Below are 57,671 nucleotides of genomic sequence, written 5' to 3'. Positions count from 1 at the left end.
TATAGCGCCAAGATCACCGAATTTGTTTACAGTGAGCATGGTCAACTATTACAAACAATCTCGGTAACCGGCAGTTCGAGAACTAACAGAACGACGCTTGAAAGTTATCAATATGATGGAATGGGACGAGTTCATACTGCCGTTAGCCACAATGCAACAACAACGACTAGTTACGGTACCAGTGACGGAGTAAGCGATAATGGATCTGAAATTACAGTAACCAATTTGGCAACAGGTCTAACCACGGTTAGTTTAACTGATTTTCAGGGGCGCTTAACCAGTGTAACTCAGAGTGCTAGTGGCGAATCCAATCGGGTTACTTCCTACGGCTACGATAACGCGGGCCGATTAACTACAACAACCAATGCTGAAGGAAAAATTAGTTATACCTATTACAATAATGCTGGGCAAGTCGAGTATCAGGTTGACGCAGAAGGAGGCGTAGTAGGCTATACATATAACAATAAAGGTTTGGTCGACATCGAAACGCGTTACCACAATGCATTTAACTTCACTACAGAAACGGTCTTATCGAATGTAAGCAAAGACCTCAAAACACGTTTTGAATACAATGCGAATGGTCAAGTTTCTAAAAAGTTTCAGGTATTTACTCACACCACACGAGAACTTGTCGAAAGCACTTCTTTTTCTGATGGTTTAGGCGTTTGGACTTCTACTGGTTCATTTATGACGCGTTCTGGTTCTACCCCATCTGGTAATACTGGTCCGTCTTCGGCATCAGAGGGAACTCACTACCTCTTTATGGAAACATCTGGAGGACACTCTTATTATTATGGCGATACATCTACGCTAGAAAGTGTCAGTTTTAACATAAACACTGCAAATTTACTGGAATTTGATTACCACATGTATGGTCAGGACATGGGGACTCTATATGTTGAAGTATATAGTGGTGGTAGTTGGAATGAGGTGTGGAGAAAAACAGGTGAACAGCAGAATGATGACTCTTCGGCTTGGTCTCATGAAATTATAGATTTAAGCGGATTTTCGGGAAGTGTTCAGGTTCGTTTTCGTGGTGTTGCGGCAGGTGGCTATCGTGGTGATATAGCGCTAGACAATATAAATCTTTATAAAGTATCTACGGCTAGTACATTAGCCAACGGAACTAGTTTTTCCAACGGTTTAGGCATGTGGACTACTTCAGGCTCATTTAGAGTTCACTCCGGCGGAACGTCTTCTGGAAACACTGGCCCGAACAACGCAGCGGGCGGAACCCATTATATATACATGGAAACATCTAGTGGTGAAGCCTATTATAACGGTGATACTTCAACCATAGAAAGCTCTTCATTTACAATTGACAGCATGGATTTGCTTGAATTTGACTACCACATGTATGGACAAAACGTTGGAACTCTATTCGTGGAGGTATACAGTGATGGCCGCTGGCAAGAGGTATGGACTAGAGGCGGACAACAGCACAATGGACACACCTCCGCATGGACACATGAATCTGTAGACTTAAGACGCTTTTCCGGTACAGTAAAAGTGCGCTTTAGAGGTGTCGCGGCCGGTGGTTATATGGGCGACATTGCTTTAGATAATATCAACCTGCATAAAATTAATACCCAAGAAGTACTTACACATGAAAACCAATATGACGCCTCAGGCCGATTAATCAAGGCAATTCACGGTGGTGACCGTACTAGTCGAGTTTTCTACAATAAAGATGGCTTAAAAGTTGGAGACTTAAATGCCGAAGGTTACCTTACCGAATATGTATATGACGCTGTCGGGCGTGTCACTCAAACTGTGCGATATTCAGCTCAGGTACCAGGCTCAACGGCTACCTCTGGCTCTTTTACCTCCGTTAAATCTGTCGCTGATAATAGCGCTGAATTATATAGCTATAACTTTTATGATTCTCAAGGTCGCTTGATTGGGCATGTAAATGAGCAAGGCTTTTTAACCGAAACAATCTATCAACCCGCTCAAAAACAAAAAATCACTTTTGAATATATGACTGCGGTAAATGCTGCGGGTAAAACTTTAAACCAGCTCGTAGGTCAAGCAGACGTGGATGGTCAACGCACAACCACAGTCAAATTTGATGACTTCGGTCGTGTTTATCAAACGATTAATGCAGATGGCAGCAAAGTTACGAATTATTATGATAGTGCCAGTCGATTAATTCGAACTTTAGAAACTTTTGACACTATTGGTTTAGATTATGAATCGGAAGAGTTTGCGTCGTTTGAAACTGCTTTAGGAACTGAACTGTTTACCAGTACAGGGGATTTTGATTGGGTCAGGAATTCAGGTGGAACATCTTCTGGAAATACTGGCCCTTCTTCTGCTAAATACGGTAGCAATTATGTATACATGGAAACGTCGAGTGGGGCTGCCCACTACGTCGGTAACAAAGCCATTCTGGAAAGTGGTGTTATTCCATCTACAGATCGCAGTGAATTGGAGTTCTACTACCATATGTATGGTGCAGATATGGGCACGTTGTCGGTTGAAGTTTACCATGGAAATGAATGGAAAAAGGTTTGGTCTATTTCTGGGCAGCAACAAACAAGTAGCAGTGAAGCTTGGCGACAAGCCACTATAAACTTGGGGCAATATACCGGTGATATTAAGGTTCGATTTGTAGGCGAAGCTGCTGGTGGCTATATGGGAGATATGGCTCTAGACAGTATTTATATTGCAGATAGAGTCACAACAGAACACGGTGGTTCGATTAACAATTTTAACCAGTATAATGCTTTTGGTGAAATAGTTGGCAATATAAATGGTGACGCTGCTGTTGGGGTATCAACGAGCAACTTACAAACAGCCATTGATGATCGAGGTACGCGTTTTGAATTAGACAATCTCGGCAGAACGATAGCTGAGTTCGGTGCAGAAGGGCAAAAAACATACTATTTTTATGATAATGCAGGGCGAATTACTTATACGGTTAACGCTTTAGGTGAAGTCGCTCAAACTGTCTATAACAAACAAGGCCTAGTTGTAGAAACCCGCATTTATACCACTCGTATGGTTTCAGTAAATATTGCGGGATTAACCGGAGGTCATGAAAGTTTAGTTATCAACAAAGTTAGCCAAACGAACTCAGGAGATTCGCAAGATAACGTCGTATCGATACACTACAATCAGTTAGGACAAATAATTTCCAAATCGGATGCTAAAGGCAACATTACAACTAACTTCTATAATAAATATGGTGAGGTGTGGCGCAGTAAAAATTCCTTGATAAATACTTCAGGAGTAACAGAGCGCCATTACACTTACGATAATCTTGGAAGAGCAATTCAAATATCACTGGGAACAAACCAAACATCTACTCAATATGACGGTTTTGGTCGAGTTAAAAGTGTTACCAACGGTAATAATGAAACAACCTACAATGCATATAATCAGAATGGCAGAGAAATTGTTGTTACAAATGCCACCGGTAGTTCATCTAAAACAACCTATGACGCAATCGGCCGCAAGCTCTCTGTAACCGATGCTTATAACAATACCACAGAGTTTGAATATCAAGAAAACTATGGCGTAACAACGGTTAAAATGACATCACCAGAAGGGGTTATAACTAGGAGTTATCTGGACACTCGTGGTAACACCATGATGGTCAAAGACGCAAACGGCGGTGAAACTATCTATGAATACAATAATGATGGTCAACTAGAGAAAGTAACAGATAGTTTGGGCTTCGTTAGTGAAAATAAATTTGATAATAGTGGGCGATTAATCGAAGCTTACGATGCTAAAGGAAATATAACTCGTTATGAATATGACGCGGCTAATCGTGTTGTTAATAAAATTCAAGACTACGGCGATAACACAAAACTTAATACCAAAACTAATTACCAATTTGACGGTCAAGGACGAAAATTCCGAGTTATAGAAGGAGCTGGTAGTAGCAGTCAAAAAATTACAGACTATAAATTTTATGCAGACGGTCGAATTAAGCAAATTATTGAAGACCCGTACGTTATTCAAGCCAGTACTCGCTTCACCTATGACGAATCTGGCAATACCGTTAGAGTTGAAAAAGGAAATTTATCATCTCCTGCTTTGCAAGTAACGGATTATGAATTTGATAAATCAGGCAGAAAAACTAAAGAAATCTTAGATCCAAACGGCCTGGCATTAACAACTGAGTATCGTTATGACAATGCTGGAAATCTGACCCATAAAATTAATGCAAACGGAAGCCTAACTCAGTATCACTACAATGCAGTTGGTCTTAAAACGCGTGAAATAGTTGATCCATCAGGTTTAGCGATCACCACGCAGTATCATTATGATAACAATGGTAATTTAACCAGAGTTATTAATCCAAATGGTGCAAGTACGTGGTACGTATACAATAATGATGGTCAAAAAATTCAAACGATAACTGAAACTAGAGTCTCAGGTTCAAGTACTTACGCATCTGTAATTACTCATAGTTACGATAAGTTAGGCAATGTATATCAAACTTTACACCATACTGGTGAGTTAAATGTTACTAATTGGTCTAATGTCGACAAAGTATCAAAACAAACTATTGGCGATAGTAGTGCAGACAGGGAAACCATTAGCGTATATGACGCAGCAGGTCGATTGCGTTTTAACATGCGTCCAGTTTATGAAGCTGAGTGGGCGGTTACTGAAAATAGGTATGACGGCAATGGAAATGTTATCGCTATTATTGAATATGCAGGCAGTATTTCGGGAGACGATCTAGATTCAGCAGATGCAAATCGCACAGATGGTGTATCTGGTGACTTTATTACTGAAGCCGAGATGACGCAATTTATTGCGGCCAATAAGTTGGGAAGTTGGGCTGTTTCAAATGCAAGAACGACTCAGTTTGAATACGACGCTTTAGGGCGTCAAGTTAAGACAATTTTACCTGGTTGGTACGACAGTACGGACAAACAAGTATATGCAAACAAGGAAGGCCAATCACAGAGATTTCAACGTTATATTGAGGTCACTTACGACTCGTTAGGTAATGAGGTTAAAAGCAGCACACGAGTCGGACAGGTTGATTTTGTATCGGAATACAAAACTTATGACGCTATAGGACGAGTTGTACATGAGATTGATGCGGTAGGTGGTGTTACTCAATATGATTATAATGAGTTGGGACAGTTAGCAAGTACTGTTAGATATAATGATTTTATAACTGAAACCGAACCTTCAGTTGGCTATTGGACAGTTGACAGCATAACTGTTGTAGCAGATACCTCTAAAGATAGAAAAATAACCTTTGAATACGACGCAGCAGGTCGAAAATCTAAAGTTCTTCAACCGCAATCTTACGCTGCAATGTATGTCAACGTAAGTCAAACCGCTAATGCAAATTCACAGAGTGTTTCAGCTTATTCCGATCAAGCTACTACCGAATACTATTATGATAAAGTGGGTAATATAACGAAAGAACGAGTACAAATTGATAGTGGCAGCTGGGCTGAAAGCTTTCACTATTATGACAAAGCGAACCGAAAAGTCTTAACTGTAGACCCTATGAAATATGGGACTAAATTTGAGTATGATGATGCAGGTAATATTGAAAAAACGACTGAGTATTACACAGCATTAAGCTCCGGCTACACAGTCACAGAAGCAAGCCAGCCGACGTTTAGCAGTCACGATTTAGATAAAGATAGAATAACTCGAAATGTATATGATAAAGCAGGTAGGGTATTAGAAATTTATCAAGACAAAGCTATATACACTAGCAGTCAAACGGCCTCTCGACAAACCAATGCAACCATACAAATTGCAAGTTATCAGTACAATAGTTTTGGCGAAGTATCTTCAAGCACTATAAGCGGTGCTACAACTAATTATGTATATAACAATGGTGGGAAATTATGGGAAGTGGCGGCGCCATCAAGACACGTGACCACAACTTATACCTTGTCTGGTTTGAAAACAGTTAGCCCGTTAACGAGTACTCAATACAATGTATTTGGTGAAGTTGTATCTGAATCACATCAAAGCTCTGGTAGTGGTCAGATTTATACATCTTATCAATACGACAATGCGGGGAATCTAATCTCTGTAGTAGACCCTGAAGGGCATACTCAGACCAAAGAATATGATGTATCGGGACGTGTAATAGCAGAGCAAACAATAGTTAACGCCTCAACCGGTGAAAAAATTAGAACTGAGTATCAGTATGACAATGTAGGCCAACAAATATTAACTTTAAATGTATTTACGCAAGATGATACCAAGTATAAATCAGGACAAAAGAGTGACTACAATGCATTTGGTGAGATTACCGAAAAATATCTAGCTTATGGAACTAGTGGATCTTTAACTCAAAAAATTGCATCTTACGTATATGATCGCTCTGGTTTAATTCAATATCAACGAGACAGCCAAGGTTACACCTATTATTTTTATGATTTGACTGGTCAAGTTACCCGTCAGGAGCAACGTGGGGGTACCACATCAAATAATGCTGATACCAGAGTTTCAGAATGGTTCAGAGACAAATTAGGTAACGTGTTAACTGAACGCACTCCTAAATATCAGGGGCTTATTGATGCCACTAATAGCGATACCCAAGTCACTTTTAATCCAAAAGCCACTTATCTTTATGACCGTTGGGGTAATGCGACCAAAGTGACCAAATATTCTGGTCATAGCTCAGTTGCTGCTAGAGTAACTGATTATGAATACGACCACCAAAACAGGGTAATTAAAGAAACGCTGCCGACAACCAGTAGGACCACAGCTGTTGCCGGGACGAGCAGTTTAACTACAGCCAGCACAACATCTGTTCGATTGCAAAAACACTATCACTATGACATTCAGGGTAACTTAATCAGACAGGCTGAGGGGCTAAGTGGTAACGAAACAGTTAAGCGATTTAGATACTACAATGCGGTTGGTCAGTTAGTTAAAGAAACAGATGCAACAGGTAATAGTACTGAGTATGGCTACGATGAACATGGCAGGCAAGTTGTAAGAAAAAATGCGTTAGGTCGAGAGTACAAAACGACCTACGATAAACGAGGTTTACAAACAGGTACGTACTTTACCTCTGGCAATGAACAAATTACCCGAATTGAATATGATGCAGCCGGAAGAAAAGTTAAAGAGTACGATGCACTCAATAATGCTCAGTCTTATAAATATGACGAACGCGGGAATAGAACTCAAATAATCAGTAAAAATGGCAACGTAACTACTTATGAGTATGATTTAAAAGGGAACAAAGAAACAGAAGAGTATAATATCTCAAGTGCGGCTTCGCAAAAAAGCACTTGGACGTATTATACAGGAAGTTATGCTGCCGGAAGGTTGTATACTGCCAATAAGGCAGGAACATTAGGAACTCAAACAACCAATCATCACACAGAATATCTATATGATGGATTTGGCCAGTTAGAGATTGAAAAATACAACAACCCTACAAACGGTGTTACAAATCAAAAAACGTATGATTATAAACACAATGGTTTATTAGCGAAAATCGAGCATTCAGTTGGTTGGTCTGATTCTCGTGGATATCAATACGACACTTATAGCAATCGTTATGAATACGATGGTTTTGGTAATAAAGTTATTGAGGAAGTTATTGATGAGCAAGACGCTCATTATGTAACGGAAACTAGGTATGAAACTTATTCAACCGATTATGATACTGATTTAGTATGGACCACTCATGATATTACGATTAGCCGAGATGCAAAATCGGTCACGTTAACGCGTAGTAAATATGACGAACACAACCGATTGGCTAAAGTGGAATCCCCCAAGATGCAGAAAATAGTGGCCAGTGGAGCAGCCGAGCACAATTACTTGATCTGTCATATAAATACGATGAGTATGGCAATCGTATTCAAGTTACTAGCTCCTATAAAAAGCCTAATTCTAATAGTTTAAGAACCGAATCGTCTTGGTATCGTTATGATAACGAAGGTAGAACTCTAGTTGAAAACGGTCAATTTAATAAACAAACTGGAAAAATAGAAGCCTTACATGTAAATAAATCTGGTAGTGGAGAAGGTGTCCTATATACCTATAATGCCCTTGGGCAAGTTCAACATAAGTATGAATACAGGGATGTGTACACTGATAGATTGGAGTACACGACTAAATCTGCAAGGGATAATGCGCTAGCAAGTGTAGGCGGTCGATACAGCTTGCAAGCTGAAGAGCACTTTGGTGGTACAATAATTGACGTGTCAACCACAAGTACATGGACTGATACCACTTATAATGACTATTCGACTGATACTACGTATTATATCGATGTTGTAAAAGGGCACTATTTTGATAAACAAACCTATTACTACGATAAATATGGAAATGAAAGCTCTGTATACAATCAAAAAATAAGCCAAAGGGCAGAGAATGGTGCTATAAACCAGTATTACACAGATACTTCTTATAAAGTATCAAGTAGCACGTTCGACAAAATGGGTAACAAAACTCATCATTATAATTACCATTACAAGTCATCACTTTGGAAGGATTATACGTTTTCTGCTTATAACCAGTACGGACAATTACAGTCTACTAAAATTCAAACTCGCCAAACAACTTCGTCAAGCATAAAAACAGCTAGTGAAACCATATATGGTCAATACAATTTGTTAGGGAATGTAACTTCATATAACTATAAACATTATGATAATGGTAATTACAAATATACCTACACATATACAAACAGTTATGGCTTTACAAAAGAGTTAACATATAAACAAATACAGATGAAAGTAACGAGCTCGCAAGGCGGCTCTAAACCAGGTGATAGTTATTTTAAGTATGATGCAAGAGGAAATTTAAATAGGGTAAATATTACGGGTGGGCAATCTGGTTATAAACGATTTACATATGATAATGATGGCAGAATATTATCAGCTTACGAATACGTTGACAGTAAAGCAAAATACACCTCAAACTTCTATCACGCTGGCAATTTAATAGGAACCATAGGTACAGACACTGTTAACCTAATGCCTCAGGTTACAGTAAGTGGAGCATCAACATCGGGCGTGTATACAATATCTGGTGGTGAAACCTTAAATAGTATCGCGCAATCTATTTATGGTGATGGCAACCTCTGGTATTTAATTGCCCAAGCAAACGGCTTAGCAATGGGGCCAGCAGATCAATTTAGCTCTTCAGACATAGGGACAGACTTACAATTACCGCAACAAAATACCAGTATTCAAAACAAGGCTGATAACTTTAAACCTTATAACCCAGCGGAACTTATAGGAGACACAACACCTAGTCCTGTACCACCACCGCCACCTAAATGTAATCCAATCGTAGCAATTGTTATGGTTGTGGTAGCTGTTGTTGTTACTATATTTACAGCTGGTGCAGCCGCAGCTGGTATGGCAGCATTGGGCAGTTCGGCATTTACAGGTACTGCTGCTGCGACGGCTATAGCTAGTGGTAGCTATATGGCTGCTGGCGCAGCTGTACTCTCTGGAGCGGCTGGGTTTGGTGTTGCCGTTGGCGCAGCAGCCTTTGCCGGTGGATTTATGGGTAGTGTCGCGTCACAAGTGGTTGGTAAAGAAATGGGCGTTGTTGAAAGTTTTAGCCTTAAAAATGCGTTATCGTCAGGTTTAACCTCTGTTGCGACTGCGGGTATGGGCGCCGCTATGGGGGTTGGAGCAGATACTGCTGATACTTTTACAAAACTTAACTCTGCGAAAAAAGGTGCTAAGGCGTCATTAGACGCATACGGCGCTGCGACTATGGCCGCCGGTAGTTATGTAGCTAACATTGCTGCGAACAAATTAGTTGGAAATAATGATGTTAGTTTTAGTTGGAAAGGTATGGCGGCTCAAGTTGCAGGCTCGTTAGCTGGACATGGTATTGCTGAAGGATTAAACTCAAAATATGGCTCAGCAGATCCAATAAGTGCAGCTGGAATAGGTCGTGCAAGTTTATCTAGCTTTGGTGCTGGAGCTACAACAGCGAAACTTGACCACCAGTGGAATGGTGGGCAAAATGCTAATTATGCTCAAGTTGCATTAAATGCCTTTGGCAATGCGTTGGGCAATAGCATTGTTGAGGGGATGAAAGGGGATGGCAGTAGCAAGGCTGCAGCAAAAATCCAAGAAATCCAAAATAGTGACGCAGACGACACGACTAAGAAATTAGCCATTCAAAAAGTGTACGAAGATGAGGGGGTGTCGTTTGAGGATATCTCAGATGACATTGGCTCATCAGGCGGAAGCGATAAGCGTGGATTTAGTGGTATTCACGGTGCTTACGACAAAGACGGAAACGTTCATTTTACCCGATACAAAGATGGTAATGCTATGAGTGATATATTCCGAGGTCGAATTGACGGCACGTTTGATACTGCGAAGCAGATCCATAGTTCCTTCTTAAATTGGGCTGGTAACGACTTATCGACAAGTGGTTCGGCATTGGGGATTAGCTCAATGATGTACCACCACAGAATCGACACACAACAAAATGCCTTAGCAATTAGTTCCGCAGAGCGCCAAGCTATTTATGAAAGTAGAATGCGTAGAGTTGATCTTGGTAGGCCGACCGGTGGAATTATTGATATGAATGATTCAGCTACACGAATGGCTTTTGCGCGTAATGAAGGTTTTAAAACCACTCAACAACTTCAATCAACAGCTATTAATATCATGACTGCTGTTGCGACAGTTCCGTTACTTGGCGGCGTTAGCGTATTAGCAGGACGAGGGCTAGTTTCTTTAGGCCGAGCTTCAATGAACCTGGTTGATGATGTTGGTCGTCATGCGTACTCTCAATTTCAAGCCTACGGCTGGCGTGGTGCGGGCGGAACTCAGTTGAATGGTTTGGCTCTTAATGGCACTAGAGGTTTAAACGCAGTTAGGCTTGGCCAAGTTAATTACACAGGATTTGCTGCGACATTAAATAATGGGCTCGGAGCTCTTGCTCGAAATCCGTATATTAAACCTGTTGATTTTGGCGCAGGTATACTTTCGGGCAGTTTAAACGCAGGCTTGGAACGCATGTATAATCCCAATGCAGGTATAGATGATTTGGCTATTTCGTTTGGCTCTGGTTTTGTTGGTGGTTTTGGAGCAAATTCTACTACGCGATTATTAAATTCGAAGGGAGTTGTTGGCTCTGCATTTATAGGTGGTTTTGGTGGCGGGGCTTTAAGTAAATTTTCAGAGCAGTTAATGACAGGAGAGGGATTTAACGCAAACGATATTCTTTATTCTGGTGTTATAAGCTCACTGACCGCCGGTGTATGGGCGCCTAAATACCAATTTACTTTGCAAAATGACAAATTCAATCGTTTTTTCCCGCAGCAAGAGCTACAGCGTGTGTTGGATAATGGCTCAAGTTGGTTTCTGGGTAAAGCTTATAATAATGGTGTTTCTCAATAATGAAGCATCGACCCACCAAGCAATTGCTCGAGAAAACCTACAGGTGCCAGCCTAAGTCGTTCTGGCATTTTGTGAATCGTAATTTGATTGCAATAGCCTCAACCACAGGATTGATGATTTACTCGCTTAGTATTGAAAATGAATGGGAATTTGATGCTTTAAGTGCTTTTTTTGCACTTTTAATGTGGTGGACCGCGTGGAGTAGTTATCGACACGTAAAAAAACAAAAAATTACGCTATCAAAATCGGGTATAGATGTGCTCAAAAATGGGGAGCACTCTTGGGAAGAAGTGAAAATGGTTAAGCAGGAACCATATCAAGAATCTCGAGCCTATCATTCATTTTTCCCTGGTTACATTATTCATTTTACAGATGGAAAAACATATAAGGTTCAACAGACAATAGAAGGTTACACCGAGTTATATAGACAACTTTATTTGCGTAAAATACCGGGGACGGAAAAAGCACTTTATTTGTATGACACAACAGTGGAAGGGGAAAATGGTGCGTGGGATTTTTTATGTGACTCTGTTTACTACCCAGAAAAAGACATAATCAAAAAAGAAAAACTAAAGCCGGTTTGATGTCAATTAAATGCCTTTGGCAATGCGTTGGGGAATAGCATTGTTGAGGGGATGAGTGCTGAAAAAGATTTAACGGCAGCAGAGCAAAAAGCCATTAATGACCGAGCTAATAAATTAATTAATTTAGACAAGCTCGGCAATATTGATGAGCCAATGGCAGATATAGCCAAAAGTACGACTGCTGGCGCTGAAAAAGAATCAACAAACAGCATCAACAAAACAGGCCAAGCGCAACGAGATAAATTTGATGCGGATTTTGAAGTACTGCAAATAGCTCGTAGCCAAAAAGAAAGTATGCGCCGAGAACACACTGTTGCTGAGAGGCAGCGCATCGATGCTGACTTCAAAGCATATGAAGAGCAATACAAAGACTATCGCCAAAATAGCGATTTAGCTAACTCAGAATGGATTCAGAAAAACACTCTAATACCTGATTTAGAGCTGGATATTGCTAAATATACACCTTGGGTTGATTTAGGAATGGATACAACGAGGATGGATCAAGGTATTGATCTAGAAAGCTCTATTTTAAATGATTCATCTATTGATTGGATGTCGGTTGAAAATTCTGGGTTTACGTTTGCTGTTGGTTCTTCTATCAGCGGTGATGCTGGTATAGGGGGAGCTGGTGCCGCAGGTATTTTCTTTAATATGGATTTCTCTAGGCAGGAGGTGTCATTTGGAAGATATTGGAGTGCTCAAGGTGGCGCTACTGTTGGAGTTCCTGGGGTTGATGCTGGCATTGAATTTACCTTATTTAATACATCAGATTGGGCTAGCACTATGGAAGGTATGTACAACGCAAGTGGTGGACAAGTCGCAGCGTTATTTTCTGGGACGGTCGAAGCTATTACGACTATGCCTTCTCTAGGGCAAAAGAGCCATACCGGCATCCAGCTTACTTTGGGATTAGGCACACCTACAATCGAAGGTCATACGCAGTTTGGTTATGGCGCTCCTATATCCCCAACTACGTTGAAATATAGAGAAATACCAGGATATATCTGGGAAAAAATATGGGACTAGAAATGACTAATTTTAGTTTACATAAAGTGCTCTTCATATGCTTATGGGTTGTAGCTTGTGTACCAAATCTAGATCCATATCGCAATGTTTTAAATGGGATTTCTAGTGAGTCTAAATTTTGGTTGTACTCAGATTTGAATGAATTAAAAACTGGTGGGCGGCCATTTAAACAAGGTCTTTTAGGTAACACTTTTTATAGCTGTATGGAAGTGGCAACAATTCGCTACAATGTGGGCCATACGACAGTGAAGTATTATCTAAAGATCGAAGGTGTTGAGGATAATTATTATTTTACTGTTGCAGGCAATGGCGCTCAAATCCACTTTGCTGAGATGTGGGATGGTTATAGTAAGTATGGTTATACAGCAACAAGGCCTTTGTTGGATTTTAATTGCCTGATTAGTGATCTTGGTCAGTGATACTTTATTCATGTAGTCGCCAAGTTAAATTGACCACTACACCAATTGATTAAGATTAAAGTTTCAGGCTTGATGTATTTAGTTATTTTATTGCAAGCAGCCATTGGCTGCTTTACTTGTTTTTAGACCCTAAAAATCTTCGATTTTAGAATAGAATGATTATCACACCCTATGCAGCACCTGCATTAGGTGTTATGCATTTGAAATATATACAAAAAATGGGTTCGTTTCATCTGATATATATATAAATCGTTAGGTGCGCGTTTTTAGATAAGGTATTGAATTTAATGGCTAAATTCGAGTGCGCTTATCTAAATGTTAAGCACTACCGTTTTTTCTTAGCGGCTATCTCTTAGCCGCTTTACCTCAAGAGTTTTGCTGTATCACAGCATCTAGCATTTCACTCACAAACTTCTGTTTAGCTCGGGGCAATTGGCTTACCTGTTCAATTTGTTTTTGCAGCAAAGAAGTTGGTCCACGCTTAGTTGTTTGATTCGGCACAGGCTCTTGCAGTAATTGCTCAATACCAATGGTTAAGGTTTGTGCCAATTTACTTAATAGCTCAACAGAAATACGTAAACGTCCCACCTCGTAGTGCGCCATAGTTTGTTGAGAAATACCCAATAACTCAGCCAACTGAGACTGAGTTAAATCCGCTTCTTTCCTAAAAAAAGCAATACGTTGACCTAATTGTTGATAAAACAGTTTGTCTATGGTTGGCATATGCCGAGTCCAATAATGAATCGATGGCATGATAATAACCCCTGTTTTTAACTTGCAATTTAATGTACTCTAAAATAGAGTACTCTTCAACAGAGTTATTTTTACTCTTTAGGTATTGACAGGTTTTTTAGGAAACACCCAAAATGGCACGACTTTCAGATGAATTAATCAACCAAATCAAACAACAAGTCGATTTATGTCGCTTGGTTGAATCACAAGGCTATAAACTCAAAAGTCATGGCGTAAAAGACAAAGCGCTGTGCTGCCCATTTCATGATGATAAAACGGAAAGTTGTGTTATTACCCCATCTAAAAACTTGTTTAACTGTTTTGGGTGCGGTGAAAGTGGCTCAGTGATTGATTGGGTGATGAAAACACAAGGCGTGAGCTTTCGTCATGCAGTTGAAATACTAACCGCTTCCGATATCCATTCTCACGCGGCACTTGCACATCCATGTGCATCGCAAGATATTTCTTCCTTAGTCGCTAGTGAGGCTGAGCCAACGACAAAGGCGGTAAAATATGGCACCACACAAAAATTGCCAACGCCGTTAAGTGGTGATGCCGACTCACAAGCGACGCTTCAACAAGTGGTGGGTTATTATCACCAAACGCTCAAACAATCACCTGAAGCCTTGGCGTATTTAAAACAGCGCGGCCTTGAACACCCAAAGCTGATTGATACCTTTCAACTGGGTTTTGCAAATCGCACGCTCGGTTATCGCCTACCACAAAAAAATCGCCAAGCAGGGGCTGATATTCGCGGCAAGCTGCAACAACTTGGCATATTAAGACAATCAGGCCATGAGCATTTTAATGGCTCAATTGTGGTGCCCGTGGTCGATGAACAAAACCACATAGTCGAAATATACGGCCGCAAACTATTAGACAACTTACGCAAAGGCACCCCCAAACACACCTACTTACCAGGCCCACATCAAGGGGTATGGAATATTCAAGCACTGAGCGCCACAGATGAAATTATTTTATGTGAAAGCCTAATTGATGCCATGACCTTTTGGGTACATGGTTTTAGAAATGTCACCGCAAGTTATGGCACCAATGGTTTTATAGACGACCACTTACAAGCCTTTAAACAACATCAAATTAAACGTGTGTTAATTGCCTACGACAGAGATGATGCAGGCAATAAAGCCGCAGACAGTTTAGCTGAACAACTGATGAATCAAGGCTTTGAAGTATTTAGAATATTATTTCCAAAAGGCATGGATGCCAACGAATATGCCCGACAAGTTAAACCTGCACAAAAAAGCCTTGGCCTTGCGATAAGAAAAGCACAGTGGTTAGGAAAAGGTGTAGGGCCAGAAAAGATGTACCCAACCGAAGCGGCTGCCATACCTGAGCAAGCAATGCCCACACAAACAACGCCAGAACAAAACATGCCAGAGCAAACCGATTTAGATGAAAACGCCAGTGCATCCAATGAACTTATCATCACCTTAGACAATCGCCGTTACCGCATCCGAGGTTTAGATAAAAACCAAAGTGTCGAGCAGCTAAAAGTAAATTTACTGGTGAGTTTAGAGGATAGCTTCCATGTTGATAATTTAGATATTTACTCAGCGCGTGCCAGACATTTATACATCAAACAAGCCAGCTTAGAACTCTGCGTATCAGAAGATGACATTAAAAAAGACTTAGGCCATATATTACTTAAGCTTGAATCGCTGCAAGATAAAAAACAACAAAACAAACAAGCCCAAACCAGTCAGCATAATCATTTAACCGAAGCAGAGCGCAAAGCTGCCCTTGAACTTTTAAATTCACCTTCTCTTCTTAGCCGCATTTTACAAGACTTCGAGGCCTGCGGCGTTATTGGAGAGGAAACCAACAAGCTTGTCGGTTACTTGGCCGCGGTTAGTCGCAAGCTCGATAAACCGTTAGCGGTTATGATCCAATCTAGCAGCGCCGCAGGCAAAAGCTCATTAATGGATGCAGTGTTAAATATGACACCAACAGAAGAGCGCATCCAATTTAGCTCAATGACAGGCCAAAGCCTGTATTACATGGGCGAAACCAACCTAAAACATAAAATACTGGCCATATCAGAAGAGGAAGGAGCAGACCAAGCCGCCTATGCATTAAAACTACTGCAATCAGAAGGTGAGGTGAGTATCGCTTCAACAGGTAAAAACCCAGTCACAGGCAATTTAGAAACGCAGCAATATAAAGTAGAAGGGCCTGTGATGTTAATGATGACCACCACAGCGATAGATATTGATGAAGAACTGATGAACCGCTGCTTAGTGTTATCCGTCAATGAAACCCGCGAACAAACCGAAGCCATCCACAAAATGCAGCGCCAGCGCCAAACCATAGAAGGCCTGCTTGCTGAAAACAACAAAAAAGACGTGATACACCTACACCAAAATGCCCAACGACTATTACGCCCTTTACTGGTCGCCAACCCCTATGCCGAGCAATTAACCTTTTTATCGGATAAAACCCGTACGCGCCGCGACCATATGAAATACCTAACACTTATCCGAGCCATAGCGTTATTACACCAATACCAACGCGAGATAAAACGCATTGAGCACAAAGGCCAACTACTAGAATACATAGAAGTCACCCACAGCGACATTCAAGTGGCTAATCACCTAGCACATGAAGTACTCGGGCGCACCTTAGACGAGCTGCCACCGCAAACCCGCAAACTGCTGCATTTTATCCATAAAATGGTCTTGGATGCCTGCCAAACCCAAAAAATACAACAAAGTGATTACCGCTTTACCCGCAAAGCTGTTCGAGACTATAGCGGCTGGGGCAATACCCAACTGAAAGTACACATCAAACGATTGGAAGAAATGGAATACCTGCTTGTGCACAGAGGCAGTCGCGGACACTCATTTATTTATGAGCTGCTCTACACAGGCGAACATGAAGGGCGGTTTTTACAGGGTTTATTAGACGTTGAAAACAACAGTCAATACCAGTGTGATGCAAGCAAGTCGGGGTTGCAGGCTTTGCTGTCGGGGGAACCTTCGCACCTGTCGGGGGCTGGTCACCCCCAAGTCGGTACTAAGTCGGCAGGTAGTCACCCCACATCAAGCCAGCAACCGCAGGCAATGGCGCACACTTTACCCAAAATAGAAGAAAATGAACCTATAGGGGTAAACGGACAAATCCTGTCGTACCTACAAAAAGGAGCTGCCCGTGCCTAAACGAGAAAAACGTTTTATTAAACAGGTTGGCGACCCAACCGACCCCAATGGCCTGCTTGCCTTTATGCACCATTATTTAGATGCACTACGCATCAAACACTACACAGAGCAAACCCTGTGGAATAATGAACGCTACATACGAGATTTTATTGAATGGTGTGATGGCCGAGCCCTGCGCCAACCGCCAGAAATCACCAAACCCATATTAGAGCGCTACCAAAGGCATTTATATTTATACCGCAAAGCAGACGGCAAACCACTGTCCATCTACTCACAACGGGCTAAATTAAGCCCACTTAAAAGCTGGTTTAAATGGTTAACCAAAAGCAACTACCTGCTGTATAACCCAGCCAGCGAACTAGAGCCACCCAAAATACGCCAACGTTTACCCAAAGCCATATTAAGTGAAAAAGAAGTTGAAAAAGTGATGCGCCAAGCCAACAGCGCCGAGCCACTGGGTATTCGAGACAGAGCCGTAATGGAAGTGCTGTATTCAACCGGCATACGCCGAATGGAAGTGGTTAACCTAAGCGTATTTGATATCGATTTAGAGCGGTTAACCATACTGGTACGCCAAGGCAAAGGCAAAAAAGACCGCATGTTACCGCTTGGCGAGCGAGCCGCACACTGGATAAGCTGCTACCTAAACGAAGTGCGCCCAGAGCTGGCACTGGCCAGTGACGATGGCACATTATTTTTAACTAGGCTCGGTGAAAAGTTTAATGAAAACTGGCTGTCACGCACCATAGCCCAATATGTTGAAAAATCAGGTATACCCAAACAAGGCAGTTGCCATTTATTTAGGCACACAATGGCCACGCTAATGTTAGAAAATGGCGCAGACATTCGCTTTATCCAAGCCATGCTAGGTCATGCAGAGCTGAGCACCACAGAGATATACACCCAAGTGAGCATCAAAGCTTTAAAAGACGTTCACACACGCTGCCATCCCGCCAAACTGAAAAAAGCCTCAGAAGCCGAAGGAGAGGATATGGCCGAATTACAGCAAATGTTAGAGGATGAAGAAGATGAAATTTAATCGGGCGAAACAATATAGGCTGTCAAAAGTGACAGATAACTTCACTAACACTGTATAATTGCATACACTGAACCAAAGGCTTGAATATCGGAGGCTATAGGTATGCCCATAACCATGATTGATTACACTAAGCAATTACACGCTGAAATCGACCAAACTCCTGAAGAATACCGTCCGTTACTATTGCGGATTGTTCATTCGTTTAATGAAGGGGTTTCATCTGATTTGCCATCAGCAGAAGCCAGCTTCAAAGAAGGCTGGAAAGAGGTCGTGGCTGGTAAAACGCATCCAATAGAAACCCTGTGGGATGGCATTGACGTTGATTAAATTAAAATGAATATAGAATACACAGAAGGGTTTAAACGCCAGCTAAAACGTTTATCACGTAAATACAAACGAATAAAAACAGATGTGAGTCCAATTTTACGAGCGCTTGTCAACGGTGAAACACCAGGTTCACAAATAACAGGTGTTCCTTACACCTTGTATAAAGTTAGAGCGCAAAATAGCGACAGTAAACGAGGTAAAAGTGGTGGTTACCGAATAATTTATTACCTTAAAACAGACATACGTTGCATACTGGTGACCATATACTCAAAAGCGGAACAATCGGATATAACAGCAGAAGCTTTAAAACAAATATTAAAAGAGTTTGAGTAAAATAGAGTCGGCACTCGAACATCATCATTATCGGCAAGCCCCAGAAACAAAAAGGCAGCTTGCTCACCTTAAAGCGCAGTCACAGGCCTTGCAACAAAAGCCCTAGCAAACTTAAGCACTAAAGCAGCAAGGCCAGCGCCCACGCTTAAAGGTTCACTGCGGTTTTTTTATTTACCAAACCCCACATCTCCAGTCGCAAGCTCCTTCCAATGCGCCTTCTGTAGCTTCACAGTCCTGCTACGCAACGCCAGGCACCCTACGCCATCCATGGCTTCGGTGTTCACAGGGCAGAAGTAAACTTCTGCTAATCCTGTTCACCCCTAAGCTTAGGGCTTAACCAGCTTTAGGCAATCAAGCCCTTCGGGTTAACATAATGTAAAAAATTATAGGCTGTACCCAATAAAGTGGCCGAGCCACATTGTTGGGTACAGTCCGCTAGCGCCCTATAATTTACATTATGTATAAATTGCCTAAAGCCTACAAAGCTGGCGCAAGCGCCAACACTTTATAACCCCCAACCCCAACCCCAAGGGGCAATAGACGGTTAAATGGCTATGTTGGCCTAACGGCCAACCCAGCCATTTACCCGCCACTAAGAAAAAAAAGTGCATCTAGGGCAAAAAAGTAAGATACTGCACAAATGAACCAGATATCCGCTCACAACAACCTGAAAATAAAAGGGAAAATGCCTCTATGCGTAGGACTGCATGGCGGGGTGATTGCTTTTGGCAATGCGTTGGGGAATAGCATTGTTGAGGGGATGAGTGCTGAAAAAGATTTAACGGCAGCAGAGCAAAAAGCCATTAATGACCGAGCTAATAAATTAATTAATTTAGACAAGCTCGGCAATATTGATGAGCCAATGGCAGATATAGCCAAAAGTACGACTGCTGGCGCTGAAAAAGAATCAACAAACAGCATCAACAAAACAGGCCAAGCGCAACGAGATAAATTTGATGCTGATTTTGAAGTAGCGCAGGTTGTTAGAAGTCAAAAAGAAAGCCAAAGACGAAGTGATACTGTTTCGTATAAACAAAATTTAGATGCAGATTTGAGCGCGAAAAAAGTTAGCGTCCCTTTGGTTGATGAGTGGGTATATCAGAATACCTTTAAGCCAGAAATTGCGCTACCAGATATGTTGTCAAACGGATTTGATCTAGAAGGCAGCATATTGTTGAACACAGAGTGGGTGCGTGATCCAGTATTAAACGATCCACGCATGCTCAAAACAGAAAACCTTACTTCTGCAGGCGAGTTGTATCAGAAATTGAATAATACAAGGTATGCTGAAACCACCTCTACCAGTGACTTTGAAAATGTTGTTTTATCAATGCTAGGTGGGGCTGCTGATAGTAACGTTCCAGCGACACAATTATTGAATACAGGCTTAGTTTCAAAAGGCGATCTGACGTATTATGCAACACTTGTAGACAAAAGAAGTTTTTCATCTTTGTTTATGGAACCAGCAAGTCAGTTACCGAACAGTTGGGATATTAATTCCGAAACTAACATGGATAGCTCTCGCAGCTTAAAACGCGGCGTAGTTAGCGCTGTTGATGCATTGTCTACTGGGGCTCACAAATATGCGAATGTTAGTCGACAAATAGCTCTGGGTAATGATCGAGTTACCACCATTGACTTCTATCGTGATTCAACTGGAGTAAACCATGCTGATGTTTCAGGTCACTTTAAGTATTCGTTAAATCCTGCACCAGGGTATTATCCAAAAGAGCACGTTAACCAAGCGGTTTATTTATCTCCGTTACAAGCGGCTTATCGAATTGGTATTCCTGAAAGCGGCAATGGAAACCCTTATATACGCCCGAGAGGACTTTTTGAATAGCAATGTATAAATTAATGAAGGTTGTTACTCTTCTACTGTCGTTGCTGTTAGCTTCTGGTTGTTCTGATTATAAAGATAAAAATCTTGAATTTGCTGAACAAGCAGAAACAGCAGTCGCGTTTTATTCTAGAGGTGATGTGTATAGTGCTAAGCGATTGGCTGAAACACTACTTAAAGAATATCCTGAACGGTTTGAACCATATTTTATGGTTGCTATTTTTAATACTGCGCAAATACAGCCAAATAAAAACTTGCAAGAGCTAGATGAAAATACCCAGAAAATTGTAAGAGCATCTGTTTTATTGGGGCGAAAGGGGTTGGACGTATATAAGAGTATCGATAACTCAGGGAAGCAACGCAATTTGCGAACATTTATGGAGTTGAATGGTTTTTCATACTTAATATCGTATGCAATTTTGTTGTATGACTTTGGTTTTTTTGAAGAGTCGATAGCCGTATATGAAAGATATTATGACGTATCTAAATATGTTGAACATCCACAATATCGGTATTACATCATCCAATATGCTGATGCGTTGGCTTATGCAGGTCGGCTAGAAGAAGCCAATGCGATCTACATCGAAGCTTTTGAAAAAAATGGCAACGATTTAGCGATGTTAGAGTCTTATATACAATTTATTGCAGACCATGGAGGTTTAGAGAGAGCAACTAAATTTGCATTAAGTTACATGCAGAATAACGGCAAATCCGGACGTGTTATGTATGCTTTGTGCGGTGTTTACGAGCAGATGAAAGATAGAGAAATGTCGAGAAATTGTTATTCCGAGTTGGTTGAATATTCGAAATCTAATATGGTTTTACCTGAACAATTAGAGCATGCTAAACAAGTGCTAGATCAGAGCTAATAATGCTTTGTAAGTTTGATTGCTTTTGGCAATGCATTGGGGAATAGCATTGTTGAGGGGATGAGTGCTAAACCAACTTCTAAAACTCAAGCTAAAAAGACTGCTGACGAAGCATACACAAATGCGATTCAATCGGGTGCTTCAGAAAAAGAGGCAACCTATGCCGCCGCTAAGGCGGTTGCTAAAGAAAACGGTGGCACAATTTCGAATGGCGGTTCAGGTGGCAACAGTAACTCAGGCGGTTCGGGATCGTCAGGTAGCGGCCCTAAATTAAACGGAAGTATTGTTGGAATTGATGAAACCAAAGGGTTTTATTTATCCAATGGATCAGACAATGCCTTTTTCAACTACGGTGATGGTGTGCTTAACCATGTGACTGATTTCTTGAAAGGCAGTCCTGCAGCAGGACTTGCCTATAAATTTGCGTTTACTAGTGTTCAAGGCAATCAAAGAATTGAAGCGTCCTATCAAGCAGGCATAGCCAGAGGAATTCATAACTACAACGTCGGCAAAGCTAACCGGGTTACTACAGGCAATATCATTGATATGAATGATTCTGCTACACGAATGGCCTTTGCACGAAATGAAGGGACGAAAACAACACGCGAGTTGCAAGCCGTTTCGTTACAGTTAGTTGGTGGAATTGCAACACTACCGAGTTTGGTGACGGGCATTGGTGCTTTAGGAAACTTGGCGCTTCGTGGAATGGTCAATTTGGTACCTCAAGTCGGGCATGGGTTAATGACATTGGGCAGAGCCAGCGTAAATCTTGCCGATGATATGGTTTTACATGCAGGCACTTACGCAAGAAGCGCGATTTGGCAGGCCAATCCATTGAGCTTAGCTCAAACTGAAATAACAAAAGTTGCATTGAGAAAGGTTGCGTTACAAGCAGGTCAAAATGCTAGAGTCGGATTAACAGGTACTGCTGGATCACTCAATACCCAACTCGGGAACTTGGCTGCAAATAAAACATTCCAATCGGTTATTCAACAAGGTGGTGTTAATGGTGCAACAAACCTAGCAGCAGATTTGGCTTTTAACGGAGTTGATGGCTCAAATCCGTTTAAGTCATTTACAACGGGTTTTATCGGAGGTGCTATGTTTGGTGGAGCTAGAAACCCCGTGCTTGCAGGAATGGGAACTAGTTTAACGACTGAATTTTTAGACCAAAGATGGGAGCAATCAATGGGAAGAGAAGAAATTAATTATGATCATTTAATTTTAGCTACGTTTGCTGGCGGGGCTGCAGGTTTTGGATTAAATAAATATTTTTCTTCTTCAAATTGGGTGCCCAAGAATTTTGGAGCTTTTGCTGATGAAAGTTTTGATAGTTTCATTGGAAATTATGGCAACAATGTGTTTTCAAATTGGTCATTTTGATGTTCACAAATAATCGTATCGGCACGTCAGCACTAAGTGAAAATGCTCAATTGAATTTATACAAACATTATAAGTTTAGTTGGTGGCAATGTTTTGTTAGCTCTTGGATGGATTATATCCGCTATCTATTTTTGATAGGGTTAGCGTTGTATTCCGCTTTTCCTGTTTTGGAACTTGAGTTTGTATTAGGCGCGCTTGGTTTACTTGGTGTTTTTGTTGTATTACGAACAAAAGACTGGCTCGAAAGTGGTCAGGTACTGTTGAGTACGTGTGACACCAACATTAGACTTAACAACGGAAAAGTCTACGAGTGGAGTGAGGTGGCTTCTGTCGAAATACCACCTCTACCCGTTAGCCCCTATGGAATGCCTGTTCCTAAATATCGAATCCATTTTAAAGATGGCCGTAGCTTTCCGATAGACCAACGACTTGAAAAATACACAGGTTTATATCATGAGTTATACAAACGTAAGATAAGCGGAGCTGAAAAGCCATTACCCATGTATGAGGTTGAGCTTCAGAACGGTATGGCTCCAGGCGGATTAAAACCTAAACCGGTTGCTATCTATTATCCCGATAAAAACATTGAAGTCCCAACAGAACCCAAAAATAGTGCAAATGTACGCCGCAAGAGAAGGAAACCAGCGTCAAGAAAAAAAGGCAGGTAATCTGTAACAGGCATACTTAAAGAACAATAAAATCAATAGATTATGCATTTGGCAATGCATTGGGCAATAGTATTGTTGAGGGGATGAAATCTAAACCTATCTCTCCAAAACTTGCAAAAGTTGAAGTTCCTGAAGGAGCTACTGCCGCTGAAACTTTGGCTATATATGAAAAAGAAGGCGTCATAGATGACCTTTCGGATGATCAATATCATGAGTTGGCAGTTACAGCGAATAAAGAAGAAGGCATCTCAACAGGTTCAACTGCTAACGGTAATTCTAATCGAGTTGGACGAGTTACTGTGAACGGTGAAAGCTTCGGCAATGGCGGGTTTGATATAAGTAGAAAAGGACTTAAAGAGCTATACCAAGGCGGCATGCTGGACACCGTTGGCAATGTCGCTGGCGGTATGTATGACTCTGAAATTAGGGATATCATGGGAAGGGATGATTTTGGTTCATTTAGCCGAGAGTTAAACTACGAGTTAGATAATGCTTTTGGCTTAAATGAACTTTCACAAGCAATGGGATTAGCTCAAATTAGCGGTATATCTGGGGTGTTTTATCATGGCGTTAAGGCAGGGATTAACGCTGTCTCACCTGAACTTCAAGCTGTATACAACCGTACGAAAGAAACGCTTCAGAGACAAAATGTACGCGCTAGTCTTGCTTTTAAAATTGAGAAAGCACAAAGTTTAGCTGTTGCAAAGCGCCATCCGTGGAGCAACTTTGTAACCAATGGCGTGTCATCAGACCAAGCAATTGATTATCTAAAAACTGCCGACGGTAAAAAATTATTCCAACAATTGGTTCAAGGTGGACACGAGCATCCTTATCAAAAAGCAATGGAAGTTTTAACATCTGGTGGAAAACTTCCTGTAGTTCAACGTATTAATGGGGGAGATAATTTGATTAAGATTACTGCTGATGGTGTCGGTGCATCTTCACCGTACTTCACTACGCCTGGCGAGCTAATAAAAGCAAAAGCATCAGGGCAAACTTTAGCTGATTATTTTGGTTTACCTCTTGCGAATGAATCAACTACTTATAAAGTGTTCCAAGTTACTCCTAAAAATAGTGGAGGTGCAGAAGTGTTTGTAAGTCCAGTGGCACCTGCTACTGATGGTTTAGTCAATCGTATCGGTGGTGGTATGCAATATATAGTACCTAATCGCTCGATTTTTACAGATCCTGTGTTAATTAAAGAGATATTATTAGGTAATTAGTATGAACCAATTTGAGTTAGAAAAGCGAGCATCAAGATTATGTGTTTTACTGACAGAATTAGCAAAGAGTGACGATTCTAATAAAATTTATGCAGCGGACGCTTTACATACCTTGCTTCCATTATTTGAGAAAATAGATAAGGGACAAATTATTAGCCCTTTAAAATGGGAGGAGATCCCTTGCCGAGGTATATTCCATTCTGATGCACCTTTGGGTCAAGTTAAGAATGTATATTCTGCTTATGCTGATTTTAGCGTTGAAATCACAGGCGGAATTCCTGTTGAATTGAAAAAAATAGTAGAAGATGCACTCGCGAAGCGAGGCGACAGTTAAATCTATGATAATTAGCGGCTATTTGTTAGCCGCTAGACTGAAATTTATAAGGACAGCCATCAGTAAAATGCTTTTGGCAATGCATTGGGGAATAGCATTGTTGAGGGGATGAAAGGTTCGCCAACCAAATCTCAGTTGGAAAGTCAATCTAAAGCAAATGCGATTTCCAAAGCTCTTGAAAAAGGGTTAATTGAAAACGGCCGTAAGGAAATTTCCGAGAAAATCACCACCATGCCAACAGATATTGACACAACCAAAGCTCAAGAAAATTTAGGTAAGAGCATTGATGCAAAGTATGAAGCTTTTATTGTTGCTCGAAGTCAGAAAATAGATAAAAACCGAGAAGCGACATTTAAACGTAGTCGAGAGGGGTTATCTGCTGCCCAAGCAGGCATGCGCGAACTTGATAATACAGTCTTAGCAAATCAATTCCAACGAGATGAAGCTTCGAGAAATCGACAAATTGCATATGAGCGCCGTATGCAAACTGTTCATCTAGACAAATACAATGGTGTTGATTTTTCAACTGAGTTTGATTGGGATGGTGCAGTTAAACTCCAGCAAAACCTGCGTTCACGTTCGCAGCAAAATGAACTGAAATTGAAACAGACGATTGTATCTTGGTTAGGATTTAGTGGTGTTGAAAATGAAGTATTCGGTGTCCAAAGTTCTCCTGGGACTATGCATGATATATCAGGCATTTCAAGCAGCCTCGCTGGTGTATCACCAAAGATCTATAACGGTAGTTTAAATTTAGGGAAGACCATTGTCAGTAATGCTAGTCCTTGGGATAGCCGTTATGTTTTTGAAATTACTGATACAGGGCAAGTTGTATCCAAACCTGTTTGGAATGAAGCTCTTAGCCCGAGAACTCAAGCTAATTTAGTTGCATTGGAGGGTTTAAAAGCAGCACCATTAATATCTCTAATTGGCACTTCACTAGAATATGCGGCATATAATTATGTCGGTTCTGAATTTGCTGCAAGCCACGATAAGGAATTCACAGCACAAAATTTTGCAGTAGACGCAGCGCATGATGGCGCTAAAGCCGTCGTATCTGGCGCAGTGGGTATTGGTGTTGGTACCTTTATCGGGGCTACCGCTGCAGGTGCTGCTGTAGGCTCTGTAGTTCCAATTATAGGGACTGCAGTTGGAGCTATTGTCGGGTTGGGGGTTGCTGCAGTCACCGCTTGGTCAATTGAGAGTGCTTATAGTACATCTGGCTCAAGAAACTTCTGGAAATCTTTGTAGGTTTAAATGGTCGATTCACGAATTAAAGCCAAGATACAGGGGGCTGGTGCTTTCAATAGTATCAGCTCTATTGTTGTGTTATTTTTTGTTTCTAAAAGTAGCGTGTTGCAGCATTCTATGGAAAGTTTACTAGCCTTATTCAACTTGCTTTATTCCTTATGCCTTGCATTCTATTTTTATCACAATGTAAACAGTATTAAATGTAAGCCATTCTTATTTTGGTTGCTTTCTGTTCATTTTATTTCTTTTGCATTATTGAGTTGGGTGTGTTTGAACATTTCTTACGCCTTAAACCCATACCTTGTTGTCGTAGAATGTTTAGTGATCGTGTTTTGTTTTGGTATGGTTTTATATATGCTGAAAAGTGAGCATTCACGAGCAGATATAAACACTGCCCATACGCAGGGCAAAGGTATAAATAAAAATGTAGTAGTTGTTAGTTCCTATATTGGCGTGTTTTGCTCTGGTTGGTTATTAATTGCGTTTGGAGCTAATGGCTTGATTATTCTTTTAAGCTTTTTGTTCTCCTTAGCTGCAGTTTGTTATTTAGGGGTATATTTTTTTGAATATTTTTCTAACTAATTTCCACCCTAAAAATCTTCGATTTTAGAACGGAATGACTATCACACCCTATGCAGCATCTGCATTAGGTGTTATATATCTGAAATATATACAAAAAAACGAGTGCATTTCATCTAAAACGCTTAAATTTTTAGATGCGCTATTTTAACTAATGTATTGAATTTAATAACTAAATTAGAGTGCGCACATCTAAATGTTTAACTCTGTTTTTTTCTTAGCGGCTATCGCTTAGCCGCTTTGCCTCAAGAGTTTTGCTGTATCACAGCATCTAGCATTTCACTCACAAACTGTAGTTTACAAAAATAACGTCATACTTTTTACCAAGCAAAATATCGTAAGATTTGGCCAAAATATGACGTTTTTACCACGCTAATATCGAACGATTTTTCGGCGTTACCAAATTCATACCGTACAATTTACCAACTCCAATCATACTCTTAACCAATTTGTTGTCGTATTGGATGGAGCTGGCAATTTTCCAAATAAGGTCAAATTACCACCTCGATAAAACGGAAAACGCCCGAGTATTTAACTCAGGCGTTGGGCGTATGATGATTCGGCATATTAGGTTTAACTATTCATTTTTCTGCCCATTTTCTTCGAGTTTTAAACGACTACGATGATGTTGACGTATTTCCTCACCATAATGCGCGATTAGCATTTCGCGGATATCATCCAAGAACTGTATGATCGACTCGGCGTCTTCAGCACTTAGGTATTGAGTTGTTTGCAATATTTTCATGATGCCACCTGTTGCTTAATCAATTCTTCATGGCTGCGCCAATGTGGTTGAATCAGTACATTGTTCACATGGCTGATGGTGACCATCTTTTGGGCCTCGCGACAGTCTTCAATCAAACTGGCATAACAAAGATTACGGCATAAACGTAAGTTACCATTTGCCGAGCGTAATATGACCTCAATGGCAGCAGAGTCAAAGGTATTGATACCTATTTTAGCAGTCTCTAGTTCCTTGATAATATAGCGTTCAAGGTCATCATCATTCAGTGGTTTAATGGCCTGAGAAAAGGTAATGCGCGACTTAATATCGGCATTTATGTTCAGCGATAGATAATGCAATAAATCTGGCTGCCCCAATAAAACTAAATTGTGTTTTTTCGGGAATTTCTCAAACAACAAACGCAATTTACGTAACGTTTCCATGTTCAACAAATGCGCTTCATCAATTAAGGTGTATAGTGTTTTACGTTGGCGAACATGCTCAAAGGCGGCTTTAATCAGCTCGGTTTCTAAATCTTTAGCAGGTACATCTAATTTAAATGACAAGGCCAATTGTTTTAAAATATTCAAGTAAGTATGCATGGTTCTAGAAACTGAGACCACAGAGGTATCACGCTCATTGCACCAACTTTCAATATGCTCGCGCAATACACTTTTACCGACACCAGGCTCACCAATAATGACAGAAAACCCACCTTGTGCAGCGTGAATTTTAATAATATCAACAATGTGTTTTTGTTGCGGTAACAAAGACAAATGTGTGCGATTAAACGGCTCTTTGGTAATGGCAAATACACTAGAAATCATACATCACCCCGCATATGTCGGATGGCATTGGCGTGTAAATCTAAACAAGTGGCTTGCCCCATGCGTTTGTCTTGGTAATAAACAATAAACTTGTCTAGTACGCTGCGGTTAAACCTAACCTGTATCGTTTTACCGCGTAAATCAACAGGACATTCAAATTGTTGTTTATGAATTGAAAAGACATTGGTTTTAGACACCTTACGGTCTTGCTCTACAAAAAATACCTCCTCGGTAAATTCATCATCGGCAATAAATTGAATGCGATTTAAATCTAAACAAAACCTATCCAAAGGGGTCATTTGAATGCCAAAATGAAACTGGCTGTTATAACTGTGCTCAACCCAATCATTGGTTTTATCATTGAGCTCATCTAATGAGGTAATGTCAGGGTTATCCACTAAGAACTGGTCACGAAAACGCCGAAAGAATCGTTCAATTTTACCTTTAGCTGCACCGTCTCGAATGGGGGCATGGGACAGATGAATATCCAAGCGCACACAAGCTTGCAAAATTTCTTTAGAGGTATAATTACTGCCATTATCAAAGTACAAGCGCATCGGTTTACCGCGTTTAAACAAGGCGGTGCGAAAGGCATCACACATGTTGGTGGTATTGTCGGCATAGAAAAACTCAGCATGGGTAATTAAGCGTGAAGCATCATCAATAAAGGCGATTAAAAAGGTTTTGCGTTTTCTCCCTTCATCATCCGTCACACAGGGACCATACATAGTGTCCGCTTGCCACAGCTCATTACTAAACTGCATCGCAAAAGACTGGCGTAGTTTTTGGCACTGCTCACTGTCTAACAAGCCATGTGTACTGACCATTCGATAAAAAGAGGTTTGTGATAATTGTGAACGTTTAAACAACCCATTGGCTAATAAACGCCGATATAAAGCCATTTTAGGCACATGACCATTTTTACTGCGCCCAAGGGTTGGTAACACTTCATGAATGGCTTCGGCAAGCTCATTAGGTTGCACTTTGCGGTAGTGATTTTTATCTAAGCGAGTTTTATTGTCTAAAGTGGTTACGCCATGCTTTTTAAAGCGATACACCCAAGTGCTAATGGTGCGCCAAGTAAATTGGTATTGAATATTGGTTTGTTTATCTACAAAAGTACGTGTTGCCACATCTTGAATGCGCGCTTTAATGGTAGAGCGTTTGGCATAATCGACAGCGCTTAACACTTGTAGGCGAATTTCCAGTGGGGGTTTATTGGCTTTTAATTGATTCATAAAAGAGAAGTCCTTGTAATGGATTAAAAAGGTTTACGCGACCTTAATAAAAAAACACAAGGCAACCGACTGACGGCTGATGTGGGGCGATTAAATGTGGAATAGATGAGCCAACAATACGACAACAACTAGGGAAATTAATGGTTACAAAAAATGGAAACCTGATAAAAACGCCAATTGGCAGGTTATATAAAAGCCCGTTGCGCATTAAATTGAAACTCAAGACAGACTGAGCCTGTGAATATGTGACAAAGTGACGCCAAGGTTGCAAAAATAGGATGTTGAGTGCCACTTGAGTGATGTAACGGCAAAGAAAATTGCAACAATAAACGATAATGGGTGATATTGATTTTTAAACACGCAAGCCAACGCCAAGCATGGCGGGTTTCAAATTGCTGAGTGACCTGTTGATAAGCTTTAACAACAGAGACATTAGCCAGTAATAACAGAATGAATAAACTTAAATGCAGAGCATTGTATTGTCGATTGGGTATGTGCTCAGCCAAAACGAATTGTGTAGTGTGGCCACAACCGATGTGACCATGGCGGTTAGAGCAGACAATGCGCTTACCAACCACTTTGTTCAACGGTTGACCCTTGCAGTAATGACAAAACAAACGCCCAAATCACACTAAAAGAATGTAAGCGCCTAATGAACTAACGTTCTTACTTTCGAGATCTCAGAGCCGCATAATTTCCTCATCATTCACGCGAGGAAATAACATGCTCACCGCTAAACAAGAATACTGGCAAACACATATCGAACAATGGCAAGCATCAGGGCTTACTCAAGCGGCTTATTGTCGTCAGCATAATTTATGTCAAAACGGCTTAAGCTATCATAAGCATAAATTGGCTAACTTACCCAGCCATGTTAATTCCGTGACCAACGGATTTGCTCGTGTCCAAGTCATGGAAAGCTATACAACCAGTCAACCACTGAGCGTTCATCTGAATAACGGCCTCAAGGTCAGTGGTATTACACACCAAAACCTTGAGCTGGTTAAACAGTTGGCCCAGGTGTTGTCATGAACCAAGTGATGCGCCCCAACATCTCACTGACACAAGTCTACCTTTATTGTCAGCCCGTTGATTTTAGAAAATCCTTTCGCGGGTTATCTGCCATTATTGAATGTGAGCTTGGCCACAATCCATTTGAAGGTCACTTATACGCCTTCACCAATCGCCAGCGTAATAAAATAAAGTGCCTCTTTTGGGAAAACAACGGTTTCGTGCTCTATTACAAGAGTTTAGCCGAAGAAAAATTCCAGTGGCCACGCAACAATGAAGAGATGATAACTTTAACCGGACAGCAGATAAATTGGTTACTCGATGGCTATGATATTAGTGCTATGCAAGGCCATAAAAAACTTCATTATGAGGCTGTTTTTTAGGGCTTTTTGACGCTCACTTTGCTATAATACCCGCCATGAAAATGTCGCCCAAAGCTCAATCAAATCAAGCTTCTACATCTGTCGAAACTACGACTGAGATGGCAGCCTTGCTGTCTGAAAAAGACGACATTATCGACAAAAAATCAGAAGTGATTGCTTGGCAACAACAGCGTATCGCTTTGTTAGAAGAATACCTCAACCTTGCTAACCAAAAACGTTTTGGGTCTAGCAGTGAACAAACCACAGCTGAGCAAGGTAACTTGTTTAACGAAGCTGAAATCACCGCAGAGCCAGAGCAAGAAGAACTGCTTTTACCTGATACCGCTTCAAAAACCAAAACAGGGCGTAAACCTTTCTCTGATAAATTACCACGCGAACAAGTATTCGCTTATTTATCTGAAAAAGACAAAGCCGGTGCCATTGATACCTTCTTTGTAAAAGTCCGAGAAGAGCTAGACATCATCCCTGCTCAAGTGCGTGTGCTGGAATACATGCAAGAAAAAGCCGTGTTTAAAGATGAACAAGACAAGCGCATTATCAAAGCCGCTGAAGTCACATTACACCCTGTAGCCAAAGCGATGGGCAGTGTGAACTTAATGACCTACGTGATTGTGTCGAAATACGCGGATGGTATGCCACTGTATCGTTTAGAAAATATCATCCGCCGTTATGGTGGTGATATCTCAAGGGCGACCTTAGCGAATTGGGTTATCGCGTTGGCAAGGCAAGTTCAACCACTTATTCATTTACTCCGTGAGTATCAACATAACGGCCCACTGATAATGGCGGATGAAACTCGCATTCAGGTACTCAAAGAACCAGGCGCTTCCCCAACGGGTGATAAATACATGTGGGTCACTCTAGGCGGAGAGCCTAATCGACAATCAGTGCTGTTTGAATATGATCCTTCGCGTAGTCAGGAGGTACCCTTGCGCCTGCTGGATGGATTCACGGGAGGTTACCTGCAATCTGATGGATATGCTGGATATAATGCGGTCTGCAAAGAATATAAACTGACCTCATTAGGGTGTTGGGATCATGCAAGGCGTAAATTTAAAGAAGCTCAGATCGTGCAACCGAAAAGTAAAAAGACCAAAGTCAGTAAAGCGGATATGGCACTCAGCTATATCAACAAGTTGTATGTGATAGAGCGTAATATAAAATCATTGAGTGCTGATGGGAAATACCAAGCGCGTCAAGCGCAAAGCGTGCCTGTTCTGAACAAGTTGAAAAAGTGGTTAGACGTGCAGCGCCCCAAAGTAGTCAAAGACAGTTTAACGGGCACAGCAATGACTTACTTACACAACCAATGGGACAAATTAACGGTTTACTGTAAAGATGGCCGATTAAATATCAGCAATATCCTAGCAGAAAATGCGATCCGCCCGTTTGCTGTTGGCAGAAAAGCTTGGTTATTTGCAGATAGTCCCGCTGGTGCGCATGCGAGTGGAATACACTATAGCTTGATAGAAACGGCTAAGCTTAATGGACTTGAGCCGTATCACTATTTAAATGCGGTATTCAAAGCCTTACCATACGCAGATACGGTTGAAAAGTTAGAAAGGCTCCTGCCATGGAATTTTAAAGCCGAAAATAAAGAAAGCTAGCCCCGTAGGTTCATTGAGCGCTTACAAAAGAATAACGACGGTTAGGGATGAAATCAGCCAAGTACAAAGCCAAAGTGCGGCCACAACCTGATTTACCATAACGGTTGGCACACAAAATACGTTTACCGACTTTTAAACCAGACTGGCGATAAATAAAACCATGTGATACCCAACTATTAGAGCAAGCACAATGCTGGCAAGTTTGATGAGAATTTAAGCTATCTAAGGAGCGAGTGAAAATATCTAACTGAAAAAGTGAAGAAAAAAATCGCTGCATGAAAATTAACCATTTTAGTAAAAGTTAAAATTCTACACAGAAATTCTGTTTCCCAAATTACCATAATCATCAGGAAATTAAAGTTGATGACAATTTGGTAAAAAATTGCGGGATCGTTCGATAGAAATGAGGTAAATTACAGGAAAACAACCTGGCCAGAAGACGGACAAGACAAAACTGAAACCGTTATATATTTAGATAACGTTGAATTAAAAACACATTCTGATTGGTCAAACAATCCAAGTAACAAGCTTGCCACCCTAAAATTAGCTGATGATATGCTTTACGTATGGAGCGTTGAATTACAACAAATGAATTACGTGCACAAAGATTACCAAGGCTCGGTAGAAGCTGTTACTTATGGTAATTACATATCAGACAAACAAAGTTTTGGCGTATTTGGTGCCCGAGAAAGTACCTCGTGGCAATATGATCTGATCCAATACTTTTGGACACCACGCTAAGTGAGTAAAATGACTTAACGAGGTGAATATGACAACTAAAAAGATCCGCAAGACTTACACCGCTGAATTTAAAGCAGAAGCACTGAAACTAGCCGAACGAGTTGGTGTTGCTGAAGCGGCTAGGCAACTTAAAATCTATGAATCGCAACTCTATAGCTGGCGAACTGCCACTGTGAAAAAGTCCACAATTAGCCAACGCGAATCCGAGCTTGCAGCTGAAGTTGCTAAGTTAAAACGCCAATTGGCTGATCAAGCCGAGGATTTAGACATCCTAAAAAAGGCGGCCACCTACTTCGCGAAAAATCAAAAATAAGCCGATTCGAATTTATGCTCGAACACCAGCACCAGTTTCGCCTAAAATCAATGGCGACTGTGCTTGGTGTGACGCGAAGTGGGTATTATGCGTGGCGAAAGTCAAGCAAAGAGCCGAGTGCGCGATTACTCAAACAGCAAAGCCGTGATGAGCAAATCAAAGCTCTTTTTGTCCAGAGCAAAGAACGCTCGGGCGCTCGACGTATTCAAGTCGACCTCGCGGAAGATGGGAATTACGCAGACTTAAAAACGATTATGAACAGCATGAGTAGACAAAATTTAGTGGCAAAAGCAGCGCGTAAATTCAAGACAACCACTGACAGCGATCACCAGCTTCCTGTAGCGCCAAACCTGTTGGAGCAGAACTTCGATGCCACGGGCCCTAACCAAAAATGGGTCGGTGATATCACCTATCTGATGACAAGTGAAGGTTGGTTATATCTGGCAGTGATTATCGATTTGTATTCACGTACTGTCATTGGCTGGTCGATGAGTAATCGAATGACGGCTCAGTTGGCTTGTGACGCGTTGACTATGGCACTGTATCGTCGTGGTTTTCCAAAAAAAGTCATCGTCCATAGTGATAGGGGCAGCCAGTATTGTTCTCATGCGTATCGAGATCTGATTAAAAAATATCAGCTTATCCAAAGCATGAGCCGCAAAGCTTGTTGCTGGGACAACGCTTGTGCAGAGAGTTTCTTCCATTCACTGAAGGTTGAAGCTATTCAGTACGAGCCAATCATGGACCGCGAAACCATGAAACAAGCTGTTTTTGAGTACATTGAAGTTGATTATAACAAAACAAGAAGGCATAGTTCACTCGGCTATTTAAGCCCAGAGAATTTTGAATTGAAAAATAATGCTTAGTTAAGTGTCCAGAGTTAGCGGATCAGATCAATATGACCTTTCCAAAACAGACCTTGAGCGACAGGCGGTAATGGCAACGAATTCAAATTATGTGAGTAAACGCATTGGTTACACTGGTCATATGCAACTAGATAGGAGTGGGTTTATCCATATGCAAGGGCGTTTATACGACCCGGTACTTGGAAGATTTTTGTCACCAGACCCTATAGTGCTAAACCCAACCAATAGTCAAAACTGGAACAAATATAGTTATGTGTTAAATAACTCAACTAAATATACAGACCCGAGTGGGTATGCTCAAGAAGCACAGACGAAAGAAAACTGTGTCCCTTACGCCAACGCAAATGGCGATTGCGCTGCTGGCCAATCAAAAGCATACGATACACACATTCAATATATACTTATAAACAATCCATTTGGGACGGATTCTTATGGCATTTTAAATGGCCAATTAGCTTTAACTAGAGATGCATTTCAACAGTCTTGGGCAGAACGAGATGCGATGTATGGGGAGTCAGGGGCTGGTTTGAGAGCAGAGCGGACTTTTGCACAAAAGGAGAGTTTCGCCTCGTATTTTGGTGAACGAGTAATGAGTGGTCGAGTTCGAGATGATATTTTCACCTTTGGCGGCTCATTGGTGAGTTCTTTTACTTTTGGCGTTGTAGAACCAAGTTTCGTTGATCGTGATTCTTCCGCTTTTGAGGTTGGTCAAGTTACCTCATTAGGTTTAGGTGGTGCTGGTCTGATCCGAAGTGTTTATTTTGGAGGTACAAAGGGCCTATCTGCTCTAGCTTCCGCATCAGGTAGCGAAAGTATAGTGCTTGGACTATCTGGATTCAGAAACTTTACTAAACTTGCGACAAACCCTGCGTTATGGTTCAACTCATCTCTAAGAAGTGCGCATGTAGTTCCAGCATCAGTCCGGCTCCAAAATGCTGGCTCAGTTCAAGCATTAGCAAGCAAAATAGGCTCAACAAATACGGCTGTAGATGCCACCCTTATACCGTTAACTCCGTTTGTTGGTGCAGCTTTCAATGATTAAGCAAGTGGTAAAAATAATGAAGAAATTTAAATTTAAGCCAGCTCTTATATTGCTTGCCGTTGCAGTATTGATTGGTGTTGCTGTTTATTATTTTACTGGCTTCAATTGGTTAACAGCGACAACAATTTTCTTGGTTGCTGTAATGATAAATGGATTGGTAATGTTTTCGGAAGATGCTGATGTGGGAGGCCTTGATTATGAAAAAGGTGTTACAGATACAGTCGAGGCCGTGAGGGAGCAAAAACAGGCGAAACGAATACAGGGAAGTATTATTTGTATATTGCTTGTTTTGGCGATTTTTTCATATGTGTTTGAGTGGGGAGTCGGATAATTTTTTAGTTTCCTTATCGGTGCACAAGAGGAGGTTTCCTCGTTCCAAAACATGCGTCGTGGAGCAGAGGTTCTATTTGAAGACCTCTTCCGTGTCAGGTGGCATTATCGCGCTTTGAATGGTGATTTTGGAGATTCGGAAAGGGCGCATACTCTGCAAGCTGATCAAGCTCTGAGCACTGCAGCAGGAATGTATTCTTTGGATAAAGAAATCAAGGTTATCAAACCAACAATTGAACCAAAAATATGGGGGATATTATACTGCCGCTCAACCTGTTTTTAAGGATGGTAAATTTGTTACTTGTTACTCATTGATAACCTAACTACAACGGCCTTACCCAAATATTTCTAAAGCTAATTTCTCCATCATGGTCTTGCAATAAAATCGGTCTACAGCTATGTGCCTTAAAGTACTCAGCTTTACCTTTGTACATAGTTGTACCTTGTATTTCAAAGTCATCTTGAACTAAAACACCATTGTGCAGGACAGTTATGCGTGCCGCTTTCGTTAATTTTCCGTGTTGATCAAATTTAGGTGCTTTAAAAATGATGTCGTATGTATTCCATTCACCACTAGGTGACAGCGCATCAACCAAAGGGGATGATTGTTTATAAATAGACGCTGCTTGACCATTTACGTAAATTTTGTGGCCGTAAGTATCGAGAATTTGCACTTCGTATCTTTCTTGAATTTTAATACCGCTATTCGCGTGATTGGGCGCGTTTTTACGCCGTTCAGATGGTTTTGGGGCACGCCATTCTATATGCATTTGCATATCACAAAAAGACTGCTTACTGACAATTGAGCCCGATTTCGGTTTAACGGTTAGACTGCCGTTTTCGTATATCCACTCTACTGGTTTGTCATTTAAATGTCGCCAGTGTTTGTCAACATCACTCGCACTTTGCAATAAGCCAATGGCATCAGACGGTATGGGTTTGACGGTTACTTTTTTCGGTACAGGTTCCCAAATTTCGGTTAATTTAGGATCTATATTGTTCGCTGTTGCATAGGTGATTGACAACAAGCTGGTTGCGACCAGCGCAAGTTTGTTTAATTTAGTCATGGTTTTATTTATCGTCTTATTAATTGTAGTGGTCATTAGAGTTTTCTTTTTTAATTAGTGGTTTGCATACCCTGGGTTCAGGTTACTTAGGTTATTAACCTTGTAGCGTAATACGCTGCCCATTAATGGACGACCTTCGGCATCAGTTAGGTCAGCTAACGTAATGGTGTACAGTTGGCCTGCTATTAAGTTATCAATATCTACTTTGATGCTTTTACCATTTGAATTAAGTTTGATATTGCTCGGCGTTACTTTTTGTAAATCAACTTTAGGTGAGCCATATGCCGCGTGGTAATGGTAAGTGTGGCGCGTAACCTCGATATTTGTTGGCGCTGAGCGGAGTTTTTGATTAAATTGAATTTCAAAGCCATCGTGTAACAGTTTGACTTTTTTAACAATAAACATGGGCAGACTGTTTTTAGTGACTTTTACTAAACCTTCATCACCCGCCCAACCTAAGTGTATTTTGCCAATCCATAAGCTGTTGTCTGGCGCAAAATCTAACCTAAAGTTGCCAATACCTAATTCGTCTCCGCTGACAAATGGAATCAGCGTGCCTTGCATCTCACCTTGTTGCGCATCTGGCAAAAAGCGAATTAGGTTATTCATATTCATATCACCTATTAATAGTTCACCTTCAGGCAAACCAAACGCTGATTGGTTGGCTGTAGAAAGCGGCTGGGTAGGCGAATTCGCCAGTTCGCCTTGCGGAAATAATGCGGCTGCGGGGGTGCGGATTTTAGTTAAATCATTTGCTGTGACATCTTGGTGTTTTATAAACCAGTCTTTTTGCCAATGCAGCGAGGCAGGGTGGCCATAAAATTCATCTTGGTTTACCTGATGAAGGGGGCTGGTTGCAATCCAATCTCCTTGATTATCGGTTACCCAAAGTTTGTTTTTATTGTCCATGTAAATACCCGCGGGTGAGCGAAAGCCAGATGCAAAAGGTACTGCTTTGCCATCGGGTGTCACTTTCATTACCCAACCTCGGTATGGCACGCACGAAAACATGCGAGTGACTTCTTTTCGTATGCCTGCCATCCATTTTTCAAAATCATGCCATTGGCGCATTTTGTTTTCATCAAGGCATTTATCACTATATTCGCCTCTAATGTATTGGTTTATACCATTAAAATTCGACGCAACATTTAGCGAGATATAGTAGTTTCCCTTGTTATCTACTGCTGGGCCAAATGCAAACTCGTGGTAGTTACCTGTCATGCCAAAATCATCGTAAATAGTTTGGTAAACGTCAGCTTTGCCGTCATTGTCTTGGTCAATTAAGCGGGTTAATTCAGGTTTTTGCATTACCACAAATGAATTATCACTTTCTTGCACTATGCCAAGGGGCAGGTGTAGTCCGGTTGCAAATGTATGCCAATTGTTGGTTTGGGGCGTGTATAAAACCACGTCACCATGGTGAGTGGTAATGGCAATACGGCCGTCTTTTAGCGCAGACAATCCGCCAATTTGTGGGTCAATATATTTAGGAATATCAATACGTTTAATGTCGTAATAATCTAACCATAGGTTTGTATTATTTTGCTCAGCGGATGAACTAAATGGCGCTATCGCAAAAAGTAAAACTAAAGCGGAATGGATTATTTTCATGGTAATACAACCTCAACTGAGAAACGGCGAGCTTGTTGCTCGGTTAAGTGCAATACATTGTTGGATAAACGCCCATCGCTGTGGATAATTTGGCTTGATTTACTGTCTTTGCTGGTATGCGACAGATCTAACGTTATTGATTGGGCTTGTGTATGAGCACTGTTTAAACGAGTCACTTGATATTCGCGGGTAAAACTATTTTGCGTTGAGCCTAAGCGAACTTTTTCTTTAACATGATACCCATTTACTTGGTAGCTAAATTCAGGCGTGCCTTTAATGAACTGATAGCCTAAAAAGTCCACTGCTTGGCCATGCGCAAAGTTAAATCCGCTATCCTTTGTTTCTGAATAAATAATTTGTTGCTTATTTTGTTCGCGTTTTTTCTCGCCGTAAAAAGGGGCAAATGTTGGAAAAGCGTAACGCAGCTTACCCAGATTGCTATCCCATGCCAGCGATAATTTCGGCGTTAAATGGACAATAATTGACGCTGGGTTGGTAAACGGCAAATATCCTCGTGTCACACTTGGGTAGGTTTTTGCCGGTGGTTTGTAAGGCGCAAATTTAGGTTTATTTTGCTGCTCAACCACGTGTTGGCTAACGAGTAGAATATATTCATGTATCTGGTTAATGGTCAGTTCGCTTAAGTGGCCCATTGGCGGCATTTGAATGGTGTCTGGATTTTTTTTGCCAGGTGCTTTGACCCAGGCTAAAAATTCAGCTTGTTTTTGTGCTGGATATTGGTCACGTATGTATACTAGTGAAGGCCCTGTACTAAATTTATCTAAAGCATGGCAGGCTTTGCAGTTGGCTGCAAAAGCTAATTTTCCCTTGTCAATGGCATAGCTTGAGTGACTAAATAAGCCAGCGATAAATAACAGGAGTGCTGGCTTTGTAGCTTTTTTATTTTTTAATTTCATAAATTACTCTTAAAGCTATCTAAACTGAATAAATTTAAATAAACTTAGGGCGTGTGAATCTTTGTTTATAATTTGAGCTGAGAGAAAAAATGGTCTTAGGCAAGGCAGAAATAATGAAGTTTAGTCATCTAAATAAGTTATTTCTAACGCTGCATCAGACCATTTTGGCCTCAGCCCGAAGGGCAATGGCTATTTTAACCCTTAACGGCATTAGAATTCGTTTATTTAGAATGACTAAACCCCACTCATTCTGCTTTGTTAATGATTAAAATAGCCTATTGCTCAAAAATAATACAAAGATAAACACGCCCTAGTTTTCGTTTTTATTTGTTGAAAGTAAGCCTTTGTAGTTTACGAATGCGTTTTCTTTAATATAAGTAAAAAAATAGATTTAACAGTAGTTTGGAGCGTTAATTTAACTGTTATATAACATGAATAAACCTGCAGAATTAACTCGTGAACCGAGTACACAAGCCGTTAAAACGCAATTGGCCCGCATTACTCAAAGCAAAGGATTTGAGCGCTCAAAAATTAATTGTAAATTGCTTAATTTTTTAGTGAATTATCACCTTGATTCGGTTGAGAGTGGGCAAGTTGCAAGAGCACCGAAAGAAATTGAAATTGCTATTGGCGCTTTGGGTAAAGCTGAAGATTTTAATCCAGCAGAAGACTCATCAATTCGTGTTTATATTTCTAACCTTCGTAAGAAATTAGAGAGCTATTATCAAACGTCTGGCTCTGACGAGTTATTTCAAATGAACATCCCTACGGGGGGATATGCTTTAGAATTTTGTTGGAGTGATCAACAACCTTTGGTTGAAAACAAACCTTCTGAGCGTGTCGATGACAAGCAAACTAATGAAAATTTTAAGCGCTGGTGGGTTTGGGCTTTGGTTGCTTCTGTCATAATCAATGTATGGTTTGTTCTAGGAACTTTTACGAATTCGCCAACCGAAAATCTCGATAGCAAAATACAAATAAAACAGCATGATATCTGGCAGCCTTTATTTGCCAGCGATAAACCAACGCTTATCGTAATTGGTGATTTGTATATGTTGACCGAGGTTGACCCCGAAACGAATATACTGAGAGCTATACGCGAGTTCAGTATTAATTCAGATGCTCAGTTAGAGGCATTCTTACAGCGCTTTCCGACTAAACGCAACAAGTTAAACAAAGCTTCAAGCGCTTTTTTGCTAAAAAATAGTGTCTTTGCATTGCAGCATTTATTGCCATTGCTTGCTGATGATAGTACTACTGCGATTCGCTTAGTTTCGGAATTGACACCAAGCGATTTGCGCGATTTTAATCTGGTCTATTTGGGTTTGTATAAATCTCTTGGTTTGTTAGACGCCTATTTGCAAGGAACTAATTTTAAACTGTTGGAAGGTGTATCAGCGCTCCATAATGCGGATTCTGGTAAATTGTATGAGGTAAAAGGAGATTTAGAACAGGAATATACTGACTACGGCAGCTTCGCCAAATTCCAGGGACCCAGCGGTAATTTGTTTTATATTTTTGCAGGTTTTTCAGATGCATCTGTCATTCAAATTGCAAAATATCTTTCTAGCCCCAATAAGTTATTTTCTGCAGAGATTGAGCGACACTCGCACGTTTACTCAAATGCCAAGGCTAATTATGAGCTTATTTTTGCTGCCGCTAGTTTTGATAGAACAGATTTGGATTCAAAGTTAGTCGACAGCGGTTTGTTAAATATAAAAGCGATATGGGCAATGCCGGATGAGTAACAAAGCCCAAAGTGATTCAGCTTAAATTTCCTTTAACAACTCATATTTATTGTTTTTGAGTTTTAAAACGTCTGGTATAAATATTTTCATTCACTTCTTTGGCTGCATCTACCAATGGCTGGTAGGGGATATCCGCTACATTGACAAAGCCAACGTTATAATTTTCACCATCGTAAGCTCGACCTGTTAATGGTGAATCGATGTATTGAAACCAGTGTGCACCAACAAAATAAGGGTTGTCGATAACGCTATACATGTACTCTTGATATTTTTTACCGCGATCAGCTTGGTCTTCTGCATGAATTAAGCCGGGGTTAAATAAACCAGAATCCATAGCGCCGTTGTGGAATTCACCAATAATACTCGGCATGTCTAATGATTCTAAAATGTCCCAATAAGGTTGATCTATACCCTCACGGTAGTAGTTATAACTCATCACATCGACATATTTGGCGGCGGCTTTTCTGACTTCTGGTGTCATCGCCCAATGTGCAAATCTTGGCCCCATATACATATGATTTGGCATGTGTTGGTCTAATAAATTGGCGACGATGCTAAAATATTTTTCGCCGTAGTCGTACAACAAAGTTGCAAAATCTTGTTGCATGCTTGTGGTGATCTGCGTCACTTTATAAGGTGCATCAAGTGCCTGCCAATTTTTAAATTGGCTATTCCAAGCATTATTTAATGCGGAAATGTCAGCATGTCGTTGTTTTAGTTTTTCAACGAATGCTTGTTTAACCGGGCTTTCACTGGCTTGTTTAGTAAATGCATTTATCACGATACCGTATTGCGCCTCTAGGCCCCATTCAGATCCCCAGCTTTTTTCGTTATCAATAAAGACACCGACGCACCATGGATTGTTTTGTACTTCTTGAGCAATTTGTTTAATGGTTACTTCTGCTCTTTGGGCAAAAACCGGATCAAATACATCTGGCATGGCGCCCCAATAATCGTTACCCGAGCTCACGGTTTTAAAATCGCCAATAATCCAACCATTGGCAAAATAAGGTAGGCGATCCAGTTGGTAATAGCTTGGGTCAACCCAGTTACCAAATGATGTAAAGCCCCAAGTGTGCATCCGTTTTATTGTGGTATCACGCCAGTGTTCCATAAGTTCTGACTGCTTATTCGTAGCGTATTTTCTGGCTAAATTAGCGCGGTAGAAACTATAGGTTTCGCCGTGTTCAAGCACGCCGCTATGTACGCTTCTGCGGTAACCGTAGCTTGCCGCTTCTTCACTATCGTAACTGGGCAACCAGTTAAACATATTGGCGCGCAGGGGGAACTGATATATCGAGTAGGGATAGCTTTATCCGGCGCACGATTTAAGCCAATTGAATCTTCAGGCGTATAGTCGGTGGGATCGCGTTGTTTGATTAAACTGGTATCAAAATCATAACCGGTAATGGTTGATGTATTGGCCATGCGAATATTGGCAATGCCATTTGAGAAAAATAAATAACCTTGTGGATCGACTAATGTCCATTTTCCCTGATATTTTTCCGTTCTAAAATAACCAGTGGCCTCTAGTTTAGGGCCATTTGCCCAACCGTTAAATTTTGAGCGCCCAGCGATAGGTTGATTTTGTAGTTGCTTTTGCTCTTTTTCGGAAACACTTTTGAGTTCTTCTACACTATTAACCTTGCGTTCAAAATCTTGTTTTGCGTTTTGACCAAATTTATCGACGATAGCGGTTAAAAAGTTTTTATCAAAGCCGATGGGTTCAATGACTTTAAGATTATCAATTTGCAATTGTTTGTCTTCTAATACACCGGATATTAAGATTCGCACTTTTTCAATTGCAGATACATCCGGCTGTTTTACGCCGCCGCGCCAAATCGTTTGTACAAAATCATGTTTCCAGCTCATTGGGTTATTGCGAATGCCTGTATTGATATCTAAAGACGGGACTTTTAGTTCAATTAAATAAGTATCTTGGCTGTTTGCGGGTACCACGGTACTGCGCAACTGAGACGCGCCGCTGGTGTCATGTGTATAAATATATAAGTGAGCGGAAGAAGTGCTCGGGTTGGCAATATCAATGGTCAACGCTACGTTTTTATATTGGCTAAAATCCCAAGGGTCAGCAGGCTTAATTGTAAACGAACTATTATGATGGCTGGCAGATGCTAAGTTAATGAACAAAGCTGAATTATTGTTATCTGTAACAATTTTAGAAGATGCGTTTTCAAGTATAACGAGCTGTGTATCAGTTTTGTTTTCAAAATCGACTAGCTGTTTTTTTTGTATTACTTCGGTGTCAGGCACTGAAGCATGATGATTGTCGGAACATGACAATAACAATATGCTGGATAGGGCCAAACCAAGTGATTTTTTTATAATTGAGTTCATATTTTCCCCAAATGTATTTGATGTAATTAATATTGTCGTTGGGGAGCCGATATGACACATTTTATTTAATACATTAAAAAAGCCATGAAATAGCGACTATTTCATGGCTTTTTAAATTATGCAGGCAAAATTATATTTTATAGCAGATGCTGTTTGCCCTTATCTATTCTAATTTTCATTCAGTGGTTATTAATGCCGATTACCACCATGTTGAATAAATCCCGATTAGTACAATAACGCAACCAATGGCTGCTATATTAAAACTGGTATCTGTTTTAAAGTCAGACGGGTCGATTTCAACTGAATGATCATTTTCCGGTGCTTTGCCCAGATACGAAACCAACACAGATAATGCGATACACAATAAAAATACTATGCCGATACGGTCCATAAAGGGTAATTCAGGCCATAAAAACTTAAAGCCAACTGAGAAAACAGCAGAGCCAACAGCCGCGGCAATCGCGCCTTCAGACGTGGTGCGTTTCCAGAACATACCCATAATGAAAATGGCAGTTATACCGGGCGAAAATAAACCGGTAAATTCTTGTATATATTGGAAAGCTTGATCAAATTTACCCAATAAAGGTTCAGCCGTCAGTAATGCAATACAAAGTGACAACAAGGTGGTGATCCGGCCAATATGTACATAATGGCGCTGCGACTCGTTGGGTTTCAGATTGCGGTAAATATCCATTGTAAAAATAGTTGAGATACTATTTGTCATCGACGCTAAAGAAGAGACTATGGCTGCAATTAACGCGGCAAATACAAGCCCTTTAATACCGGTTGGCATTAATCCCATTAAAGATGGATATGCTTGATCTGGCTTTGAAATGTCTGGATACAAAATGACTGCTGCGATACCGGGTAATACAACGATAACTGGCATTAATAACTTTAAGTAAGCGGCAAATGCGATACCTTTTTGCGCTTCACCAATACTTTTCGCCGCCAGTGCCCGTTGAATGATGTATTGGTTGAAACCCCAATAACCAACGTTCATTACCCATAAACCACCGATTAAAACAGAAATACCCGGCAAACTCATATAGTTAGGGTTTTCTGGTGATAAAATCATATCAAAGTGACCCGGCACTTGTTCGGTTAAAATATTGAAACCGTCTAAAACGCCTGTGCCTTCTGCGATGGCATCGAGTGCTAGGTAACTGAGTAACAAGCCGCCAAATATTAGCAGTACGACTTGAATGATATCGGTGTAAGCAACGGCTTTTAAACCACCGTATAACGAATATGCAATCGAGAATAAGGCGAGGAAGATCATACCAAACATCCAATCAACGCCTGCTACAGTATGGATTGCCAAGCCACCTAACCATAAAACCGAGGTTAAATTAACAAACACAAAAACAGCTAACCAGAATAATGCCAAAATGGTTTTTACCCGGCCATCAAAACGTTTTTCTAAATATTGCGGCATGGTATATATCTCATTCTTTAAGAAGATAGGAATCAGATATTTACCGACGAGTATCAAAGTAATTGCCGCCATCCATTCATAAGAGGCTATCGCTAAGCCAATAGCAAAGCCTGAACCAGACATGCCGATTATTTGTTCCGCCGAAATATTTGCGGCAATGAGTGATGCACCAATGGCCCACCATGGAAGCGATTTACTCGCCAGGAAGTAATCTTCTGTGTTGCGCTCGCCCTTGTGGTCGTTTTTCGATATCCATAGAGCTATGCATAGCAGCCCCACCACATATGCAATAAATACGGTAAAATCCAATTGCTCAAGTTTCATTATCAGTACCTTGGTTTGTATGATTTGGTCGTCATTCTTATATAAAATTGTTTTTTTATTTTTGGGGTGTAACGTTTACCCATTATAAACCTAATTATGGTGTACTTGTAAATATCGAGTAAACAAATTTTCAAATTATCGGGTTTTTAATAATGTTAACCAGCAGGATGAACCCGTTTTTATGAGTTTTATGATATGGTTGTTAACAAGTTTATTTTTGATGTGTTATTAATGATTGTATACGTTTAATCGGTTTTCTTTAATTAACCAGTTTGGTTAAAACTTAATCTGATTTTGAAAAAGCACTATGCGATTTTTCGTTTTTATATATAAATTTTATTTGGTGTTGTAATTTTTAAACATCGACTCAAAAAACATAAGTTTTTTATCGAATTTTTTTGTCTCATGTTAGTATCACAGAGCAAGGCAAGCTTTGCTTGAATTAAAAATATAATGTAATTGAAAATAACTTTGGTGGTTTTTTGATGTCTTTTTTCCGCGACTTCGCATCTCTATTTATGGCACTTGCCATCACTTTTTCTGCAAACGCTAATCCAAGCGCTAAACCAGAGTCTTGTCTGTCTTGCCATCAAGATAGCCATAACGAATGGTTAAAATCCGATCATGCTAAAGCGATGTTAGTCGCCAACGAGCAAAGTGTCGTTGCTAATTTTGATAATCAAACATTAGAATATTTCGATCAGAAAGTTCATTTTTATAAATCAGATAACAAGTTTAAAGCCAGTATTCAAACGCTGGTAGACGGAAAAGCATCATCACCCGCTAAAGAATACACCTTGGCTTATACGTTTGGTTTTTACCCGCTTCAGCAATTTTTAGTGGATATGCCGGACGGCAAAAAACAAGTTTTTCCATTTACCTGGGATGCGCGAACCAAAGAAGAAGGTGGGCAACGTTGGTATCACCTGCACTCCACAGAATTTATTGACAAAAAAGATCGCTTACACTGGCTGCAACCTTTACAAAACTGGAATGGCATGTGTGCTGATTGTCATTCTGATGGGCTAGAGCGAAACTATGATGCACAGCAAGATAGTTTTAATACAACTTGGGATAACATCAATGTCGGTTGTGCTTCTTGTCATACACAAACGGCTGATCATTATGATGACGAATCGGCAGCCGTAAAAAAAGATAAAAATGCAACGCCCGCTGGTTTTTGGCAAAGACACGCCGATGAAAAAATAGCACATTGGCAGGGTAGTCCGCGTAACAATGAGTTTATGGACAACTGTTATGCTTGCCATTCACTGCGCAGTCCACTAACGGATGGTTTTAAACCGAACAATCCTTTTTTAAATCAATTTATGCCAGAGTTTCTGTTGCCGCCTTTGTACCATGCTGACGGCCAGATTAAAGAAGAGGTTTACGTACATGGTTCGTTTAAACAAAGCAAAATGTATGAAGCTGGGGTTAATTGTTTAGATTGCCATGACAAACACAGCTATAAAGTCAAAACTCAAGATAACGCTTTGTGTTTACAGTGCCACGATAGCCAAACTTATAATCAGACAAGCCATCATAAACATGCAATTGATTCGGGAGGTGCACAATGTGTCAGTTGTCATATGCCAACGACTACATATATGGGCGTTGATGGCAGACGAGATCACAGTTTCCCGATCCCAAGACCTGCTTTATCAGAGGCATTTGGCGTACCTAATGCTTGTACTCAGTGTCATGACGACAAATCAAACCAGTGGGCCAGTCAGCAATTAAAAACTTGGTATGGCAGCGAACCTCAAGTAAGTCGCTCTTTGCAAAAGTATATGAAGCTACACAGTGGACAAGGTTTGGCATTAAGCGAGCATTTAGCGCTGGCAAAAAGCTCAGAATTAGACGTAATGAAAAGAGCCACAGTATTGCGTTTATTGGCTTATAACTTTAGTGAACTCACGGCAGCTCAGCTAAAACCTTTCATTCAGAGTCAGGAAGATTTGATTCGCTTAGCAGCGACGCAAGTCGCGAATTTAGTGCCAGCTAACAGCAGGGTCGCTTTACTAAAACCTTTATTAGGCGACGAATATGCAGCCATACGCATTGCAAGTGTACAAGCATTGCTCGACAGCAATATTGCACAGGCTGATTTACAAACATTTAAGCAAGCATATGATGAATATCAGACTTTTAATAGCGTAAATAGTTGGCGCGGGGAAGGGCGTGTTAATGTTGGCAATGATCATTTACGTGCACAAAAATTAAGTAAAGCAATAGACGCCTTTAAAATGGCAATTGAAATAGAACCTTACTTTGATGTGGGGTATATAAATTTAGCGGATATTTACCGTGCGCAGCAAAATAATGCGATGGTTGCCAGTGTGTTACAAAAAGGCATTGCGAATCTCCCTAAATCCGCCAGCATTCGATACAGTTACGCACTTCATCTAGTTCGTGTTAAAAACTATGAACAGGCATTAGAGCAAGCCAAACAGGCAAGTGGTTTAGAACCGCAAAACTCGCAGTATTTATATACGTATGCTTTGTTGTTAGACAATTTACAGCAAACAAAACAAGCTGTGAAACTCTTGCTTAAAAAGCAAGAGTTGATGTCAAATAACCCACAACTAAAGGAGCTAGGGCTGTATTTTGCACAAAAATTAGGGGATAGAATGTTATTTCAGCGAATAAGTGCACTTTAACTATTGCAATAGCCTTTTAAGTTTTATAGTTTATGCAACCTATAACAACATCAATGAGGAATAACAATGAATAAATCAGAATTGGTCAAGCGCATTGCAGATGATGCAGATATCGCTCAAAATTCAGCTAACAAGGCACTTACAGCTCTAATTGATACTATTACTACTGAACTATCTGAAGGTGGTAAAGTTGACTTAATCGGTTTCGGTTCTTTTAGCTTGAAACACAGAAATGCGCGTACGGGTCGTAACCCATCTACTGGTGAACCAATTGAAATTGCAGCGGCTAACGTACCTTCTTTTAAGCCGGGCAAAGCTTTAAAAGACGCTTGTAACAAATAAAAGCGGCTCACTATAAAATAACCTAGCATTGATCAACGTTATTTGGCGGCTAGGTTGTTTGTCTCAAACCATGTTTGTTTACAACCAGCACAGTAGCAATTAATCTGCTTTTTCCAACTCTTTTCAACTTACCTTTTTGAAGTCTTTTTGAGGTTTACCACTAAACCTTTTCGCTTTACCTTTTAGGCTGACTTTATAGCGACTGCTACTGCGTAGCGATATTGTCTATTTCCTTAATTGTCAAAATTTGTTTAGGTTGAGAGAGGCAAATATTTCAGGGATTTGGATAACGATAGAAAGTCGAATTTGGATAAGAACAGCAAAAAACAACAAAGAAAATACTTTACCGGGGTGTAAAAAGAAGAAAAGCTGACGTCCATGTCAACTTTTCGGGGAGAGGGTGTTACAAGCTAAATACAGGGCTATTTATCTTCTTGTTTGAGATGACCATACCTGCGCTCGTACAACTCTTCATGCAGCTCACGAGCAGCTTTAACCATAGCGTTGTACGGAATGTCTGTGACAGAAACAAAACCCACGTTATAGTTTTCACCGTCATACGCACGACCGGTAATCGGCGAGTCTAGATACTGGAACCAATGCGCACCGATAAAGTAATCATTATCGATAATTGAATGCATGTAGTCTTTGTACATACGGGCTCTGTCTTCTTGATTGGCAGCATGCACCAAACCTGGGTGGAAGAAGCCAGAAGCCGTGGTACCCATGTGGAATTCACCAATAACGGTTGGCATATCTAATTCTTCTAAGAACTTCCATTTGTTTTTGGTTAAACCTTCTTTGTATAAGTTGAAGCTGACAACATCAACATACTTAGCCGCAGCATCTACCACTGGCTTAGGCATACCCCAGTCTGCAAATCGTACACCCATGTACATGTGGTTAGGCATATACTTGTTTAACATGCCATCGACAATGCGGAAGTACTCGCTGGCATATTCAAATAACAGGTGCTCATAGTCTGCAATTTGCACCTTATTATTAACATCGATTTTGCTATCAATTTGACCTTTTTGGAAGGCATCCCACGACGCTACATTGGTATTCCATGCTTGGTTCAATTTACTGATTTGCTTATATTTCGCTTTCATCTTCTCAGTAAACATATTTTTAGTGGGTGATTCTGCGCCATCACGCGTTAAGGTATGAATCACTATCCCTAACTCAGATTGCTTAGATTCTGGTCGTCCCCAGCTTTTTTCATTGTCGATAAAGACACCTACACACCAAGGGCTACCATTGACTTCTTTAGCCACTTGTTTAATGGTTATTTCAGCGCGTTTTTCAAATAGCGGGTCGAACACATCAGGTAAGCCGCCCCAGAAGTCATTACCACTAGAAACTTTTTTAAAGTCACCGATAATCCAACCGTTTGCAAAATAAGGTATACGGTCGTTATCGTAATACATTGGGTCAACCCAGTTACCGAACGAGGTAAAGCCCCAACTTAACATACGATCTACAGTGACCTTAGACCAGTCTTCCAAGTAAGAATAAGGTGTTGTTTCACCGTATTTGCGCTCAAGATTTGCCATATAGAAACTGAATACTTCACCTTTAGCCAGTGGACCTGAGTGTGCAGCACGGCGATAACCATAACTACTGGCAAGCGGATGATCGTAATCAGGTAACCACTCAAACATATTGGCACGTGTTTCAGAGACTAAATGACGTGTCGGGATGGCATGTGGTGGTGGTGGATTTAAGCCTTGAGAATCTTCAGGTGTCACTTCATTTGACGTGCGGCGATTGATTGCATCTTGATCAAAATCATAACCCGTTAAGGTTGTCGCATTAGACATACGAATATTATCGATACCGGTAGTGAAGTATAAATACCCTTCAGGATCAACCAAAGACCATTTGTCACCTACTTTTTCGGTGCGGAAATAACCGGTCGCTTCAAGTTTAGGACCGTTTTTCCAACCACTGAATTTTGAGCGATCAGATAGCTGTTCACCGCCTTTTAAGCGTTTAAGCTCTGCATCGCGCGCTGCCAATAACTCTTTTTCAGAGTGAATTTTTTCTTCATATTCTAATCGAGTTGGTTGACCAAATTTATCGACGATATTTTCCAGATAATCCGGATTCATTTTAGGATGCGGCATTAGACGAATGTTATCTAATGTGACTTCTTTATCATGCAAATTGTATTGCACACTTAATGAGATTTTAGTGATGCCTTTAGTATCAAGATTTTTATTGCCCCACATCCAGATAAACTGAACGTCGTCGGTATCCCAAGTTGCAGGATTAGAACGCAAACCTGAGCTTAGGTTTAATTCAACTTTTTCATCGGCAGAGTTTTTAGGGTGGCCTAAATCATGACCCGCAAGTTTAGAGTAGTAAGTTTTAGACTCACCTACAGGTACATTTACACTGCGGGTATAAACTTGGCCATTTTTGTCAAACACATTTAAAAATAATTGAGTTGAGTACTGCCCTTGGTTTGCAATATCAAAAGCAATACTAAAACTATCGTAATCACTCCAGTCCCACGGTGTTTGTGGTACGAAATCGATTGATGTCCACTCATGTTGCTTAGAATTGAATTTGACTCGTAAAGCTTGATTGCCTTCAGTTACAGAGTCTGTAACCAGCTCAACGTCAGCGTTGGCTGTTTTTACTTCTACAGGTATTGATGTCCCTTCAAATCCAAAGATAACTGGCTGCTCTTGCATTTCTTGCGAAATAACTTCTTTGCTGGATTCATTTGTTTGGCAGGCTAAGAGGGCTGCAGTTGCAGCGACTAGACCTGACATTTTGATCACATGCCCAAGTTTTATGGAGTTGTGATTTGCACCTTTCATCTGTTCACCTTTTGGCTCAAGTTAAGACATATAATTAAACTACTGTTAATAGTTAACAAAATGTTTTGCGATAAGTAAAGAAAATAAGGCTATTTTTTTTCAAATGCATTGTTATTTTTTACTTGACAAGGACCTATGTAAAATCAATAAACACCTATGTTTTTAGCGTAAAATCATATAGATGCATATAAAACATGTATTTTCACAGTGATGTAGTTTGTTTTTATTGTTAACAGTATACTATTCTTGATGTATACTGTTTACTATAGTATAAAGTCAGTCTATTTTTGTTGTTAACAACGTCAAACCAATAGACAGAAGTTAATCATTAATTGACTAAATAATAGTGTAGACCTAGAACCCGATTTAACAAGTTATTGCGTGGTGTCTGGCACTATCTTCTTTGCAAGTATTGAAGTGAGGAGCAGTTATGTCCGCTAAAAAGTTAAGTCTTGCCAGTAAACGAGCTATCGAGCGTGGTTATGACCAGAAAAATGCAGATTGGTTAATTGAATTTGATGTAGAGCCTTTAAAAGGTGATTTCGAATTTGAGGAAGGTGTCATACGCCGCGATCCAACGGCCGTGATTCAAGTGGATGGCTTATATCATGTCTGGTATACAAAAGGCGAAGGCGAAACGGTCGGTTTTGGCTCTGAAAACCCAGAAGATAAAGTGTTTCCTTGGGATTTAACCGAAGTTTGGCATGCAACTTCTAAAGACGGCGTAACATGGAAAGAAGAAGGTTGTGCAATTGCACGTGGTGAACCAGGTCGATTTGATGACCGAGCAGTATTTACACCGGAAGTGCTTGAACACCAAGGGCGCTATTATTTAGTTTATCAAACGGTTAAATTCCCTTATACGAATCGTCAATATGAAGAAATTGCGATGGCGCATGCCGATTCACCTTTTGGACCCTGGACAAAACTAGATAAACCCATATTAAGCCCATCTAAAGACGGAGAGTGGGCAGGCGATGAAGACAATCGTTTCCAATTTAAATCAAAAGGCAGTTTTGATAGCCATAAAGTACATGACCCTTGCTTGATGTATTTTAACCATAAATTTTATCTTTATTACAAAGGTGAAACCATGGGAGAAGGGATGAACTTTGGTGGCCGTGAAATAAAGCACGGTGTCGCCATTGCAGACAACATTTTTGGTCCCTACGTTAAATCTGAATACAACCCGATATCAAATTCTGGGCACGAAGTGGCAGTCTGGCATGTAAATGGCGGCATTGCTTCACTGATCACCACAGATGGCCCAGAAAAAAATACCATTCAATGGGCACCAGACGGTATTAACTTTGAAATTATGTCGCACATCAAAGGGGCACCTGAAGCGCTTGGTATTTTTAGATCGCCAGACGACGGTGAAGTTGATTTGCCTGGTTTGCAGTGGGGGTTGTGTCACAAATACGACGACAGTTGGAACTGGAATTACATTTGCCGTTATAAAATTAAGCGACAGGTATTAGATGCAGGCACTTTCCAGAATTCAAACTGATGATTTGAATAATACGTAGCATCGATTCACAAATATAAAAACACAGAGAGATATATGAAACAACTATCTGACATTGCTGTCGTGGGTTTGGCAGTTATGGGTGAAAACCTGATTTTGAATATGGCCAGTAAAGGATTTACCGTTACGGCATTTAACCGCAGCTATGACAAAGTCGAAAAGTTTCTTGCAGGGCGAGCGAAAGGCTTAACAATACGTGGTGCTGATTCAGTTCAAGCGTTAGTTGAGTCGTTAGAAAAACCCAGAAAAATTATGTTAATGGTCAAATCAGGCCAGCCTGTTGATGACTTTATATCTCGCTTAGTTCCGTATTTGGATAAAGGCGATATCATTATTGACGGTGGTAATAGCCAGTTTGAAGATTCGAACCGCCGAACAGCTGCACTCTCAAAACAAGGCATATTGTATATTGGAACCGGCGTATCGGGTGGCGAAGAAGGCGCATTGTTGGGGCCATCAATTATGCCCGGTGGTGATGAAAAAGCTTGGCCTGCTGTTAAACCGATATTCCAAGCAATTTCTGCAAAAGTTGAAGATGAACAGGGCGAACTCAATGAGCCTTGTTGTGATTGGGTTGGTGACGGTGGCTCGGGTCATTTTGTTAAAATGGTTCACAACGGTATCGAATACGGTGATATGCAGCTTATTTGCGAAGCCTACTTATTGATGCGCGACTTGCTAGGGATGCATGCTGATGAAATTAAAGCCGTGTTTGATGATTGGAATACAACCGAGCTCAGTAGCTATTTAACCGAGATCACCGCCGATATTTTTGCTTACAAAGAAAATGGTGAAGCACTGGTTGAAAAAATACTGGATACGGCTGGGCAAAAAGGCACTGGTAAGTGGACGGGTGTAACAGCACTGCATTTAGGCGTGCCATTAACACTAATTGGTGAGGCGGTGTTCGCACGTTGTTTATCTGCCATAAAAGAAGAGCGTGTTGACGCGGCAAAAATACTAACCGGCCCTAAAGCTAAATTTAACGGTGACAAACAGGCCTTTTTAAATAGTTTAAAAGACGCTTTGTTGGCATCAAAAATTGTTTCCTACGCACAAGGTTTTGCGTTAATGCGAGAAGCCGCATCTGAATACAACTGGCAATTGAATTACGGTGCAATCGCCTTAATGTGGCGCGGTGGTTGTATTATTCGCTCAGTCTTTTTAGACAATATTAAAGCGGCTTTTGATAAAGACAGTGATTTGCGCAATCTATTGTTAGACGACTATTTTTCAGATGTTGTTATGTCTGCTCAAAACGGTTGGCGTGAAGTCAACGCTGCTGCCATTGTGAATGGTATTTCAGTTCCATGCTTGTCGTCAGCGTTAACTTATTTTGACGGCTACCGCACAGCCAACTTACCGGCAAACCTGTTGCAAGCGCAGCGAGATTATTTTGGCGCACATACATACGAGCGTAAAGATAAAGCGCGAGGCGAGTTTTTTCATACCAATTGGACAGGGCGCGGAGGAGACACAGCCTCTACCACCTACGATGTTTAGTATTACCCGTTTTTGTTTGTAGTCGTGCTCGAGCAACGAGCCTTGAGAGCAAGGAAGCTTTTTTTTAGCGGCTACTTTACTATTGTCAACGAAATAACCTTCCTCAAAAATTTCGTCTTCATACCTCCTTACTCAATTTTTGATATGTTAAATATGTTTTATTTAAGCTGGCGAGGGGGAGCTATAATTTTCACAAAAACTCTCCAAGTACTTCCATGTAAACTTAGGTTTTTTCGTCCTGAAAAATACATTTTGCTCTAAATTATTGCTCCCCATTTAAATATTTGGGATGCTTGAAGGTATGATCTTGACATCGATATGATTGCTCACGGCTAGCGCATTTTAATCCCAGATTCTAAAAAGGGTTGAGCGATAATTATCGTCTAGCCCAGCCATTTTCTTTTTCCTCGCCATACTCGCTGACTTCGTTGTGTCTTGCTTGAATAACGCCATCGCTATTTTTCGCATCACATTGAATACCAGTGGCCCTCGCTTTTTACGTATCCTTGATTCATCTTCCCTAAACGTCATATCCAGCATCCAGTGCATACTTTCAACTTGCCAGTGACTTCGAACGGCATTGAGCGCTTGCTCTGCATTTAATCCTAAAGAGCTTATGTACCAACGCGTTTCACTCGTTTCTTTTCCGGTCGATTTTTCATGCATTTTAACCGTCACTTGAATGATGCTATTCAGCCCTGACCATTGGTAGTCTTTATCTAACCACTTTTTATCAATCAGTAACTGTTGGCATGCTCTGGTTTCAATACGTCCATGTCCTGTGTCTACTTCTGTGTATGTGCTATGTTTTTCTTCACTCAATCCTTCACGAACGCTTTTATGCCACCAGGCTTCTAGTTCGCGCTGCATACCTGAATGATTCCCCTTTAAGGCTAAAATATAATCCGCTTTTTGATGGATAATTTGCTGGGCTATCTCTGCTTGGCATCCCATTGCATCCAGCGTGACAATACTATTTTCAATATCTAACATCGTTAATAAATCTGGAATGGCGGTGATTTCATTCGTTTTTGTATCAACGGCTGTTTGACCTAACACTAACTGATGTTGGCAACTCCAAGCGCTAACCGTATGTAGTGCCGTTTTTCGGTCATTTGTGGTAAATGAGCGCCGTGCTGTTTTCCCATCTACCGCAATGATATCGGCACCTGTTACTTTAATGAGGGATGATATCCACGATTGAAATGCGTTTTCTATTTCATTCGCTTTTAATCGGCAAATGACACGCGCAATGGTGTCATGTTTTGGAATGCTGGCTTTGAATGAACCGTACTTTTTAAGCCATTCAAGTTTTAAGTGACCAAAGTCTTCAATATCTTCCCAACCCTCTGCGCCTGAAAGGACAGCGCTAATTGATAGCAATATAATATCGAGTAGGTTATGTTTTTTACAGCGGTCGATGCGAGGATCTGTGATTGAATCAAAGTGTGCCAGAAAAGTTGCGCTCATTTTTGGATTCCAAGGTTGTTATTATGCCTTGATCTGATCGCAACTTGTTCAATAAGTTCAATTTATAATGATCTTGCCCTGCTACTTAGTGACATATTTGCTTATTATCAACCAAATTAACTGGTTGAAGATCATTTTGTCGCATTAAACGACCGTTTAGACTTATCTTTTTGTTAAGTTATTCTTAAATCGTTATTATCCGCCTAATTTTTTGACTAGCCACGTTATTAGTTTCATCGTAGCTAGTTTATGCACCGCCCGACGGATGATGGAAACAGCTGATTAAAAAATTCTATTGGGTCGAATGTCGAGGGACGCGTTGGGGAATGGATAGCTTAGTTGTTTTGTTTGGTCAGATGCTAATATTGGTTCTAAAAGTTGGTATGCCCGTCTTAGGTACGTGCCTTCTTATTGGCATCCTTATTAGTGTTTTCCAAGTAGTCACTCAGATTCAAGAAATGACACTTACCTTCGTCCCCAAAGTAATAGCGGCAATTGCAGTTTTATTGGTCATGGGTCATTGGATGATCAATGTAATTTCAAACTTTGCTAAAGACTTGTTTGTTTTGGCATCAGGATTCTAATAAATGTTAACTTTGTGTATTAGTTTCCGATTGTTGCCAATCTTCGTTATTTTACCTGTCTTTTCATTTGCTCAAGTACCGATGATGGTGAGAACAATTTTTGTTGTAGCCATCGCTTTGTGTTTGGCTACAGGCTATCGAGCAGATACGGAGCAGCCTGAGGTTGACCTTGTTTGGGCACTTGTCAATGAGTTTGCTATCGGTGCTGTATTAGCTTTAGGCTTCCATTTCGCATATGCGGCTGTTCATTTTATGGGGCACCTAATTGATGTGCAGATAGGTTTTGCTGCAGGCTCATTATTTGATCCTAACACTAACAGTGTGGCGACGCCTGTTGCGCAATTATTTTCTTTGATGCTTGCTGCTGTTTTCTTCTTGCTCAACGTACATTTAGAGCTAATAGAAAGTTTGCATCTGTTATTTGAATACGTGCCGCTATTTCAACCCTTTGTCTTGTCTGAACAATGGTACAAAATTTTAGGTCTTTTCTTCGTTACGAGTTTTGTATTTGCAAGTCCGGTCATTATTGGACTCTGGCTAATAGATTTATCGTTGGCATTTGTGAGCCGATCATTGCCTCAAGCTCAAATTTATTTTGTCGGTTTACCCGTCAAGATAGCGATGGGTGTACTATTGTTAATTGGGTTAAGTCGACCTGCCGTAGATGCTTTGCATAATATGTTGAGGTCGGTGATCCCTCAATGGACTAATTTACTTTCGGTATAAATCATGGAAGAGCAATTCGATAAAAGCGAACAGGCAACTCCCTATAAATTGCGTGAAGCTAAAAAGAAAGGACAAATCGCTAAAAGCCAAGAATTTCCTGCGTTTTTTAGTTTGCTAGCTATCGTAGTAGTTTTGTACGTATTTGGCTCTGAATTGGTCAGAACTTCTTTACGTTTGTTAGCTCTATGGATTGGTAATGCACATCAAATGGCTGAGAGCGATGCTATGCTCATGCACAATTTCTTTGGTATCACGGGGGCACTTTCATTTTTTTGGTTAATTGCCGTTGCCGCGAGTTTTATCGCCGTTGTCGCTATTTCTTTTGTGTACGGCGGGGTGGCTTTATCATTTTTCCCAATTAAA

General features: G+C 40.7%; 44 protein-coding genes and 1 pseudogene (2 of these 45 cut by a window edge). 32 read left to right on the top strand and 13 right to left on the bottom strand.

Features of this window, described 5'->3' with window-relative positions; translation table 11 throughout:
• From FNT16_RS20255 to FNT16_RS20235, 5 genes are all read left to right on the top strand, one after another.
• On the top strand, positions 1–7,863 hold the 3' portion of the coding sequence (locus FNT16_RS20255) for a DUF6531 domain-containing protein (RefSeq protein ID WP_143873857.1). It extends 1,539 nt beyond the left edge of the window; 7,863 of the gene's 9,402 nt are visible here — the last part of the coding sequence; the start codon falls outside the window, past its left edge; the stop codon is at positions 7,861–7,863.
• A gap of 182 nt (positions 7,864–8,045) precedes the next feature.
• Entirely contained in the window at positions 8,046–11,339 is a 3,294-nt protein-coding gene (locus FNT16_RS20250; RefSeq protein WP_143873855.1) for a hypothetical protein, read from the top strand.
• Between the two features lie 71 nt (positions 11,340–11,410).
• Complete coding sequence (locus FNT16_RS20245; RefSeq protein ID WP_143872497.1) at positions 11,411–11,923, top strand: hypothetical protein; 513 nt, start codon at positions 11,411–11,413, stop codon at positions 11,921–11,923.
• Positions 11,924–11,974: 51 nt separating this feature from the next.
• Positions 11,975–12,949: a hypothetical protein gene (locus tag FNT16_RS20240; RefSeq protein WP_143872496.1), complete on the top strand. Its 975-nt coding sequence runs from the start codon at positions 11,975–11,977 to the stop codon at positions 12,947–12,949.
• Positions 12,940–13,368 (top strand): hypothetical protein, encoded by a 429-nt coding sequence (locus FNT16_RS20235; RefSeq protein ID WP_143872487.1) that lies wholly within the window; start codon positions 12,940–12,942, stop codon positions 13,366–13,368. Before FNT16_RS20240 ends, FNT16_RS20235 begins: the two co-directional genes overlap by 10 nt.
• Positions 13,369–13,734: 366 nt before the next feature.
• Here the strand turns inward: FNT16_RS20235 and FNT16_RS20230 are convergent, their stop codons facing one another.
• Entirely contained in the window at positions 13,735–14,121 is a 387-nt protein-coding gene (locus FNT16_RS20230; protein ID WP_143872486.1) for a helix-turn-helix domain-containing protein, read from the bottom strand.
• Between the two features lie 113 nt (positions 14,122–14,234).
• On the opposite strand from FNT16_RS20230, the gene FNT16_RS20225 reads away from it, so the two are divergent.
• From FNT16_RS20225 to FNT16_RS20170, 12 genes are all read left to right on the top strand, one after another.
• Entirely contained in the window at positions 14,235–17,276 is a 3,042-nt protein-coding gene (locus FNT16_RS20225; RefSeq protein WP_143872495.1) for a CHC2 zinc finger domain-containing protein, read from the top strand.
• The gene (gene xerC / locus FNT16_RS20220) at positions 17,269–18,315 is read left to right on the top strand and encodes a site-specific tyrosine recombinase XerC (RefSeq protein ID WP_221935036.1); all 1,047 of its coding nucleotides are present in this window, start codon (positions 17,269–17,271) and stop codon (positions 18,313–18,315) included. Before FNT16_RS20225 ends, xerC begins: the two co-directional genes overlap by 8 nt.
• Positions 18,316–18,417: 102 nt before the next feature.
• Positions 18,418–18,642 carry a hypothetical protein gene (locus FNT16_RS20215; protein WP_221935035.1) on the top strand — a complete coding sequence of 75 codons (225 nt, stop codon included), beginning with the start codon at positions 18,418–18,420 and terminating at the stop codon, positions 18,640–18,642.
• 6 nt (positions 18,643–18,648) lie between these two features.
• Positions 18,649–18,975 (top strand): type II toxin-antitoxin system RelE/ParE family toxin, encoded by a 327-nt coding sequence (locus FNT16_RS20210; protein WP_143872483.1) that lies wholly within the window; start codon positions 18,649–18,651, stop codon positions 18,973–18,975.
• 640 nt (positions 18,976–19,615) lie between these two features.
• Positions 19,616–20,818, top strand: a complete 1,203-nt coding sequence (locus FNT16_RS20205; RefSeq protein WP_143873853.1) for a hypothetical protein — start codon at positions 19,616–19,618, stop codon at positions 20,816–20,818.
• Positions 20,819–20,820: 2 nt separating this feature from the next.
• The gene (locus FNT16_RS20200; protein ID WP_143872499.1) at positions 20,821–21,684 is read left to right on the top strand and encodes a tetratricopeptide repeat protein; all 864 of its coding nucleotides are present in this window, start codon (positions 20,821–20,823) and stop codon (positions 21,682–21,684) included.
• A gap of 15 nt (positions 21,685–21,699) precedes the next feature.
• Positions 21,700–23,067: a hypothetical protein gene (locus tag FNT16_RS20195; RefSeq protein ID WP_185976785.1), complete on the top strand. Its 1,368-nt coding sequence runs from the start codon at positions 21,700–21,702 to the stop codon at positions 23,065–23,067.
• Complete coding sequence (locus tag FNT16_RS20190; RefSeq protein WP_143873849.1) at positions 23,067–23,735, top strand: hypothetical protein; 669 nt, start codon at positions 23,067–23,069, stop codon at positions 23,733–23,735. The genes FNT16_RS20195 and FNT16_RS20190 overlap by 1 nt, the downstream gene beginning before the upstream one ends.
• Before the next feature lie 59 nt (positions 23,736–23,794).
• Positions 23,795–24,958: a hypothetical protein gene (locus tag FNT16_RS20185; RefSeq protein WP_185976784.1), complete on the top strand. Its 1,164-nt coding sequence runs from the start codon at positions 23,795–23,797 to the stop codon at positions 24,956–24,958.
• Position 24,959: 1 nt separating this feature from the next.
• The gene (locus tag FNT16_RS20180; RefSeq protein ID WP_143873846.1) at positions 24,960–25,292 is read left to right on the top strand and encodes a hypothetical protein; all 333 of its coding nucleotides are present in this window, start codon (positions 24,960–24,962) and stop codon (positions 25,290–25,292) included.
• Between the two features lie 84 nt (positions 25,293–25,376).
• Positions 25,377–26,543, top strand: a complete 1,167-nt coding sequence (locus tag FNT16_RS20175; RefSeq protein ID WP_185976818.1) for a hypothetical protein — start codon at positions 25,377–25,379, stop codon at positions 26,541–26,543.
• Positions 26,544–26,549: 6 nt separating this feature from the next.
• Positions 26,550–27,125 (top strand): hypothetical protein, encoded by a 576-nt coding sequence (locus FNT16_RS20170; RefSeq protein ID WP_143873842.1) that lies wholly within the window; start codon positions 26,550–26,552, stop codon positions 27,123–27,125.
• 574 nt (positions 27,126–27,699) lie between these two features.
• On the opposite strand, the gene FNT16_RS20500 is transcribed toward FNT16_RS20170, so the two are convergent.
• From FNT16_RS20500 to FNT16_RS20155, 4 genes are all read right to left on the bottom strand, one after another.
• Positions 27,700–27,867, bottom strand: a complete 168-nt coding sequence (locus tag FNT16_RS20500) for a hypothetical protein (protein WP_185976597.1) — start codon at positions 27,865–27,867, stop codon at positions 27,700–27,702.
• The gene (locus FNT16_RS20165; RefSeq protein ID WP_143873840.1) at positions 27,864–28,673 is read right to left on the bottom strand and encodes an ExeA family protein; all 810 of its coding nucleotides are present in this window, start codon (positions 28,671–28,673) and stop codon (positions 27,864–27,866) included. Before FNT16_RS20165 ends, FNT16_RS20500 begins: the two co-directional genes overlap by 4 nt.
• Positions 28,670–29,911 carry a DDE-type integrase/transposase/recombinase gene (locus FNT16_RS20160; RefSeq protein WP_143873838.1) on the bottom strand — a complete coding sequence of 414 codons (1,242 nt, stop codon included), beginning with the start codon at positions 29,909–29,911 and terminating at the stop codon, positions 28,670–28,672. Before FNT16_RS20160 ends, FNT16_RS20165 begins: the two co-directional genes overlap by 4 nt.
• Before the next feature lie 185 nt (positions 29,912–30,096).
• Entirely contained in the window at positions 30,097–30,498 is a 402-nt protein-coding gene (locus tag FNT16_RS20155; protein WP_143873836.1) for a hypothetical protein, read from the bottom strand.
• 136 nt (positions 30,499–30,634) lie between these two features.
• Here FNT16_RS20155 and tnpA point away from each other — a divergent pair, with 136 nt between their 5' ends.
• From tnpA to tnpC, 3 genes are read left to right on the top strand one after another with little or no spacing between them, the layout of a single operon-like run.
• Positions 30,635–30,943, top strand: coding sequence for an IS66 family insertion sequence element accessory protein TnpA (tnpA, locus tag FNT16_RS20150; protein WP_143869686.1), 309 nt, complete (start codon positions 30,635–30,637; stop codon positions 30,941–30,943).
• Positions 30,940–31,305 (top strand): IS66 family insertion sequence element accessory protein TnpB, encoded by a 366-nt coding sequence (gene tnpB, locus FNT16_RS20145; protein ID WP_143869685.1) that lies wholly within the window; start codon positions 30,940–30,942, stop codon positions 31,303–31,305. The genes tnpA and tnpB overlap by 4 nt, the downstream gene beginning before the upstream one ends.
• Before the next feature lie 35 nt (positions 31,306–31,340).
• A complete protein-coding gene (gene tnpC, locus FNT16_RS20140; RefSeq protein WP_143869684.1) occupies positions 31,341–32,912 on the top strand; it encodes an IS66 family transposase in 1,572 nt (523 codons plus the stop codon).
• A 10-nt stretch (positions 32,913–32,922) separates the two neighbouring features.
• Here tnpC and FNT16_RS20135 read toward each other — a convergent pair whose 3' ends face one another.
• Entirely contained in the window at positions 32,923–33,189 is a 267-nt protein-coding gene (locus FNT16_RS20135; protein ID WP_143873834.1) for a hypothetical protein, read from the bottom strand.
• Positions 33,190–33,467: 278 nt separating this feature from the next.
• Here FNT16_RS20135 and FNT16_RS20130 point away from each other — a divergent pair, with 278 nt between their 5' ends.
• The 4 genes from FNT16_RS20130 (at position 33,468) to FNT16_RS20115 (ending at position 36,205) form a co-directional block, all read left to right on the top strand.
• Positions 33,468–33,653: a hypothetical protein gene (locus FNT16_RS20130; protein ID WP_143873832.1), complete on the top strand. Its 186-nt coding sequence runs from the start codon at positions 33,468–33,470 to the stop codon at positions 33,651–33,653.
• Positions 33,654–33,681: 28 nt separating this feature from the next.
• A protein-coding gene (locus tag FNT16_RS20125; RefSeq protein ID WP_143873177.1) for an IS3 family transposase occupies positions 33,682–34,832 on the top strand; the annotation gives its coding sequence in 2 pieces (ribosomal slippage) (positions 33,682–33,925 and positions 33,925–34,832; 1,152 coding nt in all).
• Positions 34,833–34,902: 70 nt separating this feature from the next.
• Complete coding sequence (locus FNT16_RS20120) at positions 34,903–35,874, top strand: RHS repeat-associated core domain-containing protein (protein WP_143873830.1); 972 nt, start codon at positions 34,903–34,905, stop codon at positions 35,872–35,874.
• Positions 35,867–36,205: a hypothetical protein gene (locus FNT16_RS20115; RefSeq protein ID WP_143873828.1), complete on the top strand. Its 339-nt coding sequence runs from the start codon at positions 35,867–35,869 to the stop codon at positions 36,203–36,205. Before FNT16_RS20120 ends, FNT16_RS20115 begins: the two co-directional genes overlap by 8 nt.
• 322 nt (positions 36,206–36,527) lie before the next feature.
• Here FNT16_RS20115 and FNT16_RS20110 read toward each other — a convergent pair whose 3' ends face one another.
• The 3 genes from FNT16_RS20110 to FNT16_RS20100 are packed head-to-tail and all read right to left on the bottom strand — an operon-like array spanning position 36,528 to position 39,799.
• Complete coding sequence (locus tag FNT16_RS20110; protein WP_246072564.1) at positions 36,528–37,307, bottom strand: 3-keto-disaccharide hydrolase; 780 nt, start codon at positions 37,305–37,307, stop codon at positions 36,528–36,530.
• An 18-nt stretch (positions 37,308–37,325) separates the two neighbouring features.
• Positions 37,326–38,882 (bottom strand): DUF7133 domain-containing protein, encoded by a 1,557-nt coding sequence (locus FNT16_RS20105; protein WP_143873826.1) that lies wholly within the window; start codon positions 38,880–38,882, stop codon positions 37,326–37,328.
• Positions 38,879–39,799, bottom strand: a complete 921-nt coding sequence (locus tag FNT16_RS20100; RefSeq protein WP_143873824.1) for a c-type cytochrome — start codon at positions 39,797–39,799, stop codon at positions 38,879–38,881. Before FNT16_RS20100 ends, FNT16_RS20105 begins: the two co-directional genes overlap by 4 nt.
• A gap of 431 nt (positions 39,800–40,230) precedes the next feature.
• Here FNT16_RS20100 and FNT16_RS20095 point away from each other — a divergent pair, with 431 nt between their 5' ends.
• Positions 40,231–41,547, top strand: a complete 1,317-nt coding sequence (locus FNT16_RS20095; protein ID WP_143873822.1) for a helix-turn-helix domain-containing protein — start codon at positions 40,231–40,233, stop codon at positions 41,545–41,547.
• A 46-nt stretch (positions 41,548–41,593) separates the two neighbouring features.
• On the opposite strand, the pseudogene FNT16_RS20090 reads toward FNT16_RS20095, so the two are convergent.
• Both FNT16_RS20090 and FNT16_RS20085 read right to left on the bottom strand, forming a co-directional pair.
• Positions 41,594–43,902: pseudogene (locus FNT16_RS20090) on the bottom strand (beta-galactosidase).
• A 199-nt stretch (positions 43,903–44,101) separates the two neighbouring features.
• The gene (locus FNT16_RS20085) at positions 44,102–45,664 is read right to left on the bottom strand and encodes a sodium/sugar symporter (RefSeq protein ID WP_185976783.1); all 1,563 of its coding nucleotides are present in this window, start codon (positions 45,662–45,664) and stop codon (positions 44,102–44,104) included.
• 485 nt (positions 45,665–46,149) lie between these two features.
• Here FNT16_RS20085 and FNT16_RS20080 point away from each other — a divergent pair, with 485 nt between their 5' ends.
• Entirely contained in the window at positions 46,150–48,324 is a 2,175-nt protein-coding gene (locus FNT16_RS20080) for a multiheme c-type cytochrome (RefSeq protein ID WP_246072561.1), read from the top strand.
• A gap of 66 nt (positions 48,325–48,390) precedes the next feature.
• Positions 48,391–48,666, top strand: coding sequence for an HU family DNA-binding protein (locus FNT16_RS20075; protein WP_143873819.1), 276 nt, complete (start codon positions 48,391–48,393; stop codon positions 48,664–48,666).
• Positions 48,667–49,088: 422 nt separating this feature from the next.
• Here the strand turns inward: FNT16_RS20075 and FNT16_RS20070 are convergent, their stop codons facing one another.
• Complete coding sequence (locus tag FNT16_RS20070; protein WP_143873817.1) at positions 49,089–51,497, bottom strand: beta-galactosidase; 2,409 nt, start codon at positions 51,495–51,497, stop codon at positions 49,089–49,091.
• Between the two features lie 430 nt (positions 51,498–51,927).
• On the opposite strand from FNT16_RS20070, the gene FNT16_RS20065 reads away from it, so the two are divergent.
• Both FNT16_RS20065 and gnd read left to right on the top strand, forming a co-directional pair.
• Entirely contained in the window at positions 51,928–53,007 is a 1,080-nt protein-coding gene (locus FNT16_RS20065) for a glycoside hydrolase family 117 protein (protein ID WP_143873815.1), read from the top strand.
• A 54-nt stretch (positions 53,008–53,061) separates the two neighbouring features.
• Entirely contained in the window at positions 53,062–54,528 is a 1,467-nt protein-coding gene (gene gnd, locus FNT16_RS20060) for a decarboxylating NADP(+)-dependent phosphogluconate dehydrogenase (RefSeq protein WP_143873813.1), read from the top strand.
• A gap of 342 nt (positions 54,529–54,870) precedes the next feature.
• Here the strand turns inward: gnd and FNT16_RS20055 are convergent, their stop codons facing one another.
• Positions 54,871–55,998 (bottom strand): ISAs1 family transposase, encoded by a 1,128-nt coding sequence (locus FNT16_RS20055; RefSeq protein ID WP_143873811.1) that lies wholly within the window; start codon positions 55,996–55,998, stop codon positions 54,871–54,873.
• A gap of 326 nt (positions 55,999–56,324) precedes the next feature.
• Here FNT16_RS20055 and FNT16_RS20050 point away from each other — a divergent pair, with 326 nt between their 5' ends.
• The 3 genes in view from FNT16_RS20050 to FNT16_RS20040 are tightly spaced (at most 3 nt apart) and all read left to right on the top strand, a layout consistent with a single transcriptional unit that may run on beyond the window.
• The gene (locus tag FNT16_RS20050) at positions 56,325–56,582 is read left to right on the top strand and encodes a flagellar biosynthetic protein FliQ (RefSeq protein WP_143873810.1); all 258 of its coding nucleotides are present in this window, start codon (positions 56,325–56,327) and stop codon (positions 56,580–56,582) included.
• 3 nt (positions 56,583–56,585) lie between these two features.
• The gene (locus FNT16_RS20045; protein WP_143873808.1) at positions 56,586–57,308 is read left to right on the top strand and encodes a flagellar biosynthetic protein FliR; all 723 of its coding nucleotides are present in this window, start codon (positions 56,586–56,588) and stop codon (positions 57,306–57,308) included.
• Between the two features lie 3 nt (positions 57,309–57,311).
• Positions 57,312–57,671: the 5' end (the start) of an EscU/YscU/HrcU family type III secretion system export apparatus switch protein gene (locus FNT16_RS20040; RefSeq protein ID WP_143873806.1), read on the top strand. Its footprint extends 711 nt past the window's final position; only the first 360 of its 1,071 coding nucleotides appear in the window; it begins with the start codon at positions 57,312–57,314; its stop codon lies beyond the right edge, outside the window.

This window comes from Catenovulum sediminis (assembly GCF_007289895.1).
Taxonomy (GTDB): Bacteria; Pseudomonadota; Gammaproteobacteria; order Enterobacterales; family Alteromonadaceae; genus Catenovulum; species Catenovulum sediminis.
The sequence above is the reverse complement of the archived record's forward strand: the minus strand, read 5'-3'. Positions and strand labels throughout refer to the sequence as shown.

Bases quoted from the DNA above. Each gene is read 5' to 3' on its own strand.
- FNT16_RS20240 (WP_143872496.1), top strand. From the start codon at position 11,975: ATGAGTGCTGAAAAAGATTTAACGGCAGCAGAGCAAAAAGCCATTAAT.
- FNT16_RS20235 (WP_143872487.1), top strand. From the start codon at position 12,940: ATGGGACTAGAAATGACTAATTTTAGTTTACATAAAGTGCTCTTCATA.
- FNT16_RS20230 (WP_143872486.1), bottom strand. From the start codon at position 14,121: ATGCCATCGATTCATTATTGGACTCGGCATATGCCAACCATAGACAAA.
- FNT16_RS20225 (WP_143872495.1), top strand. From the start codon at position 14,235: ATGGCACGACTTTCAGATGAATTAATCAACCAAATCAAACAACAAGTC.
- FNT16_RS20215 (WP_221935035.1), top strand. From the start codon at position 18,418: ATGCCCATAACCATGATTGATTACACTAAGCAATTACACGCTGAAATC.
- FNT16_RS20210 (WP_143872483.1), top strand. From the start codon at position 18,649: ATGAATATAGAATACACAGAAGGGTTTAAACGCCAGCTAAAACGTTTA.
- FNT16_RS20205 (WP_143873853.1), top strand. From the start codon at position 19,616: ATGAACCAGATATCCGCTCACAACAACCTGAAAATAAAAGGGAAAATG.
- FNT16_RS20200 (WP_143872499.1), top strand. From the start codon at position 20,821: ATGTATAAATTAATGAAGGTTGTTACTCTTCTACTGTCGTTGCTGTTA.
- FNT16_RS20190 (WP_143873849.1), top strand. From the start codon at position 23,067: ATGTTCACAAATAATCGTATCGGCACGTCAGCACTAAGTGAAAATGCT.
- FNT16_RS20180 (WP_143873846.1), top strand. From the start codon at position 24,960: ATGAACCAATTTGAGTTAGAAAAGCGAGCATCAAGATTATGTGTTTTA.
- FNT16_RS20170 (WP_143873842.1), top strand. From the start codon at position 26,550: ATGGTCGATTCACGAATTAAAGCCAAGATACAGGGGGCTGGTGCTTTC.
- FNT16_RS20500 (WP_185976597.1), bottom strand. From the start codon at position 27,867: ATGAAAATATTGCAAACAACTCAATACCTAAGTGCTGAAGACGCCGAG.
- FNT16_RS20165 (WP_143873840.1), bottom strand. From the start codon at position 28,673: ATGATTTCTAGTGTATTTGCCATTACCAAAGAGCCGTTTAATCGCACA.
- FNT16_RS20160 (WP_143873838.1), bottom strand. From the start codon at position 29,911: ATGAATCAATTAAAAGCCAATAAACCCCCACTGGAAATTCGCCTACAA.
- tnpA (WP_143869686.1), top strand. From the start codon at position 30,635: ATGCTCACCGCTAAACAAGAATACTGGCAAACACATATCGAACAATGG.
- tnpB (WP_143869685.1), top strand. From the start codon at position 30,940: ATGAACCAAGTGATGCGCCCCAACATCTCACTGACACAAGTCTACCTT.
- tnpC (WP_143869684.1), top strand. From the start codon at position 31,341: ATGAAAATGTCGCCCAAAGCTCAATCAAATCAAGCTTCTACATCTGTC.
- FNT16_RS20135 (WP_143873834.1), bottom strand. From the start codon at position 33,189: ATGCAGCGATTTTTTTCTTCACTTTTTCAGTTAGATATTTTCACTCGC.
- FNT16_RS20130 (WP_143873832.1), top strand. From the start codon at position 33,468: ATGCTTTACGTATGGAGCGTTGAATTACAACAAATGAATTACGTGCAC.
- FNT16_RS20120 (WP_143873830.1), top strand. From the start codon at position 34,903: ATGGCAACGAATTCAAATTATGTGAGTAAACGCATTGGTTACACTGGT.
- FNT16_RS20115 (WP_143873828.1), top strand. From the start codon at position 35,867: ATGATTAAGCAAGTGGTAAAAATAATGAAGAAATTTAAATTTAAGCCA.
- FNT16_RS20110 (WP_246072564.1), bottom strand. From the start codon at position 37,307: ATGACCACTACAATTAATAAGACGATAAATAAAACCATGACTAAATTA.
- FNT16_RS20105 (WP_143873826.1), bottom strand. From the start codon at position 38,882: ATGAAAATAATCCATTCCGCTTTAGTTTTACTTTTTGCGATAGCGCCA.
- FNT16_RS20100 (WP_143873824.1), bottom strand. From the start codon at position 39,799: ATGAAATTAAAAAATAAAAAAGCTACAAAGCCAGCACTCCTGTTATTT.
- FNT16_RS20095 (WP_143873822.1), top strand. From the start codon at position 40,231: ATGAATAAACCTGCAGAATTAACTCGTGAACCGAGTACACAAGCCGTT.
- FNT16_RS20085 (WP_185976783.1), bottom strand. From the start codon at position 45,664: ATGAAACTTGAGCAATTGGATTTTACCGTATTTATTGCATATGTGGTG.
- FNT16_RS20080 (WP_246072561.1), top strand. From the start codon at position 46,150: ATGTCTTTTTTCCGCGACTTCGCATCTCTATTTATGGCACTTGCCATC.
- FNT16_RS20075 (WP_143873819.1), top strand. From the start codon at position 48,391: ATGAATAAATCAGAATTGGTCAAGCGCATTGCAGATGATGCAGATATC.
- FNT16_RS20070 (WP_143873817.1), bottom strand. From the start codon at position 51,497: ATGAAAGGTGCAAATCACAACTCCATAAAACTTGGGCATGTGATCAAA.
- FNT16_RS20065 (WP_143873815.1), top strand. From the start codon at position 51,928: ATGTCCGCTAAAAAGTTAAGTCTTGCCAGTAAACGAGCTATCGAGCGT.
- gnd (WP_143873813.1), top strand. From the start codon at position 53,062: ATGAAACAACTATCTGACATTGCTGTCGTGGGTTTGGCAGTTATGGGT.
- FNT16_RS20055 (WP_143873811.1), bottom strand. From the start codon at position 55,998: ATGAGCGCAACTTTTCTGGCACACTTTGATTCAATCACAGATCCTCGC.
- FNT16_RS20050 (WP_143873810.1), top strand. From the start codon at position 56,325: ATGGATAGCTTAGTTGTTTTGTTTGGTCAGATGCTAATATTGGTTCTA.
- FNT16_RS20045 (WP_143873808.1), top strand. From the start codon at position 56,586: ATGTTAACTTTGTGTATTAGTTTCCGATTGTTGCCAATCTTCGTTATT.